This is a genomic window from Streptomyces sp. NPDC050418 (assembly GCF_044458745.1).
In the GTDB taxonomy this organism is placed as follows: domain Bacteria; phylum Actinomycetota; class Actinomycetes; order Streptomycetales; family Streptomycetaceae; genus Streptomyces.
The window spans coordinates 337856-393640 of the sequence record NZ_JBITIG010000003.1; the positions used below are offsets into that span (position 1 = coordinate 337856).

Annotated in this window: 54 protein-coding genes and 1 riboswitch (2 of these 55 only partly in view); of the genes, 29 read left to right on the forward strand and 25 right to left on the reverse strand. The window is 69.8% G+C overall.

Annotation, left to right across the window (positions count from 1 at the left end):
* Positions 1–1205: the 5' portion of an ornithine--oxo-acid transaminase gene (rocD, locus tag ACIBI4_RS08970; protein ID WP_399202968.1), read on the reverse strand. 55 nt of this gene lie to the left of the window's left edge; 1205 of the gene's 1260 nt are visible here — the first part of the coding sequence; it begins with the start codon at positions 1203–1205; its stop codon lies off the left edge, out of view.
* Between the two features lie 92 nt (positions 1206–1297).
* Positions 1298–1384, forward strand: a riboswitch (ZMP/ZTP riboswitch).
* A 47-nt stretch (positions 1385–1431) separates the two neighbouring features.
* On the opposite strand from rocD, the gene ACIBI4_RS08975 reads away from it, so the two are divergent.
* Entirely contained in the window at positions 1432–2913 is a 1482-nt protein-coding gene (locus ACIBI4_RS08975) for a glycine hydroxymethyltransferase (RefSeq protein WP_399202969.1), read from the forward strand.
* An 82-nt stretch (positions 2914–2995) separates the two neighbouring features.
* Here ACIBI4_RS08975 and ACIBI4_RS08980 read toward each other — a convergent pair whose 3' ends face one another.
* From ACIBI4_RS08980 to ACIBI4_RS08990, 3 genes are all read right to left on the reverse strand, one after another.
* Positions 2996–3769: a hypothetical protein gene (locus ACIBI4_RS08980; RefSeq protein WP_399202970.1), complete on the reverse strand. Its 774-nt coding sequence runs from the start codon at positions 3767–3769 to the stop codon at positions 2996–2998.
* A 115-nt stretch (positions 3770–3884) separates the two neighbouring features.
* Positions 3885–4775, reverse strand: a complete 891-nt coding sequence (locus tag ACIBI4_RS08985) for a hypothetical protein (protein ID WP_399202971.1) — start codon at positions 4773–4775, stop codon at positions 3885–3887.
* On the reverse strand, positions 4768–5379 hold the full coding sequence (locus ACIBI4_RS08990) for an RNA polymerase sigma factor (RefSeq protein ID WP_399202972.1): 612 nt from the start codon (positions 5377–5379) through the stop codon (positions 4768–4770). Before ACIBI4_RS08990 ends, ACIBI4_RS08985 begins: the two co-directional genes overlap by 8 nt.
* Positions 5380–5476: 97 nt before the next feature.
* Between ACIBI4_RS08990 and trpS the strand changes: the two genes are divergently transcribed.
* The 3 genes from trpS to ACIBI4_RS09005 all read left to right on the forward strand — a co-directional run bounded on the left by trpS (position 5477) and on the right by ACIBI4_RS09005 (position 8443).
* Positions 5477–6490, forward strand: coding sequence for a tryptophan--tRNA ligase (trpS, locus tag ACIBI4_RS08995; RefSeq protein ID WP_399202973.1), 1014 nt, complete (start codon positions 5477–5479; stop codon positions 6488–6490).
* Positions 6491–6649: 159 nt separating this feature from the next.
* On the forward strand, positions 6650–7231 hold the full coding sequence (locus tag ACIBI4_RS09000; protein ID WP_399202974.1) for a 2'-5' RNA ligase family protein: 582 nt from the start codon (positions 6650–6652) through the stop codon (positions 7229–7231).
* A gap of 30 nt (positions 7232–7261) precedes the next feature.
* Positions 7262–8443: a hypothetical protein gene (locus ACIBI4_RS09005; protein ID WP_399202976.1), complete on the forward strand. Its 1182-nt coding sequence runs from the start codon at positions 7262–7264 to the stop codon at positions 8441–8443.
* Between the two features lie 34 nt (positions 8444–8477).
* Here the strand turns inward: ACIBI4_RS09005 and ACIBI4_RS09010 are convergent, their stop codons facing one another.
* The gene (locus tag ACIBI4_RS09010; RefSeq protein ID WP_399202977.1) at positions 8478–9233 is read right to left on the reverse strand and encodes a decaprenylphospho-beta-D-erythro-pentofuranosid-2-ulose 2-reductase; all 756 of its coding nucleotides are present in this window, start codon (positions 9231–9233) and stop codon (positions 8478–8480) included.
* Positions 9234–9264: 31 nt separating this feature from the next.
* Positions 9265–10638, reverse strand: coding sequence for an FAD-binding protein (locus tag ACIBI4_RS09015; protein ID WP_399202978.1), 1374 nt, complete (start codon positions 10636–10638; stop codon positions 9265–9267).
* 162 nt (positions 10639–10800) lie between these two features.
* Here ACIBI4_RS09015 and ACIBI4_RS09020 point away from each other — a divergent pair, with 162 nt between their 5' ends.
* The 4 genes from ACIBI4_RS09020 (at position 10801) to ACIBI4_RS09035 (ending at position 13684) form a co-directional block, all read left to right on the forward strand.
* Positions 10801–11319, forward strand: a complete 519-nt coding sequence (locus ACIBI4_RS09020) for a phosphatase PAP2 family protein (RefSeq protein WP_399202979.1) — start codon at positions 10801–10803, stop codon at positions 11317–11319.
* The gene (locus ACIBI4_RS09025) at positions 11316–12248 is read left to right on the forward strand and encodes a decaprenyl-phosphate phosphoribosyltransferase (RefSeq protein WP_399202980.1); all 933 of its coding nucleotides are present in this window, start codon (positions 11316–11318) and stop codon (positions 12246–12248) included. Before ACIBI4_RS09020 ends, ACIBI4_RS09025 begins: the two co-directional genes overlap by 4 nt.
* Positions 12249–12322: 74 nt before the next feature.
* The gene (locus ACIBI4_RS09030; RefSeq protein WP_399203234.1) at positions 12323–12760 is read left to right on the forward strand and encodes a GtrA family protein; all 438 of its coding nucleotides are present in this window, start codon (positions 12323–12325) and stop codon (positions 12758–12760) included.
* Between the two features lie 3 nt (positions 12761–12763).
* Positions 12764–13684, forward strand: coding sequence for a YihY/virulence factor BrkB family protein (locus tag ACIBI4_RS09035; protein WP_399202981.1), 921 nt, complete (start codon positions 12764–12766; stop codon positions 13682–13684).
* Here ACIBI4_RS09035 and ACIBI4_RS09040 read toward each other — a convergent pair.
* The gene (locus tag ACIBI4_RS09040) at positions 13632–14885 is read right to left on the reverse strand and encodes a D-alanyl-D-alanine carboxypeptidase family protein (protein WP_399202982.1); all 1254 of its coding nucleotides are present in this window, start codon (positions 14883–14885) and stop codon (positions 13632–13634) included. The genes ACIBI4_RS09035 and ACIBI4_RS09040 overlap by 53 nt on opposite strands.
* 118 nt (positions 14886–15003) lie before the next feature.
* On the opposite strand from ACIBI4_RS09040, the gene ACIBI4_RS09045 reads away from it, so the two are divergent.
* From ACIBI4_RS09045 to ACIBI4_RS09055, 3 genes are all read left to right on the forward strand, one after another.
* Positions 15004–15264, forward strand: a complete 261-nt coding sequence (locus ACIBI4_RS09045) for an SCO4848 family membrane protein (RefSeq protein ID WP_399202983.1) — start codon at positions 15004–15006, stop codon at positions 15262–15264.
* Positions 15261–16595, forward strand: a complete 1335-nt coding sequence (locus ACIBI4_RS09050) for a metallophosphoesterase (protein ID WP_399202984.1) — start codon at positions 15261–15263, stop codon at positions 16593–16595. The genes ACIBI4_RS09045 and ACIBI4_RS09050 overlap by 4 nt, the downstream gene beginning before the upstream one ends.
* A 160-nt stretch (positions 16596–16755) precedes the next feature.
* On the forward strand, positions 16756–17196 hold the full coding sequence (locus ACIBI4_RS09055; protein ID WP_399203235.1) for an ATP-binding protein: 441 nt from the start codon (positions 16756–16758) through the stop codon (positions 17194–17196).
* On the opposite strand, the gene ACIBI4_RS09060 is transcribed toward ACIBI4_RS09055, so the two are convergent.
* Both ACIBI4_RS09060 and ACIBI4_RS09065 read right to left on the reverse strand, forming a co-directional pair.
* On the reverse strand, positions 17165–17356 hold the full coding sequence (locus ACIBI4_RS09060; RefSeq protein WP_399202985.1) for a hypothetical protein: 192 nt from the start codon (positions 17354–17356) through the stop codon (positions 17165–17167). The two genes, ACIBI4_RS09055 and ACIBI4_RS09060, sit on opposite strands and share 32 nt — an antisense overlap.
* A 10-nt stretch (positions 17357–17366) precedes the next feature.
* Complete coding sequence (locus tag ACIBI4_RS09065; RefSeq protein WP_399202986.1) at positions 17367–18218, reverse strand: helix-turn-helix domain-containing protein; 852 nt, start codon at positions 18216–18218, stop codon at positions 17367–17369.
* A 226-nt stretch (positions 18219–18444) separates the two neighbouring features.
* On the opposite strand from ACIBI4_RS09065, the gene ACIBI4_RS09070 reads away from it, so the two are divergent.
* From ACIBI4_RS09070 to ACIBI4_RS09090, 5 genes are all read left to right on the forward strand, one after another.
* Entirely contained in the window at positions 18445–18912 is a 468-nt protein-coding gene (locus tag ACIBI4_RS09070) for an ATP-binding protein (RefSeq protein WP_399202987.1), read from the forward strand.
* 205 nt (positions 18913–19117) lie between these two features.
* The gene (locus ACIBI4_RS09075; protein WP_399202988.1) at positions 19118–20422 is read left to right on the forward strand and encodes a hypothetical protein; all 1305 of its coding nucleotides are present in this window, start codon (positions 19118–19120) and stop codon (positions 20420–20422) included.
* Positions 20341–25362, forward strand: a complete 5022-nt coding sequence (locus ACIBI4_RS09080; protein ID WP_399202989.1) for an RHS repeat domain-containing protein — start codon at positions 20341–20343, stop codon at positions 25360–25362. The genes ACIBI4_RS09075 and ACIBI4_RS09080 overlap by 82 nt, the downstream gene beginning before the upstream one ends.
* Positions 25314–26177, forward strand: coding sequence for a polymorphic toxin-type HINT domain-containing protein (locus tag ACIBI4_RS09085; RefSeq protein ID WP_399202990.1), 864 nt, complete (start codon positions 25314–25316; stop codon positions 26175–26177). The genes ACIBI4_RS09080 and ACIBI4_RS09085 overlap by 49 nt, the downstream gene beginning before the upstream one ends.
* Before the next feature lie 12 nt (positions 26178–26189).
* The gene (locus ACIBI4_RS09090) at positions 26190–26696 is read left to right on the forward strand and encodes a hypothetical protein (RefSeq protein WP_399202991.1); all 507 of its coding nucleotides are present in this window, start codon (positions 26190–26192) and stop codon (positions 26694–26696) included.
* Between the two features lie 353 nt (positions 26697–27049).
* Here the strand turns inward: ACIBI4_RS09090 and ACIBI4_RS09095 are convergent, their stop codons facing one another.
* Both ACIBI4_RS09095 and ACIBI4_RS09100 read right to left on the reverse strand, forming a co-directional pair.
* Positions 27050–28441, reverse strand: a complete 1392-nt coding sequence (locus ACIBI4_RS09095) for an ATP-binding protein (protein WP_399202992.1) — start codon at positions 28439–28441, stop codon at positions 27050–27052.
* Between the two features lie 83 nt (positions 28442–28524).
* Complete coding sequence (locus ACIBI4_RS09100; RefSeq protein WP_399202993.1) at positions 28525–29247, reverse strand: response regulator transcription factor; 723 nt, start codon at positions 29245–29247, stop codon at positions 28525–28527.
* 193 nt (positions 29248–29440) lie between these two features.
* Between ACIBI4_RS09100 and ACIBI4_RS09105 the strand changes: the two genes are divergently transcribed.
* On the forward strand, positions 29441–31924 hold the full coding sequence (locus tag ACIBI4_RS09105; RefSeq protein ID WP_399203236.1) for an MMPL family transporter: 2484 nt from the start codon (positions 29441–29443) through the stop codon (positions 31922–31924).
* Here the strand turns inward: ACIBI4_RS09105 and ACIBI4_RS09110 are convergent.
* Positions 31917–33158, reverse strand: a complete 1242-nt coding sequence (locus tag ACIBI4_RS09110; protein ID WP_399202994.1) for an MFS transporter — start codon at positions 33156–33158, stop codon at positions 31917–31919. The two genes, ACIBI4_RS09105 and ACIBI4_RS09110, sit on opposite strands and share 8 nt — an antisense overlap.
* Positions 33159–33238: 80 nt before the next feature.
* Between ACIBI4_RS09110 and ACIBI4_RS09115 the strand changes: the two genes are divergently transcribed.
* Genes ACIBI4_RS09115 through ACIBI4_RS09125 form a run of 3 tightly spaced genes read left to right on the forward strand, consistent with a single transcriptional unit; the run spans position 33239 to position 36704 of the window.
* Positions 33239–33769: a MarR family winged helix-turn-helix transcriptional regulator gene (locus ACIBI4_RS09115; protein WP_399202995.1), complete on the forward strand. Its 531-nt coding sequence runs from the start codon at positions 33239–33241 to the stop codon at positions 33767–33769.
* Between the two features lie 50 nt (positions 33770–33819).
* Complete coding sequence (locus ACIBI4_RS09120; RefSeq protein ID WP_399202996.1) at positions 33820–34212, forward strand: hypothetical protein; 393 nt, start codon at positions 33820–33822, stop codon at positions 34210–34212.
* Positions 34212–36704 (forward strand): DUF4132 domain-containing protein, encoded by a 2493-nt coding sequence (locus tag ACIBI4_RS09125; RefSeq protein WP_399202997.1) that lies wholly within the window; start codon positions 34212–34214, stop codon positions 36702–36704. The genes ACIBI4_RS09120 and ACIBI4_RS09125 overlap by 1 nt, the downstream gene beginning before the upstream one ends.
* A 70-nt stretch (positions 36705–36774) precedes the next feature.
* Here the strand turns inward: ACIBI4_RS09125 and ACIBI4_RS09130 are convergent, their stop codons facing one another.
* From ACIBI4_RS09130 to ACIBI4_RS09150, 5 genes are all read right to left on the reverse strand, one after another.
* Positions 36775–36963, reverse strand: coding sequence for a hypothetical protein (locus tag ACIBI4_RS09130; protein ID WP_399202998.1), 189 nt, complete (start codon positions 36961–36963; stop codon positions 36775–36777).
* Between the two features lie 5 nt (positions 36964–36968).
* On the reverse strand, positions 36969–37178 hold the full coding sequence (locus ACIBI4_RS09135; protein ID WP_399202999.1) for a hypothetical protein: 210 nt from the start codon (positions 37176–37178) through the stop codon (positions 36969–36971).
* Between the two features lie 44 nt (positions 37179–37222).
* Positions 37223–37882 (reverse strand): TetR/AcrR family transcriptional regulator, encoded by a 660-nt coding sequence (locus ACIBI4_RS09140; RefSeq protein ID WP_399203237.1) that lies wholly within the window; start codon positions 37880–37882, stop codon positions 37223–37225.
* A 128-nt stretch (positions 37883–38010) separates the two neighbouring features.
* The gene (locus ACIBI4_RS09145) at positions 38011–38562 is read right to left on the reverse strand and encodes a thiol-disulfide oxidoreductase DCC family protein (protein WP_399203000.1); all 552 of its coding nucleotides are present in this window, start codon (positions 38560–38562) and stop codon (positions 38011–38013) included.
* A 3-nt stretch (positions 38563–38565) separates the two neighbouring features.
* Positions 38566–38991, reverse strand: coding sequence for a hypothetical protein (locus ACIBI4_RS09150; protein ID WP_399203001.1), 426 nt, complete (start codon positions 38989–38991; stop codon positions 38566–38568).
* Between the two features lie 135 nt (positions 38992–39126).
* Here ACIBI4_RS09150 and ACIBI4_RS09155 point away from each other — a divergent pair, with 135 nt between their 5' ends.
* A complete protein-coding gene (locus ACIBI4_RS09155) occupies positions 39127–40458 on the forward strand; it encodes a protein kinase (protein ID WP_399203002.1) in 1332 nt (443 codons plus the stop codon).
* Between the two features lie 21 nt (positions 40459–40479).
* On the opposite strand, the gene ACIBI4_RS09160 is transcribed toward ACIBI4_RS09155, so the two are convergent.
* The 6 genes from ACIBI4_RS09160 to ACIBI4_RS09185 form a co-directional block, all read right to left on the reverse strand.
* Entirely contained in the window at positions 40480–40944 is a 465-nt protein-coding gene (locus ACIBI4_RS09160; RefSeq protein ID WP_399203003.1) for a VOC family protein, read from the reverse strand.
* 71 nt (positions 40945–41015) lie between these two features.
* Entirely contained in the window at positions 41016–41774 is a 759-nt protein-coding gene (locus tag ACIBI4_RS09165; RefSeq protein ID WP_399203005.1) for a succinate dehydrogenase iron-sulfur subunit, read from the reverse strand.
* Positions 41774–43528, reverse strand: a complete 1755-nt coding sequence (sdhA, locus tag ACIBI4_RS09170; RefSeq protein ID WP_399203006.1) for a succinate dehydrogenase flavoprotein subunit — start codon at positions 43526–43528, stop codon at positions 41774–41776. Before sdhA ends, ACIBI4_RS09165 begins: the two co-directional genes overlap by 1 nt.
* A gap of 15 nt (positions 43529–43543) precedes the next feature.
* Entirely contained in the window at positions 43544–44032 is a 489-nt protein-coding gene (locus ACIBI4_RS09175) for a succinate dehydrogenase hydrophobic membrane anchor subunit (protein WP_399203007.1), read from the reverse strand.
* A 5-nt stretch (positions 44033–44037) separates the two neighbouring features.
* Entirely contained in the window at positions 44038–44418 is a 381-nt protein-coding gene (gene sdhC / locus ACIBI4_RS09180; protein ID WP_399203008.1) for a succinate dehydrogenase, cytochrome b556 subunit, read from the reverse strand.
* Positions 44419–44601: 183 nt separating this feature from the next.
* Positions 44602–45078: a 2-oxo-4-hydroxy-4-carboxy-5-ureidoimidazoline decarboxylase gene (locus ACIBI4_RS09185; RefSeq protein ID WP_399203009.1), complete on the reverse strand. Its 477-nt coding sequence runs from the start codon at positions 45076–45078 to the stop codon at positions 44602–44604.
* A 284-nt stretch (positions 45079–45362) separates the two neighbouring features.
* Here ACIBI4_RS09185 and ACIBI4_RS09190 point away from each other — a divergent pair, with 284 nt between their 5' ends.
* The 3 genes from ACIBI4_RS09190 to ACIBI4_RS09200 all read left to right on the forward strand — a co-directional run bounded on the left by ACIBI4_RS09190 (position 45363) and on the right by ACIBI4_RS09200 (position 48451).
* Complete coding sequence (locus tag ACIBI4_RS09190) at positions 45363–46970, forward strand: glycoside hydrolase family 20 protein (protein ID WP_399203010.1); 1608 nt, start codon at positions 45363–45365, stop codon at positions 46968–46970.
* Positions 46971–47102: 132 nt separating this feature from the next.
* Positions 47103–47810, forward strand: a complete 708-nt coding sequence (locus ACIBI4_RS09195) for a DUF4328 domain-containing protein (RefSeq protein ID WP_399203011.1) — start codon at positions 47103–47105, stop codon at positions 47808–47810.
* On the forward strand, positions 47807–48451 hold the full coding sequence (locus ACIBI4_RS09200; protein WP_399203012.1) for a DUF4328 domain-containing protein: 645 nt from the start codon (positions 47807–47809) through the stop codon (positions 48449–48451). Before ACIBI4_RS09195 ends, ACIBI4_RS09200 begins: the two co-directional genes overlap by 4 nt.
* A gap of 6 nt (positions 48452–48457) precedes the next feature.
* Here the strand turns inward: ACIBI4_RS09200 and ACIBI4_RS09205 are convergent, their stop codons facing one another.
* Positions 48458–49810, reverse strand: a complete 1353-nt coding sequence (locus ACIBI4_RS09205; protein WP_399203013.1) for a BTAD domain-containing putative transcriptional regulator — start codon at positions 49808–49810, stop codon at positions 48458–48460.
* A 96-nt stretch (positions 49811–49906) separates the two neighbouring features.
* On the opposite strand from ACIBI4_RS09205, the gene ACIBI4_RS09210 reads away from it, so the two are divergent.
* From ACIBI4_RS09210 to ACIBI4_RS09220, 3 genes are all read left to right on the forward strand, one after another.
* On the forward strand, positions 49907–50383 hold the full coding sequence (locus tag ACIBI4_RS09210; protein ID WP_399203014.1) for a hypothetical protein: 477 nt from the start codon (positions 49907–49909) through the stop codon (positions 50381–50383).
* A 199-nt stretch (positions 50384–50582) separates the two neighbouring features.
* Positions 50583–51077 (forward strand): hypothetical protein, encoded by a 495-nt coding sequence (locus ACIBI4_RS09215; protein ID WP_399203015.1) that lies wholly within the window; start codon positions 50583–50585, stop codon positions 51075–51077.
* 115 nt (positions 51078–51192) lie between these two features.
* Positions 51193–51690: a hypothetical protein gene (locus ACIBI4_RS09220; protein ID WP_399203016.1), complete on the forward strand. Its 498-nt coding sequence runs from the start codon at positions 51193–51195 to the stop codon at positions 51688–51690.
* Positions 51691–51799: 109 nt separating this feature from the next.
* On the opposite strand, the gene ACIBI4_RS09225 is transcribed toward ACIBI4_RS09220, so the two are convergent.
* On the reverse strand, positions 51800–54460 hold the full coding sequence (locus tag ACIBI4_RS09225) for an FG-GAP-like repeat-containing protein (protein ID WP_399203017.1): 2661 nt from the start codon (positions 54458–54460) through the stop codon (positions 51800–51802).
* A 364-nt stretch (positions 54461–54824) separates the two neighbouring features.
* On the opposite strand from ACIBI4_RS09225, the gene ACIBI4_RS09230 reads away from it, so the two are divergent.
* Entirely contained in the window at positions 54825–55637 is an 813-nt protein-coding gene (locus tag ACIBI4_RS09230; protein WP_399203018.1) for a hypothetical protein, read from the forward strand.
* 21 nt (positions 55638–55658) lie between these two features.
* Positions 55659–55785 carry the 5' portion of a hypothetical protein gene (locus ACIBI4_RS09235; RefSeq protein WP_399203019.1) on the forward strand. Its footprint extends 1079 nt past the window's final position, so the window shows 127 of its 1206 coding nt (coding positions 1–127); its start codon is at positions 55659–55661; the stop codon falls past the right edge of the window.

The following is a 55785-nucleotide window of genomic DNA, read 5'->3' on the forward strand; positions in this document are numbered from 1 at the left end:
TCGAGACCCCAGTCCAGATCCTCCTTGCTGATCACCAGCGGCGGCGCGATCCGGATCGTCGACCCATGCGTGTCCTTCACCAGGACACCGCGGTCCATCAGCTTCTCGGAGATCTCCCGGCCCGTCCCGTACGACGGATCGATGTCCACCCCCGCCCACAGCCCGCGCCCGCGCACCGCGCGCACCGCACCGCCGCCGACCAGCAGTCCCAGCTCGCGGTGCAGATGCTCGCCCAGCTCCGTGGCCTTCGCCTGGTACTCACCCGTCTCCAGCATCGCGATCACTTCGAGGGCCACAGCGCACGCCAGCGGGTTCCCGCCGAACGTCGACCCGTGCTCACCCGGCCGGAACACCCCGAGCACCTCCCGCGAGGACACGACGGCCGACACCGGCACGACCCCGCCGCCCAGCGCCTTGCCGAGGATGTACATGTCCGGGACGACCCCCTCGTGCTCACACGCGAAGGTCTTCCCCGTCCGCCCGAGCCCCGACTGGATCTCATCCGCGATGAACAGCACGTTCCGCTCCCGCGTCAGCTCCCGCACCCCCGGCAGATAGCCCGCCGGCGGCACCAGGACCCCCGCCTCGCCCTGGATCGGCTCGAGCAGCACGGCCACCGTCTCGTCCGTGACCGCCTCGCGCAGGGCGTCGAGATCCCCGTACGGCACGACGTCGAAGCCCGGCGTGTACGGACCGAAGTCCGCCCGCGCCTCGGGATCCGTCGAGAAGCTCACGATCGTGGTGGTCCGGCCGTGGAAGTTGTCCGACGCGACCACGATCCGCGCCGCACCGTCCGGCACACCCTTGACCTTGTAGCCCCACTTTCGAGCGGTCTTCACGGCGGTTTCGACGGCCTCCGCGCCGGTGTTCATCGGCAGCACCATCTCCATGCCGCACAACGCCGCGAGCCGCGTGCAGAACTCGGCGAACCGGTCGTGATGAAACGCCCGCGACGTCAGCGTGACCCGCTCCAGCTGGGCCTTCGCCGCGTCGACAAGACGCCGGTTGCCATGCCCGAAGTTCAGCGCCGAGTACCCGGCCAGCATGTCCAGATACCGCCGCCCCTCCACATCGGTCATCCAGGCCCCCTCGGCCGTGGCGACCACGACGGGCAGCGGATGGTAGTTGTGCGCACTGCGCGCATCGGCCGAGGCGATCAAAGCTTCCGTACGCGTTTCCGTCGTCGACACGGGGTCTCCGTTCATCGTGCGGTGAGGGCTGGGGTGTCGCCCACTTCTCTATCGTCGCTCGCATCGCGGACGAGGAAACCTCGCCCGGACACCTGCCGGTAAGGTGACGCGTGGGCCGTGACTGGCGCGCTGAGATGGGGTCAACCATCGGGGAGCGGCTCGTGAACTGTGTGCCGTGCGCCTGGGCCGAACCGAGTACGACGAACCTGTACGCATCGTCTTCGTTCCGGAGGTCCACACCATGACCGATCCGTCCGTCTCCCCCTCCGCCCCCTCTCCCTCCGCCACGGCTGCCACCGCCTCCACGGCTTTCAACAGCGCGCTTGAGGTGATCCGCGGCGTCGAACCGCGCATCGCCGACGCCATCGGGCAGGAGCTGCACGACCAGCGCGAGATGCTCAAGCTGATCGCCTCCGAGAACTACGCCTCCCCGGCCACCCTCCTCGCGATGGGCAACTGGTTCAGCGACAAGTACGCCGAGGGCACCATCGGCCGCCGCTTCTACGCCGGCTGCCGCAACGTCGACACCGTGGAATCCCTCGCCGCCGAACACGCCCGCGAGCTCTTCGGCGCCCGCCACGCATACGCCCAGCCGCACTCCGGTATCGACGCCAACCTCGTCGCCTTCTGGGCCGTGCTCGCCGACCGGGTGGAGGCGCCGGCCCTGGAGCGCGCCGGCGCTCGCCAGGTCAACGACCTCAGCGACGCCGACTGGGCCGAACTCCGCCAGGCCTTCGGCAATCAGCGCATGCTCGGTATGTCCCTGGACGCGGGCGGCCACCTGACGCACGGCTTCCGCCCGAACATCAGCGGAAAAATGTTCGACCAGCGCTCGTACGGCACCGACCCCGCCACAGGCCTGATCGACTACGAAGCCCTCCGCAAGACCGCCCGTGACTTCAAGCCCTTGATCATCGTGGCCGGTTACTCCGCCTACCCCCGTCTCGTGAACTTCCGCATCATGCGCGAGATCGCCGACGAGGTCGGTGCCACGCTCATGGTCGACATGGCGCACTTCGCCGGGCTCGTCGCCGGCAAGGTGCTCACCGGGGACTTCGATCCCGTGCCGCACGCGCAGATCGTCACGACCACCACGCACAAGTCGCTGCGGGGTCCGCGGGGCGGCATGGTGCTGTGCGACGACTCGCTCAAGGACCAGGTGGACCGCGGGTGCCCGATGGTGCTCGGCGGGCCGCTGCCGCATGTGATGGCGGCGAAGGCGGTGGCGCTGGCGGAGGCGCGGCAGCCCTCCTTCCGTGATTACGCCCAGCGTGTGGTGGACAACTCCCGTGCGCTGGCCGAGGGGTTGATGCGGCGTGGTGCGACGTTGGTGACGGGTGGTACGGACAATCACCTCAATCTGATCGATGTGGCTTCGTCGTACGGGCTGACGGGGCGGCAGGCCGAGTCGGCGCTCCTTGACTCCGGGGTCGTCACGAACCGCAACGCGATTCCCGCCGACCCCAACGGTGCCTGGTACACCTCCGGAATCCGGATCGGTACGCCCGCGCTGACCACGCGTGGTCTGGGCGCGGCGGAGATGGATGAGATCGCGGGGCTGATCGACACGGTGCTCAAGGCTGCCGAGCCGGGGACGACGAAGTCGGGTGCTCCGTCGAAGGCTCAGCATGTGCTGGCTGCGAAGGTCTCGGACGAGGTGGCGCAGCGGGCCACTGATCTGCTGTCCGGTTTCCCCCTGTACCCGGGGATCGACCTGACCTGATGTACCCGGGGATCGACCTGACCTGAGCGGCCGCGCGCAGGCGCGACGTGGCGTGTGGGGGGAGCGGGTGGGCTGCTGTCGGTCAGCGGTCTATCAGCTCCCCCCGCGTTCCCTCCTCACGGGTGGCGGCCCGGGATTCGCGCAACCTGGTGGTCAGGGACGGGAGTTGGCGGGCGAGGGGGCGGCTGCCGAGGGCGAGTGCTGCTCCGGCGGCGATTCCGGGGAAGGCCCACCACCAGCCGGTGGCCACGTCGGTGCTGGGGGTGGCGGTGGGGGTGCTGCGGTCGGTGCCGGTGGCGGCCGGGGTGTCCTGGTTGGTGTTCGCGGCGTCGTCCGTGCTCTCGTCGGGAGTGCGGTCCTCGGGCGGCGGGACCAAGTCGCCCGCGCCGGAGTAGTGGAGCAGCTTGAGCGAGGCCAGGAATCCCGTCAGGTCGGCGGGGAGGCGGGGCCTGTGCCAGGTGCCGTTGGCCAGATCGAGGGACTCGCCCGCTCCGCCCGCTGTGTGGATCCAGACGGGGGAGATGCCCTTCCCGGGCGGCAGGACATAGATTCGGTCGACGCGCCACGGCTCCACGTCATGGATCATCCAGGTGACGTTCACCATCTGGCCGTCCAGCAACTTGTCCATGGACGGGGCCTTTTCGCCCTCCACCGATGTGCCGATGTCAAGCAGGTCGGACAGCTGCTGGTAACGGTCTCCCTGGGCGGTGAGCGCTGCCGCTTTCGCCGTGGTCGGTGAGGCGAGCAGCACGCTCGTGGGTCCGCCTGCCGTGGCGGCCGGTGCTCCGAGCAGGATCAGGGCGAGCCCGGCCACCAGCGTGCCGAGCAGAGTCGCCAACTTCCGTACCGTACGCATGCGTTCTCCCGAAGGTCCCCGACGCGGCTCTCCGCGCCGATTCACTTCTGGTACACCGCTCGCGCCCGCCGGGTTCCCACCTCGGCCGGACGAATTCCGGGCGCCTGCGGCGGCCTCAGCGCTGCGGCCCCGGCACCGACTCCGCGATCTCCACGGCCCGCTCCCGCATCCCGACCCCTTCGAGCCGCAGTGTCCGCGAGCCCGTCCGCTCCTGCCAGACCAGGGTGGGACCCGCCGTGCGCACCTGGGGGCTGTACGGCTTTCCTTCGGGGTTCGTCAGGCGCAGGGTGAGCCGGTGCGGACGGTCGAACCAGAGGCCCGTACCGCCGTCGACCTCGACCCATTCGTATTCCTGGCCGACTTCCTTGGTGAACATGGGGTCGAGCGTGGCGTCGAACTGGTCGAGGCGGATCACCTTGCCCTTGGCGTCGGTCCAGCACAGGGAGAGGACCCGCCCGTCGTCCGTGACGGACGCGGCGGGTGGGGCGGACAGTGCGGTCAGCTCCTTGGGCAGCAGTGGCTTGAAGCCCGCGCGCCGTTCGGCCTGCTGCAGGGACAGGCCCTGCTCGCAGCCGGGGACGGCGGGTGCCGCCGGAGGCGGGGCGGTGGGGGCGGGGCGCACCCGGACGCCGCCGAAGTCGAACCAGTCGGCGACCGCGGCCCGTACGGGAGGGGTGAGGGCGGCGGCGACGAGGAGGCCGCACACGCCGGCCGCGAGCCGGGCGCGCCGCAGCCGCAGCCATGTGGTGAACCGCCGCAGCCACCCGGTCAGCCGCTCGCGGCGGCCGGGTGGCTGTGCGGCGGGGGCGCCGACATGCTCGGCGACCAGCTGGGCCAGGACGCGCTCGGCCATCGTGTGCCCGTCGACGTCGGGCACGGACATCCGGCTCCGCAGCAGTGCCAGCTCCGCCTCGACCCGCTGCCGCCTGGTCTCGGGATCCTCCGCCCGGCGCCTGCGCCGCCGCTCGGCGCGCTCGCCCTCGTTGTCCTCGCCGACCTCACTCACTCTCCTCACCTCCCTTCCCGTCCCGCAGGTGTTCCGAGGGCAGCAGTCTGCCCAGCTTCTTCAGGGCGCGGTTCAGCCGTGACTTCACCGTGCCGCGGGGCCAGCCCAGCGTCTCGGCCGTTTCCGCCTCGTCCATCTCCAGGAGGTAGCGGCAGGTGACGACGGCGCGGTGGTCGCGGCTCAGTCTTTCGAGCGCGGTGTGCAGCGCCGTCCGCTGCTCCTGGGCGAGGGCGGCGAAGGCGGGGTCGGCCGATTCCGGTATCAGTGGTTCGGCGGCGTGCAGGGCTGCCTCGCGGCCGGCGAGGGCTCTGAGGCGGCCGGCCGAGCGGACTGTGTTCCTCGTCTCATTCACCACGATCTGCAGCAGCCACGGCTTGAACGACGAGCCGTCCCGGAAGCGGCCAAGCGACTGGTACGCCTTGAAGAACGCGGCCTGCACCACATCCTCCGCATCGTGGCCCGCGCCGAAGGCGACAGCGGCGCGCAGCGCCACCGGGGTGTGGGCGCGCACCAGCTCCGCGTACGCCTCCGCCTCGCCGGCGCGCACCCGGGCGATCACCGAGCCCTCGTCGACGACGATGAGGCCCCCCTCCCGCGTTCTCACACCTTTGATACACCGGAGGCGAAGGATCGGTTCCAGTCCGTTCCCGATCAGTTTCCTGAGTGCCGAGCAGTTTCCGGAGCCTGCGAGAATGGTCGGCATGGCGACTGACCGACCCCGTGTGCTCTCCGGAATCCAGCCCACCGCAGGCTCGTTCCACCTCGGCAACTACCTGGGCGCCGTGCGCCAGTGGGTTGCGCTGCAGGAGTCCCACGATGCCTTCTACATGGTCGTCGACCTGCACGCGATCACGGTGCCGCAGGACCCGGCGGAGCTGCGCGCGAACACCCGGCTCGCCGCGGCCCAGCTGCTCGCGGCCGGTCTGGACCCTGAGCGCTGCACCCTGTTCGTGCAGAGCCATGTGCCCGAGCACGCGCAGCTCGGCTGGGTCATGAACTGTCTGACGGGCTTCGGCGAGGCCTCGCGGATGACGCAGTTCAAGGACAAGTCGGCGAAGCAGGGTTCGGACCGCGCGACGGTCGGTCTGTTCACGTATCCGATCCTGCAGGTCGCGGACATCCTTCTGTACCAGGCCAACGAGGTGCCGGTCGGTGAGGACCAGCGCCAGCACATCGAGCTGACCCGCGACCTGGCCGAGCGGTTCAACGGCCGGTACGGGCAGACGTACACCGTCCCGAAGCCGTACATCCTCAAGGAGACGGCGAAGATCTTCGATCTTCAGGATCCGACGGCGAAGATGAGCAAGTCCACGGCCAACCCCAAGGGCCTGATCAACCTGCTCGACGAGCCGAAGGCGACCGTCAAGAAGGTCAAGAGCGCGGTCACCGACACGGACACCGTGATCCGCTTCGACCCGGCGGAGAAGCCGGGCGTCAGCAACCTGCTCACCATCTACTCCACGCTCACCGGGACCGGTATCCCGGAACTGGAGCAGAAGTACACCGGCAAGGGCTACGGTGCGCTGAAGACGGATCTCGCCGAGGTCATGGCCGAGTTCGTGACCCCGTTCCGCACCCGTACGCAGGAGTATCTGGACGACCCGGAGACCCTGGACTCGATCCTCGCCAAGGGCGCGGAGAAGGCCCGGGCGGTCGCCGCGGAGACTCTCGCCACCACGTATGAGCGGATCGGGTTCCTGCCCGCCAAGCACTGATCTGCGGGCGCGGGACCAGCAGTGGCCCATGTCGCACACGCGCTGTGGCCAGGGACGGACCAAGGACCCTGGCCAGAAGGCCGGTGCGCGCGCCACACTGGCAGCGCCTGCAGCATCCGCCTCTGCAGAGATGATCAAGGACCGGAGAAGGAGCACGACGTGGGGACCGTAACGCTCGGCGTTTCGATCGCGGTCCCGGAGCCCCATGGCAGCCTGCTCCAGGAGCGGCGCGCGGGCTTCGGCGACCCCGCGGCGCACGGTATCCCCACGCATGTGACGCTGCTGCCGCCGACGGAGGTGGCGGCGGCCGACCTGCCGGCGATCGAGGCGCATCTCGCGGAGGTCGCGGCCGGCGGCCGCCCGTTCCCGATGCGGCTCAGTGGCACGGGGACGTTCCGTCCGCTGTCCCCGGTCGTCTTCGTCCAGGTCGTCGAGGGCGGCGAGGCCTGCGCCTGGCTGCAGAAGCAGGTCCGTGACGCCTCGGGTCCTGTCGCGCGCGAGCTGCAGTTCCCGTACCACCCGCATGTGACGGTCGCGCACGGCATCGACGAGGCGGCCATGGACCGCGCCTTCGAGGAGCTCTCCTCGTACGAGGCGCAGTGGTCCTGCACCGGTTTCGCCCTCTACGAGCAGGGTGCGGACGGGGTGTGGCGCAAGCTCCGCGAGTTCGCCTTCGCGGGCCCGTCGGTTCCCCCGCAGGCCGCGGCGTCGGCGGACCGGGGTACGCTTCCGGCTCGCTGAGCAGCGATCCAGACGTACGAGGGGGCGGACATGCGCCGGAGTGTCATAGCCATCGCCGGTATCGCGCTGCTCCTCGCGGGCTGCGGCAGCGCGGACCCCGACGGCAAGCAGCCGTCCGACCGCGGTTCCTCGCCATCGAAGAGCGCCCCGGCCTCCCCGCTTACCTGGGAGTTCGAGCACATCGCCGACTTCAGCGGCAAGCTCACTGATGTGGCCGCTCTCTCCACGGACGACATCTGGGCTGTCACGGCCCGGCAGGACGGCGGCGAGCCCGAGCTGCTCCACTACGACGGCAGCGACTGGAAGCAGCAGCCTCTGCCGGACGCGCTGGGCGACAGCACCTACCCGCCGCGGCTCGAAGAGGTCGGCGAGGACGAGCTGTGGCTGAGCCCGGACCGTTACGGACCGGCCGGGACGTCCTGGGCGCGCTGGGACGGTACGCAATGGTCCGCCGTGCCGCAGCCGCCTCCGGGCCAGGCCTACGACATCGAGGCCGTCGCCGCGGACGACATCTGGACGCTCGACTCGGAGCGGGACGAGGTCCACCACTGGGACGGCGCCCGCTGGACCACGACTGCGCTCAAGCACCAGATCACGGATCTTGCCGTCGTCGGACCGGACGACGTGTGGGTGGCGGGCCACCGCGAGAGCGGGCCCGGCACCGGGCGGGACTACTACACCCAGCCTGCCTCCCAGCACTTCGACGGCACCGCGTGGCGGGACGTCGAGACGCCCGTCTACCGCTTCCCCGACCCGGTCCCGCCGGAGGCCGGCGCAACCATCGGGCAGTTGTTCGTCACCGAAGAGGCAGAGCTGTTCGCGTACGGCTCCCACAGCTACAACCACGGGGAGGTCGAGAACGAACCGGCCGACGAGACCGTCCAGTTGCGCTGGGACGGCTCACGCTGGCAGAAGGAGCCGTACGCCCCCGATGCCTGCGCGCGCCGGGTTCCGGTGGCTGCGGAAGCCGCGGGCCTGTTCCTGAACGGCAACTGGTACCTCACCGACGACGGCGCCTGCGTCAAGATCAAGCGGCACCGGCTGCCCGAGGACACCGGCGCCCGCAAGACCTCGCAGCAGTCCCTGTGGCTGGAGGAGATCCACAAGGTCCCCGGCACGGACGAGTGGCTGGGCGCGGGCCACGTCCAGGTCAACCAGTCCGGTGACCCGTTCGGCGCGCCCGTGGTCGTACGCCTGAAGCGCGCCTCGTAACCGAAGAGGCCCGACTCCCGTACGAAACAGGCCCCTACACCGGCAGCTTCCGGAACACCGGACGCGGCACATGCCGCAGCGCCGACATCACGATCCGCAGCGCCCCCGGCACCCACACCGTCTCCGAGCGGCGCCGCAGCCCCGTCTCGATCGCCTCGGCCACCGCGTCCGGTGTCGTGGCGAGCGGGGCCTCCTTCATTCCGGCGGTCATCTTCGAGCGGACGAAGCCGGGGCGCACCACCATCACATGCACGCCGGTGCCGTGCAGCGCGTCCCCGAGGCCCTGCGCGAACGCGTCGAGGCCGGCCTTCGAGGAGCCGTAGATGAAGTTGGCGCGGCGGGCGCGCTCGCCGGCCACCGAGGAGAGCACGACGAGCGAGCCGTGCCCCTGCCGCTTCAGGGCGCTCGCGCAGACCAGGCCGCAGGAGACGGCGCCCGTGTAGTTGGTCTGCGCGACGCGGACCGCCGACTGGGGCTCGTCCTCGTCGCGTTCCTGGTCGCCGAGGACACCGAACGCGAGCAGCACCATGTCGATGTCGCCCTCGGCGAAGACCTTGCCGAGGATGTCCTCGTGCGCCTCGGAGTCGAGGGCGTCGAACGCGACGGTACGGGCGTCGGCGCCCAGGTCGCGCAGTTGCACGGCAGCGGCTTCGAGCGCGGGCGAGGGCCGTCCGGCCAGCCACACGGTGCGGGTGCGGCGTGCGACGAGACGGCGTGCGGTGGCCAGTGCGATCTCGGAGGTGCCGCCCAGGACCAGGAGGGACTGGGGGGTGCCGAACGCGTCCTTCATCAAGACTCCAGGGGTACGGGGTGGGGTGAGGTCACAGGGAGAGGCGCCGCGACAGGTCCGACCGGAACACGCCTTGCGGATCGAGCTCTTCACGCAGAGCGCGGAACGCGCCGAGCCGTGGATACATCGTGTCGAGCAGCTCGGGCCGCAGCCGCGCGTCCTTCGCGAGGTAGATCCGGCCGCCGGCCGCCGCGACCAGCTCGTCCAGCTCGTCGAGGAAGGCGGCGAGGCCCGGCAGATTCGCCGGGATGTCGAGGGCGAGGGTCCAGCCGGGCGCCGGGAAGGAGAGCCAGCCGGGGTCGCCGTCGCCGAAGCGCTTGAGCACGGCGAGGAACGAGGGGCAGCCGCGCATCGAGATCCGGCCGACGATGCGCCGCAGCGCGTCCTCCTGCCCGTAGCCGACGACGAACTGGTACTGCACGAAGCCGCCGCGCCCGTAGATCCGGTTCCAGTGCGGCACGCCGTCGAGGGGGTGGAAGAACGTGGAGAGCTTCTGCAGTTCGCCGCGGCGGGCGCGCGGCGCCTTGCGGTACCAGAGCTCGTTGAACAGACCCACGGTCGCCTTGCCGAGCAGCCCTTCCGGTACGAACGAGGGCGCCGCGGGCAACCGCCCCGGACGGAACGCGAGGGGCGCGCGGCGGGCCCGTACGGGCAGCGCGTCGAGCGGGGCGTGGTCGCCGCGCGTGAGCACCGAGCGGCCCGTCGCGGCGCCGCGCGCGAGCAGGTCGATCCAGGCGACCGAGTAGCGGTAGCGGTGGTCGGTGGCGGTGAGCCGGGCCATCAAGTCGTCCAGGTCGGTGGCCCGTTCGGTGTCGACGGACATCAGCGACGTCTGGACGGGCAGCAGTTCGACGGTCGCCGCGAGGATCACGCCGGTCAGGCCCATGCCGCCGGCCGTGGCGTCGAACAGCGGCTCCCCGCGCCGCACCGTCCGTACGCTCCCGTCGGCCGTGAGCAGGTCGAGCGCGGCGACATGGCGCGAGAAGGACCCGGACACGTGGTGGTTCTTGCCGTGGATGTCGGCGCCGATCGCGCCGCCGACCGTCACATAGCGCGTGCCGGGCGTCACGGGCACGAACCAGCCGAGCGGCAGCAGCACTTCCATCAGCCGGTGCAGGCTCACGCCCGCGTCGCACACCACGACGCCCGCCTCGGCGTCGATCGAGCGGATCCGGTCGAGCGCGGTCATGTCGAGCACCGCTCCGCCCGCGTTCTGCGCCGCGTCCCCGTACGCCCGCCCGAGCCCCCGCGCGATCCCGCCGCGCGCGCCGCAGGAGCGGACGGCCTCGGCCGCCTCCTCGTACGAACGGGGGCGGACCATGCGGGCGGTGGTCGGGGCGGTGCGGCCCCAGCCCGTGACGGAGACGGCGTCGGCGGTGGGCTCGGCGGTTTCGGCGGCAGACATGAACGTGACGCTATCGCCCGATGGATGAGGGTTTACGCCATCTATTTGGGCTCTCACCGAAATGGGTGATTACGAGAGTGTCGTCCGATATTGACGTAAATATCGGCTCGTCGGCTAGAAGAGTCGAGGCGGTCCACGGCCCCCCGGCAGCAAAGAGGCCCCATGTACGAGATGGATCACCGGCTCCTCACCGCCCTCCGCGACACGGGACAGCACCCGGGCATCGCAGCCGCCGCCCGCACCCTGTCCTTCTGCGGCGAGCACGGCGCGCTGTGGCTCGCCGCGGGCCTCGCGGGCGCCGCGCTCGACAAGGAGCGGCGCGGCGCCTGGCTGCGCGGCACCGCCCTCACCGCGGGCGCGCACCTGGCCAGCATGGGCGTCAAGCGCCTGGTGCGCAGGCCCCGTCCGCAGGCCGAGCCGCTCGTGCGCACCGCGGGCCGGCACTCCTTCCCCAGCTCGCACGCCACCTCCGCGGCCGCCGCCGCCGTCGCCTACGGCGCGCTCCGCCCCGCGGGCGCCCGCCTCGTCCCGCCGCTCGCCGCCGCCATGTGCGTCTCGCGCCTCGTCGTCGGCGTCCACTACCCGACCGATGTCGCAGCGGGCGCCGCGCTCGGCGCCGTCACCGCGCGGCTCGGCAGCCGCTGGATGCTCGCCGCCCCCGCGAGGGAGGCCGCCAAGTGACGCTCCTCGGCCAGCGCCCCGAGCGCACCGCATCCCCGCGCCGCCCCGGCCCCGTCAGCCTCCCGCTGGGCCTCCTCAAGACCGCGCGCCCCCGCCAGTGGATCAAGAACATCCTGGTCGTCGCGGCCCCCGCGGCCGCCGGTGAACTCTTCACCCGCCAGTCCGCGACCCAACTGGCGCTCGTCTTCTGCCTGTTCACGGCCGCTGCGTCCGCCGTCTACCTGATCAACGACGCCCGCGACGCCGAGGCCGACCGCGCCCACCCCGACAAATGCCGCCGCCCCGTCGCCGCCGGACAGGTCCCCGTCCCCGTCGCCTACGCGGTCGGCGGACTGCTCGCCGTCCTCGCGCCCGTCGCCGCGGCCTTCGTCTGCAGCCCGATGACGTCCGCGCTGCTCACCGGCTACGTCGGCATGCAACTCGCGTACTGCGTCAGCCTCAAGCACGTCCTCGTCGTCGACCTCGTCGTCGTCACCACCGGCTTCCTGATGCGCGCGATGATCGGCGGCGTCGCCCTCGGCATCCCGCTCTCGCGCTGGTTCCTCATCACCACCGGCTTCGGCGCGCTGTTCATGGTCTCCGCCAAGCGCTACTCCGAGGCCGTCAAGATGGCGCCCGAGAAGCTCGGCGCCACCCGCGCCCTGCTCACCGAGTACACCACCGGCTATCTCCGCTTCGTCTGGCAGCTCGCGGCCGGTGTCGCCGTCCTCGCGTACTGCCTGTGGGCCATGGAGGAAGGCGGCACCGGACTGCTGCCCTGGCGTCAGCTCTCCATGGTCGCCTTCATCCTCGCGATCCTGCGCTACGCGGTGTTCGCCGACCGCGGCACCGCCGGCGCCCCCGAGGACGTCGTCCTGCGCGACAAGGCCCTCGCGCTCATCGCGCTCGTCTGGCTGGCCATGTACGGGCTCGCGGTGGCCGACCTGTGAGTGCCCCCGCGTCCCCCGCGCAGGCGCCGCCCCACCCCGCACCGCGCGCACCCCTGCGCACCCGCCTGCGCGCGATGGCCCCCGAACTGCTCGGCTTCGCCGCCGCCGGGATCTGCGCGTACGCCGCCGACCTCGGCCTCTTCATCTGGCTGCGCGGACCCCTCGGCTGGGACCCGCTCACCGCCAAGGCGCTCTCCTTCGTCGCCGGCTGCACGGTCGCGTACGTGGGCAACGCACTCGGCACGTACCGCCGCCGCACCCCCGGGATCTCCCGTATGCGGCAGTACGCGGTCTTCTTCGCCGTGAACATCGCGGGCGCCCTCGTCCAGCTCCTGTGCCTGGCCGTCTCGCACTACGGCCTCGGCCTCACCTCACCCCGCGCCGACACCATCTCCGGCGCGGGCATCGGCATGGCCCTCGCTACAGTGCTGCGGTTCTGGGGTACGCGCACCTTGGTGTTCCGTACGGGGGAAGGCGGCGTGAGACATGGACCGGCTGAGGAAGTGGCGTGACGCATGGACTGGCTGAAGAAACTGCCCGTGATCGGGCCGCTCGCGACCCGCCTCATGGACACCCATGCCTTCCGCTCCTACGAGACCCTCGACCGCGCGCACTGGACCCGGCTCGCCGGCGCCATGACCTTCGTCAGCTTCCTCGCGCTCTTCCCGCTGCTCACGGTCGCCGCCGCCATCGCCGCCGCGACCCTCTCCAAGGACCGGCAGGACGAACTGCAGAAGAAGATCGCCGACCAGGTCCCCGGCATCTCCGACCAGCTCGACCTCGACGCCCTCGTCGCCAACGCCGGCACCGTCGGACTCATCGCCGGCGCCGTCCTGCTCCTCACCGGCGTCAGCTGGGTCGGCACGATAAGGGACTGCCTGCGCGCGGTCTGGGGTAAGGACGACCAGGACGAGAACCCCGTCCTCGCCAAACTCAAGGACACGGGCATCCTCCTCGGACTCGGCCTGACCGGCCTCGCCTCCCTCACCGCGTCCACCATCGGCACCACCGCCGCGGTCTGGCTCACCCGCGCCGTCGGCCTGGAGGACCAGGGCTGGATCGGCTGGCTGCTCCTGGCCGTCGTCTTCGCCCTGGCCGTCCTCGCGAGCTTCCTGATCCTGCTCTACCTGCTCACCCTGCTGCCCGGCGTCCACCCGCCGCGCCGCCGCCTGTTCGTCGCGGCACTCATCGGCGCGCTCGGCTTCGAACTGCTCAAAGTGCTGCTCGGCGGCTATATGAAGGGCGTCGCCGCCAAGTCCATGTACGGGGCCTTCGGCGTCCCCGTCGCCCTGCTCCTGTGGATCAACTTCACCGCGAAACTGCTCCTGTTCTGCGCCGCCTGGACAGCGACGCAGAGCAAGAAAGCACCCGAGGGAGAGCTGCTCAGCGGCGCGGCAGCTTCCGCACCAGATCGGGCAGCGGCCAGCGGCGGTTGACCACGAAGACACCCGCACCGACCAGGAGCAGCACCCCGCCGGTGATCGCCAGCGCGATCCCGACCCCGCTCGACCCCTCCTCGGCCGCGGCCTTCTCCGCGCCCTTCAAGGTGCCGCTCTCCTTCTTCTGCTGCTCCGGAGCGGCCGCACCCTTGCCGCCGCCGCTGGTGTCCACACTGCGCGGCGGCACCAGCTCGCCCACCGGCGTCACCTTGTCGGCCGCCTTGAAGCCCCAGTCGAACAGCCGCGCCGTCTCCTCGTACACCGCGTTCTGCTCGTCCGAGGACGGGTTCATCACCGTCACGAGCAGCACCTTGCCGTCGCGCTCGGCCACACCCGTGAACGTCGCGCCCGCGTGCGTCGTATTGCCGTTCTTCACACCCGCGATGCCCTTGTACGGGTTCAGGCCGTAGTCACCGGTCAGCAGCCGGTTGGTGTTCTGGATCTCGAAGTGATCGCGCTTCTTGCCCTTGCCCTCACCGGGGAACTGCGCCCGCGCCGTCGACGCGTACTCCCGGAAGTCCGCGTCCTGCAGCCCCGAGCGCGCGAACAGCGTCAGGTCGTACGCGGACGAGACCTGGCCCTCGGCGTCGTAGCCGTCCGGGCTGACCACCTGCGTGTCGAGCGCCTGCAGCTCCTCGGCGTGCTCCTGCATGTCGCTGACGGTCTGCTTCAGACCGCCGTTCATGTTCGCGAGCACATGCACCGCGTCGTTACCGGACCGCAGGAACACCCCGAGCCACAGGTCGTGGACCGTATACGTGTGGTCCTCCTTGACCCCGACCAGGCTCGACCCCTCGCCGACGTCCGCGAGATCCTCGTCCTTGACCTCGTAGACCTTGTCCTTGGGCAGGTTCCCCTTCTTGAGCACCGTGTCCGCGAAGAGCATCTTCAGCGTGGACGCGGGCGGCAGCCGCCAGTGCGCGTTGTGCGAGGCGAGCACGTCACCGCTCTCCGCGTCCGCGACGATCCACGACCGCCCGCTCAGCGCCTTGGGTAGCACCGGGGCACCCGCCCCGAGGTTGACCTGCGTACCCGCCTTGCCGAGCTGCGCGCCACCGACGGTCGACATGTTCGCCGGCGGCTTCGCCTTGTCGTCCTTCTTGCCCGGCTTGTCGTCGGCCACGGCCGGCGCGAGGGCGGACATCGTCATCAAGCTGGCGCATACGACCGTTAGTACGGTCTTCTTCATGGCAGACACGGTCGAGAACGTACAGCCCTTACCCGCACGAGTGTGTGCCGGGTCACCCTGTGTCTGACCGGGATCACTCGCACCACCCGCCGAGGGGGACCGAAAAGGCGACCCTGATACTGGGCGTATGAAGCTCAGCCGCCCGGTCTCCTGGTTCCTGCTCGCCTTTGGTGCGTGGTCTTGGATCATCTGGATCACTTTCGTCAAGAATTTGATCAAGGACGGAAGTGGCCTGGCGTTCGACGACGCTGGTGACCCGACCGGATACTTCTGGGTCCACTTGCTGCTCGCCGTGGTGTCCTTTGTCCTGGGGACGGTCGTCGGGGTCATCGGGTTCCGTGGTGTGCGGGCACTGCGGCGCACGTCATATGGGGGCAAGCAGCTGTGATCGTCGTCTTCGTGCTGGCGGGGCTTGCCGCCTTCTCCGCGCTGCTCGGGCTGCACTACTACCTGTGGCGCCGCCTCGTCCGCGACACGACCACGGCGGGCTCGGGCGCGCGCAAGGCGGGGACGGTTCTGATCGTCCTGGCGCTCGTGCTCATGGTCGGCGCGTTCGCGGGGGCGCGGGCCGGGCTGCCGTTCGGTGTGCAGCAGGTTCTGGCCTGGCCCGGCTATCTGTGGATGGCGCTGTTCATCTACCTGACGCTCTCCCTGCTCGTCGGCGAGGCCGTACGGCCGCTGCTGCTGCGGTGGCTGCGGAAGCGGGATGCGGCGGGGGCGGCGGAGCTCCCGTCCGAGGCCGAGGCCGAGACCGCGGCCGTACGGGAAGTGGTGGGTGTCGGGGGAGAGGGTGCCGCGGCCGGTGACGGTGGATTGTCAGTGGGCGCCGATAGGGTCGAAGAGGGCTTGGCCCCCGGGCGGGAGGGGACTGTCCGGGCCACGCCCGCAACCCATCCCTCCCGCCGCCTCTTCGTCTCCCGCATCGTCGGTGGGGCCGCGGCGGCGGCCGCGCTCGGGACGGTCGGCGTCGGTACGTACAACGTGATGCGCGGGCCGAAGCTCAAGCACGTCACCGTGCCGCTCGCGAAACTCCCGCGCTCTGCGCACGGCTTCCGCATCGCCGTCGTCTCCGACATCCACCTCGGCCCGATCCTGGGCCGCGCGCACACGCAGCGCATCGTCGACACGATCAACTCGACGCAGGCCGACCTGGTCGCCGTCGTCGGTGACCTCGTCGACGGCAGCGTCGCGGACCTCGGCCCCGCCGCCGAACCGCTCGCGCAGCTCCGCTCGCGCCACGGTTCGTACTTCGTCACCGGCAACCACGAGTACTTCTCGGGTGCCGAGCAGTGGGTCGACCACGTACGCGAACTCGGCCTGCAGCCGCTCGAAAACGCACGCGTCGAAATCCCGGGCTTCGACCTCGCGGGCGTCAACGACGTCGCCGGCGAGAGCGAGGGCCAGGGCCCGGACTTCGCGAAGGCCCTCGGCGACCGCGACCGCTCCCGCGCCTCGGTCCTCCTCGCCCACCAGCCCGTCGTCATCCACGACGCCGTCGAGCACGGTGTGGACCTCCAGCTTTCCGGCCATACGCACGGTGGCCAGATGTGGCCCGGCAACCTCATCGCCGACCTGGCCAACCCCACCCTCGCAGGCCTCGAACGCTACGGCGACACCCAGCTGTTCGTGTCGCGGGGCGCCGGGGCTTGGGGGCCGCCGGTGCGGGTGGGCGCACCGTCGGACATCACGGTGGTGACCCTCGCCTCGAAGCAGGCGTAGCTGTATCCGTATCCGTATCCGCAGCCGTGTCGTAATCCTTCGGCATAGTCCGATTGACCGAAACCGACCGCGGCGACCGCCACCCGGTGACAACACCCGCCCTCACGGCGCAGCATCTTGTGCGGATCCCGTGCGCGCGGGGTGACCGGAGGTGAAGAACGTGTTGCGGCGCCATGCGTTCCGCCTGCCCCGGCACCCCGCGTCGGTCGGCCTGGCCCGCCTCCGGGCCCGCGACCACCTCGCGGCCTGGGGCCACACCGACGAGGACGGCGCGTTCGCCGCCACGATCCTGGTCGTCTCCGAACTCACGACAAACGTGATCCGCCACGGTTCGTCCCTGGAGCCCGAGTTCGACCTGGCGATCACGGTCCTGGCGGACGGCGCCTGCCTGATAGAGGTCTCGGACGAGTCCCCCGGGGATCCGCACTTGTTCGCGGACGCGGGGCCCCACGCCGACGGCGGCCGGGGAATCCACCTTGTGGACGCGGTATCGGAGGCGTGGGGAGTGTGGCGCCGCGGCCGCTACGGCAAGACGGTCTGGGCCTTGGTCCACGCCCAGCCCCGGCCCCCTACAACAAGTGGTCGGCCTTCCCGGCCTTGATGTCGAGGATCATCGTGCGCAGCGCTTCGTGGCTGTCGGTGAGATACGTTTCCTCGGCTCCGGAGATGGCGATGTAGGCGTTTCCTTCGGGGTCGGTGCCCAGGCGGAAGCAGTTGGCGCCCTCGGCGCAGAAGGGGTCTTCCCAGCGGATGTCTGTCACGGTGGCCTTCCTAGAAGCTGCGGGCGATGGCCTGGATGAAGTCGCGTGACGCATGGTCCGAGAGCGAGTTCCGCTCCATCCAGTCCAAGTGGGATCGGTACTTGTCGAGTTGAGCGTGCGCGTGTGTGAACTCGGGCCCGTGTGCGGAGTCAAGTTCAACGGTGTCGAGCTGCGGAATGATTCCCTCGGCATAGATCACGGACTGCCCGGCGCCGGGGAACGCACCCGCCTTGAAGGTGATGACCCGTACGTTGATGTTGTCCTTCTCGGACAACTCACACAGTCGTTCCAGCTGAGAGCGCATGGCCTTGGCACCGCCGAACTCCGTGCGCAGCGCACCTTCGTGGACATATCCGTCGTACCGGATCGCGTCCTTGCGGTGCAGGACTTGCTGCCGCTGCAGGCGCAGAGCCACGCGCAGTTCGATCTCGTCCGCCGACAGCGCGGGGAGCGCGGCTCCGAACAGGGTCCGTGCGTATGCGTCGGTCTGCAGCAGTCCCGGGACGTGCACACACAGGCCGGCGCGAAGCCGGGCGGCATGCCATTCGAGCTCCGCGATGTCCAGGAGTCCGCCGGGTAGTTGGCCCCGATACCCCTCCCACCAGCCGCGCGTTCGGTCGGCGGCCATGTCCGCGAGCGCCTGTACGTACTTCTCGTCCTGGCAGTCGTAGTTGCAGGCCAAGGTCCGCAAGCGGTCGGGCGTGATGATGCGGACGCCGGACTCGATGTTGGCGACCTTGTTCCGGTCGATACCGAGGAGCGAGGCCGCGTACTCGGTGGTGACCTCGGCTGCGAGCCGCATCTTGCGAAGCTCGGCCCCAAGTCGCTTCTGGCGCTGAGTCGGTGTGTTCCTGGGCGGCATGAACGCCAGTCTGCCGGGGCGTCCCTTCTGGGTCCACCTCGATCGTGGTAATCCTGACGAATGCGTGGCACGTACCACCGCGGCGCCGCTACATTCAGTAACGCATTCGTCACTCGGATCCGGCGTGATGGAAGTGCGCCCTGGCCTGCGCGCAACCAGGACAGAGCCACCACCTCGCCGGACCGGACACCTCAACAGCCCACGTACTGGCAGGAGTTGATGTGCCATGCCCACTCTCATCCCGCTCCCCTCCCCGCCCGCCGCACCGACCCCCGAAACCCTGGCCTACAGCCTCACCCTCCCCGCCGCACTGAGCTCGCCGGGCCTGGCCCGCACCGCCTCCCGCACCTTCCTGGAGGCCCACGCTTTGCACGACCTGACCGACCCCGCCCTGCTCGCCTTGACCGAACTCGCCGCCTGCGCCTGCAAGTTCACTGCCGCACCCCGCATCTACGTCAGCCTCCGCTACCGCGACGCTTCCCTGCGCATCACGCTCTACGACGACGACCCGGTCCCGTCGAGCCCTCCCTTGGCCCGCGCCCGCGCGTCCCGCCGCCGAGCCTCCCTCCACCTCCTCAACTGCGTCATCCGCACGTGCCGCGGCACGTGGGGCATCACGGAGGCGGAAGACCCGACTCCCGGCACGCGCATGTGGGCATCGCTTCCGCACACTGCTGCGTACGCCACTGCATGACTGCCTGAGGTGCGCGGAGGATCTGCTTCCTGATCCCTCTGTTCACACAGGCTTCACTGCGTGCACTGTCCCGCTTCACAGGTATGCCTGTTGACCTGCAGTTTTCCGTGCTGGGGAGCGCGGTGGAGGTTGATCGGGTATGCCCGTTCTCTGTTGAGCTGTCGTTGGTGTGCCTGCGCCTTCGGCATGGGGTGGGAGTTGTCGGGTGTCTGCTCGTCGTGCGCGTTTTGTGTCGCTGGGGCTTGCCGGTGCGTTGTTGACCGGGTTGCTGACGGTGCTGCCGGTTGCGCCGCAGGAGGCGGTGGCGGCGGACGACCCGACACCTGTCGTTCCGTCGCAGTCGCTGGGTACGGCGCCGCCGCAGCAGACGGAGGAGGCGGGCAAACCGCTTCCCGCGCCGGAGTGGCCGCAGGCGGCCCAGGCTGCGGTGGATCTCTCGGGTGTGACGCCTGGGGAGCCGGGTGTCATCGAGCCGGGGCAGCAGGCGCGTTCGGCTGCGGGTGAGCCGAAGACGAGTGTCGCGAATGTCGTCGAGGTCTCGCCCGTCGCGGAGCCTTCGACGGCGACGACGGAGGAGTCGGGGGCCGAGCCGCAGACGGCTTCGAGCCGCGTGGTGGCGGAGGAGTCGCCGTCGCCGAGCCCGAGCGATTCGGCGAGTGGTGAGCCGGGTGAGGACGCGGCGGCGTCGCCGACCCCGTCGGACGCCGCGGATCCGTCCGAGACCCCATCCGATCCGCCAGCGGAGAGTGTTTCCCCGGACAAGGTCGACGTGCGGGTGCTGGACCGGCAGGACATCAAGCCCGCCGGAGGCGTGGGTCTTGGCCTGCAGGTGACGCGCGCGGACGGCGGGACCGCTGCCGGCGAGGTGCAGGTCGATGTCGATTACTCGAAGTTCAAGTACGCCTTCGGAGGTGATTTCGCGGGCCGGCTGCGGTTGGTGAAGATGCCTGCGTGTGCGCTGTCGACGCCGGAGGCCGAGGGCTGTACGGAGCGGGAGTTCGTCGAGGCTGACAATGACACGAAGTCCGGCACGCTGACCGCCACCGTGGAGGCGGCACCGGACGCGGGCGAAGGCACCTCGACGCAGCTCGTGGACAGTGCGGGCGCGAGTGTCTATGTGCTGGCGTCTGGTTCGTCGTCGGATCAGGGCGACTACCGTGCCTCCACGTTGTCGGCGACCGGTTCGTGGGACGTTTCCACCGGGTCGGGTGCGTTCACGTACTCCTATCCGTTCCAGTTGCCCAAGCCGCCGATGGGTTCGGCTCCACCGCTGGCGCTGGACTACAACTCGCAGTCGGTGGACGGCCGTACGTCGGCGAGCAACAACCAGGCGTCCTGGGTCGGCATGGGCTGGGACTTGAACGTCGGCTATATCGAGCGGCGTTACCGCAACTGCAGCCAGGACGGTCTGCCGACGATCGGCGACCTGTGCTGGGACTCGCCGAACTCGGCGAAGGAACCCTCTGGTGCTGTGTATGTCATCAACCTCAACGGGGTCACTCGGAGCTGATCCAGGACAACAACGGCACCGGTTCCTACCACTTGAAGGATGACCCGGGCTGGCGAGTGCAGCGCCTGTTCGGCGGGCATGGAGCCGGCCGGGATGGCGAGTACTGGGTGATCTCCACCCAGGACGGCAAGCGCTACTACTTCGGCTGGGGCCGCTCCGAACGCACCACCACCGCCACGGCGTCCGTCTTCACAGTTCCTGTGGTCGGAAACGATGCGGGCGAGCCCTGCCGCGACCAGTTCCCTGAGCCGTGTACGCAGGCGTGGCGGTGGAACCTCGACCGGGCGGTGGACGCGAACGAGGTCGAGACCATGTACTTCTACGACAAGGAGTACAACCACTACCGGTCCGTCGCGAACGCGGACAAGGCGCGTCAGTACGTCTCCTCGGGGTATGTGCATGAGATCCAGTACGGCTGGTCCTCGCAGATCCCGGACGGCAAGGTCCCGGCGAAGGTCGAACTCTCCCACGTCAACCGGTGCGTGGAGCGGATGGCGGACAATGATCCGCTGCGCAGCGAACCGCCCGCGTGTCCGACGTTCAATGAGAAGCCGACCTCGTATCCGGATGTGCCGATCGACTTGATGTGTGACGGCACAGCCGCGGATTACAACTGTGCGGGCAAGACGTACTTCCCGACGTTCTTCTCCCGGGACATGCTCTGGGACATCAAGACCTACGTGGCCGACCAGTCGGGAACCGGCTGGGATTTGGTGCAGCAGTACCAGACGAAGAAGGGCATGCCCAACCCTGACGGATCAGTCGGCAAGACGCTGTGGCTGGACTACATCCAGCGCAAGACCTACGGCGACGGCACCGACCTCGTTCTGCCGGTCACGAACTTCAACGGCACCGACCGGGACAACAAGGTCGGCTCCACGGAGTTGAACTTCCGCCGCGTCAGTGAGATCCACAACGATCTGGGCGCCACGACCACGGTCACCTACGGGTACGCCAACCCATGTGACGCGGCCAGCCTGCCGTCCCAGGCATCGAACACGACGGACTGCTTCTGGCAGAAGTGGACCCCGGAAGGCGCGACGGAGTCGAAGTCTGGTTGGTTCAGGAAGCTCTTGGTGCAGAAGGTGGAGGTCGACCCGACGGTCACTACCAACCAGGACGGCGCTCCGGTGATGTCCACCACCTACACCTATGAGGATGGTGCGGGCTGGCGTTTCACCGGTGATCCGCTGTCCCCGGATGAGGATGAGTCGTGGTCGGACTGGCGCGGCTACCAGGAAGTCCAGGTCTCCACGGGCGCCGGCAGCAACAAGAAGACCACCAAGTACTGGCTGTACCGGGGCCTGGACGGTGACCGCACGTCGAAGACGGATCCGTCGGCGACGAAGTCGGTCACGGTCAACGACGGGGACGGCAACAACTACACCGACCACGACTACCTCTCCGGCAAGACCCTTTCCACCTCGCTGCGGGATGACACGGACGTCTCCCATCAGCGGACGTATCACTCGTACTGGGCGCACAACACGGCCCAGTACGAGGGCCTGCCGGACGCCCGTTTCGTCCGCGAGAGCAAGACGGTCACCCGCGACAAGATCTCCACGGGCTGGCGCGAGCGTGTGGTGGAGAACGAGTACGAAGCGGGCGAGAGCGCCTCGACCACGTTCGGTCTGCCGATGCGCGTCGATGACTGGGGCGAGACCGGAGTCTCCGACAACCGCTGCACCGAGTTCGGGCGCGCCTACAACACCGACACCCTGGACGGCACCGGCACGCAGCGCTGGATGGCGCTCCAGGATGACGAGCGTCACTACAGCGTGGGCTGCACTACCCAGGCCGAGGACCAGGCCGCGGGCAACGACACCCTGCATCAGGACGGCCGCGCCGTAACGTTCTACGACGGAGCCGTCTCGTTCGCGGAGAACGACGCCAAACTCTCCGATGCCAACCCGACCGGTGGCCGCTCGTACACGGATGCCACGAACTTCCGCACCACGAACAGTGGATTCGACCAGGCCGGGCGGGTGACCTGGGCCGAGGACGGCAAGAAGAACCGAACGACCACCACGTACAGCCCGGCAAACACCTGGCCGCTGGACGGCGTCGCCACGACAACGCCGGATCCCGACGGCTCGATTTCTGCCCGGGGCCCGCTCTCCACGACCACGTGGTCGTCCCGGTTCTGGGGCACGCCGTATCAGACGCGCGATGCCAACGGAAACCTCAGCAAGGTCACGCTGGACGCGGCGGGGCGGCCGGTGGAGGTGTGGAAGCCGACCGAGACCGGCACTTCGCCGTCGATGAAGTTCGCCTACAGGATTCCGACGTCGACCAACGGCTCGGGCGTGCCCGATGCGGTGGATGGTTACCCGCACGTCACTAGCAGCATCTTGCAGTCCGGTTCGACGTACTTGACGTCGCATGCGTATCTGGATGCGGCGGGGCGTGCTCGCGAGACTCAGACGCCGCTGCCCTCCGGTAGCGATGGCACGGCGTATCGGCAGGTGTCGACGACGCGCTATGACTCGTCGGGGAACGTGGCGGGAACCTCTGCGGTGTTCCGTAACGCGGGTACGGCGGGTACGGGTGGTCCGTCGAGTCCGAAGACCACTGACATTCCGTCGTACACCGATGTGGTGGTCGACTGGGCCGGGCGGACGACGCTGTCGCAGATCCAGGTGATGGGTGTGACCCAGCTCCAGGGCAAGGTCACCACCGACTATTTCGGCGACTACACGAAGGTCACCCCCGCGGTGGGCGGCGCCACGGACACGTACACCGATGTGTATGGCCAGACGTCCAAGGTCGTCGAGCACAACGGCACCACGTCGTACACCACGTCGTACGCCTACACGGGCAAGGGTGAACTCGCAAAGATCACGGATGCGCTGGGGAACAACACCCTCTACGGCTACGACTGGGCCGGTCAGCGCACCTCCGTGGATGATCCAGACGCCGGTAAGTCCGCTACCACGTATGACGAGCGTGGCCTGGTCGCCGCGACCACCAGCAACAACGGCCAGAACATCCTGACGTACGGCTATGACAACCTCGGCCGTAAGACCTCGGTGGGCAGCGGCGCCGATCAGTTGGCGTCCTGGCTGTGGGATGGCGCAGTTCCTGGCGGCAAGGGGCAGATCACCAGCACGATCAGCCGTGACGCCGACGGAAACCAATACACGACCAAGACGGACGAGTTCGACAAGCGTGGCCGCCCGTTGAAGTCGACGGTCACGATCCCAGCGAACGTGAACGGTCTGGCTGGCAGCTACACCACCACGCTCGGCTACGACGCCGCCGACCACGTCACCTCGGTCAGCTATCCGGCCGCGGGCGGCCTCGCCTCCGAAACCGTCACCGCCACGTTCAACAACTATGGCCAGCCCGAGCGGCTTACCAGCAGCCTGAGCAACGCGGTTTACGTCGACGATCAGGCCTATGACGCTTACGGCCGCCTGACGGGCCGTACGTACGGCAAGACGATCAGCGGCAGCGGCGCCACCGCGGCCCGCTCCTACGGCTACGACGACGCCAACGGCACCCGCTGGCTCAAGAGCATTGCCACCACCAGCACCACCTCCGGCCAGATCACCACCGAATCGCAGAAGGACACCTACAGCTACGACCTCGCCGGAAAAATCACCGAGATCCGGGAGCAGGCCAACGGCCAGACCGCGCAGTCCCAGTGCTTCAAGTACGACGCCTTGGCGCGCCTGACCAACGCGTACACCCGCGCCGCCGGCGGTGACTGCGCCGCCGTGGCCTCCGACTTCAAGGGACCCGCGCCCTACCAGACTGCGTATACGCACGACCGCATCGGCAATCTCCAGTCGGTCACCGACACCGACGCGGCAGGCAAGCAGACCAAGCGGGACTACCTCTACCCCGGCTACGACGACAGCGGCGCGTGGACCACACCGAACGCCGACCAGCCGCACGGCGTCCGTAAGATCAACAACACGGTTACCGGTGGCGCCGCCACATCCGACACATTCACGTACAACGCTGACGGTCAGATGACCAAGCGCGCCGAACCCGGCGCCGGCAAGAACACCGACTACACCTGGACGAAGCTCGGCCAGCTCGCCACCGTCAAAACCACAAAGTCCACCGGCTCCGAGCTGACCCGCTACACCTATGACGCCGACGGCAACCTCCTCGTCCGCACCACACCCAGCGAAACCGTCGTCAACCTCGGCGCGACCGAACTGACCACCACTGACGGCAAGACCGTCACCGCCACCCGCCACTACACATGCGGTGGCTCGGCGGTCGCGATGCGCACCACCGGTCCCAACGGCGGCACGGTCACGTACCTGATGGCCGATGGCCAGGCATCCACTCAGCTCTCCGTCGACGCCACCACTGCAGCGTTCGAGCGTCGCCGCTACACACCCTTCGGCGACGAACGCAGCGGCACCCTCCCCGAAGGCACCGACCGAGGCTTCCTCGGCAAAACCGAAGACACCTCCACCGGCCTCTCGCTCCTCGGCGCCCGCGCCTACGACCCGAAACTCGGACGGTTCCTCAGCCCCGACCCACTCCAATTCCCCTACAGTCCGCAACTGCTGTCGGCATTCAGCTACACCCACAACGACCCCATCAACTTCAGCGATCCCACCGGTATGGCGCAGGTCTGCGGAAGCCTCAGCGTCGATTGCAGCGCAGACGAGCCAGACGAGCCAGACAAGCCCAGTGAGGGTGACGGCTGTGACGCGGCGTGCGAGGCGGTCCTCGACTCTGTTGCCGAGAACGGAACTTCGACCGATCAGCTCTCTGGTGTATGCGGCGTCGATGTCAGTGCCGGGTGTGCGTCTAGCTCTGGCGAGATGCCGGGCAGCTTCTGGGGAACAGTGGGCGGAATGGTGCTGCCTGACATAGATGAGTGGCGGGCTTGCATAAACGAACCTGGATTGACCTCGCACTGCGGGTGGGTGGCAACAGACCTTCGACGCCCGCGAGGGCTGTCAAGTGGCTGAAGAAGCTGCTGGAGGGATTCGGTAAGGGCAAGAAAGTTCCGGACTGCCCAAACAGCTTCACTCCGGAAACGGAAGTTGAGCTCGCGGACGGCAGTACGAAGCAGATCAAGGACATTACTCCCGGCGACCGAGTCCTTGCTACCGACCCCGAAACCGGACTAACCGAAGCCCGCGCCGTCCTGGCCACCATCATCACCAAGGACGACAAAGACTTCGTCGAGCTCACCATGGACACTGCCTCCGGCAGCGGCGTCCTCATCGCAACGAGCCACCACCCATTCTGGTCGCCGTCTGAGCAGGCGTGGCTCGACGCCGCCGAGCTGCGGACGGGAATGACGCTCCGCACAGATGAGGGTGAGAGCATTGAGGTTGCTCACACGAGGGACTTCCGTCAACGCCAGGAAACCCGCAACCTCACGGTTGCCGGAATCCACACGTACTATGTACTGGCAGGCGGAACGCCGGTCTTGGTGCATAACAGCAACGGCTGCGTGGACTGGGCCTCTAACAGCGTTAAGACGTGGGGCCACACATTTAAGACCCATGGCTCCGGAGCAAAGAAAACGAAAGCTCTGAAGGACCGCGCTCGTAGCACCGGGAAGCCGCAAGGTCAGTGGCTGGACGATGATGCCGCAGCAGAATTCTTGAGGGGACTCCATGTTGAAGGGGCCGGGCCTAGGTCGGTACGTATTCCGGACGGGTTGGGGCAGCTGATTATGCCGGATGGGAGTATCGTCCAGGCGCGCGTGGCTACCATCGTCCCGAATCGAGATGGTCTGTACAAAACGGGATTCCCGGTCCCTGGTCCGAGTTAGGAGGGTGGAGAGATGGGCTTCTCTGTGTCGTTCAATCCGGCCATGCCGTCAGGTGCTGTGCCTCCTGCTTCAGCGGGTCTGGAGCCGGGTGACGATTACGAAACCCTGGTCATGAAGGCGTGTAGCGTCGTCTCTGACGCTGGAGGCGGAACATTCCACCTGGGCGGCTTCGGGAGTGATGTATGGCCACTCGATGTTGCATATGACTTGTCTGCCTTCATGGAGCAGTTCCCGTCACTTCTGGCGGGCGTGCGCGACCGTCGCGAAGTCGAGGTGGATCTATACTCGCAGGGTGTCGAGAGGGCTTTGACCTTCCGCCCAAGCGGGGATCTCGTGATTATTCACTGTGATTCGCGGACTAATTGGGTTCCGAATCCAGAGCGCGAGACCATTACGCAGAGTTCACTAGTCGCGATGCTCGTGAAATTGGCCGAAAACTTTGCCAGAGGCATGAAGCTGGCCAATTCTGAAATATTGGAAGTCCCGCCATTCGATCGTTGGCTTGAGGGTGACGTATAGGTCGTTGACGGGGGCGGTCAAGAGCGGTGCTGAGGGTGACCTGTGACGCTTTCTTGTTCGAGGATGGGTGCGGGTTCGGTCGAACGGCGAGTGTCTGAGGATTCTGAATGAATATCTCAGGGGTGCACTCGACATGGCAAACCCGGAATTCTTGGTCGAGGCCATGGCGCGATCGAGTGCCGGTTGACCCCCTTCGCGGGCGAAGTGGATGACGACCCAGAAGTAGTATTCACCTGCTCTGGTAAAGAGCGCCATCAAGCCGTTTCACGGTCTTGCAGAGCAGTTGCCTGTCCGTCGCCAGATGGCGATCGGGGGTGCGCGCTGATCGCCGAGGTCCCTGTCGACCGGTGGATCTAGGCCCGCCGGTTCCCAACCGGCAGCCCTACCCTCACCGTCAGTCCCGCCCCAGACCCCGTCCGCACCCCCACCAACCCGCCATGCCCTTCCACCACCCCCTGCACAATCGCCATCCCCAACCCACTTCCCGCCCCACCCCCAGCCCGGAAAAACCGGTCGAAGATGCGTGCCGCGTCCTCCTCCGGCATGCCCGGGCCTTCGTCCGCAACCACGAGCAGGGCGCGGTCGGAATCCTGCGTCACTTCAATGCGGACCGCGGCTGAAACAGGTGTGTGCGTGCGGACGTTCGTCAGGAGGTTGCCCAGGACCTGGCGTAGGCCAGATTCGTCCGCGCGGATCAGGAGTGGGGATGGGGCCGAGACTGTGATCGGGCGGGAGGGTTGCTGGATGCGGAGGTCCTCCGCCGCCTCCCGGGCCAGGCGGCTCAAGTCCACCTCGCCGAGGATCAGTTCGGCCTGTTGGTCCAGGCGCGCCAGCAGGAGGAGCTCTTCCACCAGCCGCGCCATCCGATCCGTCTCCGCACGAACCCGCTGCCCCGCCCGCTCCCGCTCCGACGACTCCCGCAGCATCCCCTTGTCGAACAGCTGCAGATAGCCGCGGATCGCCGCAAGCGGCGTGCGGAGTTCGTGGGACGCGTCCGCGACGAAGCGGCGGAGTTGGGACGTGGTGCGTTCGCGGGTTTCGAAGGCGGATTCGACCTGGTGGAGCATGGTGTTCAAAGCCAGGCGGAGCTGCTCGATTTCGAGTACGGGGTTCTTCTGGGCCGGGACGCGTTGGGTGAGGTCGCCTTCGGCGATCGCAGAGGCCGTCTCCACCATGTCTTCCAGCGGGCGGAGGCGGTGGCGGGCGCCCATCAAGGTCAGCCCGCCGAGCAGGAGGAGCAGCAGAGCACCCACGCCCAGGTCCACCTTCAGGGAGCGGGCCATGCCGTCTCGTACCGCCTCGGTGGAGGTCGCCATGACGACGACCGTGCCGTCGCCGAGCCGCGCACCCACCGCCCGGAACTCGTCGCCGCCGAACCGCACGTCTCGTATGGAGGGGGAGGAGGAAAGGCGGGACGGGTCGGAGACGGCGTCCGCGAGTTCGCGCTGGCGTGCGGTCGGTGGGATGCCCGCGAAGGTCAGCGGGCGGCCTGCGTCGTCCACCGCCACGAACACCGTCTCCGGGCGGGGCAGTGAGCCCGCCGCGTCCGCGAGCAGCAGGTCGTCGCGGAGGGAGCCGATCGCGCTGAGGGCGTCGATCTGCTCGCGCGTGAAGCCCGTGCGCTCCAACGCCGTGCGTGACGAAGCCAGTTCGGAGTCGATGCGGTCGAGGAGGTAGTGGCGCATCGCCATGATGGAGACGGCTGTCGCGACGACGATGCCGAGTGCGAGGACGAGCACGTTCATCACGGTGAGCTTCGCCCGCAGGGTCGCCAGGCCGTGGTGGCGCCGGCGGTCCCGGCGGGAGCCGAGCGCGGAGGTCAGGCGCCTCACGTGGCCGCCGCCAGGCCGTAGCCCACCCCGCGCCGCGTCGTGATCAGTGAGGGGCCGAGCGGGGCGAGTTTGCGGCGCAGATAGCTGATGTACGTCTCGACGACGGTCGACTCCGGCTGGTGGTGCTCGTACTGCCATACGTGGCGCAGGAGTTGTTCCTTGGGGACGATGCGCCCGCCGTTGCGGACGAGGAAGCGCAGCAGCGCGTACTCGGTCGGCGTCAGCTGCACATCGCCGCGCGTGCGGTCCACGCGGCGGACGGTGTACGTCGTCTCGTCCAGTTCCAGGCCCCCGTACGAGAGCGAGGGACGCTCGGGCAGCACGTCGGCGGGGCGCGTGCGGCGCAATACGGCGGTGATCCGCGCGACCACCTCGTCGATGTGGAACGGCTTGGTGATGTAGTCGTCGCCGAAGCCGAGCGCGCCGACGATCTCGGCGGGCGCGTCCCGCGCGGTCACGAATACCAGGGCCGTCTCCGGGTATCCGGCGCGCAGTTCGCGCCCGAAGGCGCGCCCGTCGCCGTCCGGCAGCATCACGTCGAGCAGCGCCGCGTCGAAGCGGCGCTCGGTGATGCGGGCGCGGGCCTGGAGCAGGCAGCTCGCCCACACGACCTCGAAGCCGTGGTACCGCAGGGCGATGGTGAGAACGTCCGCTATGGAGGGTTCGTCCTCGACCACCAGTACGGACTGTCCCTGCCCCACTTCATCCCCGCCACTCATGACCCCAGTATCCGTCGGCTCGTTGTACGGGGGACCGGGCCGAGCCTTGGAGTTCCTTGAGAGTCATGGCCGCGCTGCGCCACGCACGCGTACAGGCGGGGATTCTGAAGCCCTGACGGGGGCTCCGAAGCCCTGGCCCAGGGGGACGACCGACCGCTGACGGACCGACGAAAGGGCAGGAATCGTGGCTGCATTGGCACGGTGGTGCTACCGGCACCGCCTGGTCGTCCTCGTGCTGTGGGTGGGGGCGCTGCTCGGCGTCGGGGCGGCGGGCTCGCAGGCCGGCACGGATTATGCGAACGTCTTCAGCCTTCCGGACACGGATTCGAAGCGTGCGTACGACCTGATGACGGACGCCTTCCCGCAGAGCGCCGGTGATACGGACACCGTGGTGTGGCGGGTCGACGAGGGGTCCGTACGGGACGAGGACGTACGGGAGCGGATCGAGCCCGCGCTCAAGGAGATCGGCGGGTACGCGGGCGTCGGCGAGGTGTCGTCGCCGTACAGCGAACAGGGCGCGGCGCAGATCAGCCGCGACGGACGGACCGCCTACGCCCAGGTGACCTTCACCGAGCAGGCCAACGCCGTCCCGAAGGCGCTCGTCGAGGACGTCGTGGACACGGCGCAGGACGCGGCGCGCGACGGCCTGCAGGTGGAGCTCGGCGGGCAGGCGATCACCAGGATCCAGGAGCCGCCGACCGGGCTCGCCGAGATGGTGGGCATCGCGGCCGCCGCGGTCGTCCTCTTCCTCGCCTTCGGTTCGCTGTTCGCGATGCTGCTGCCCATCGTGACGGCCGTGTTCGGCGTCGGCATGGGCATGATGGGGACCTCGTTGCTCAGCCATGTCACCGACGTCCCCGAAGTCGCCCCGCTGCTCGGCTCGTTGATCGGGCTCGGCGTCGGCATCGACTACGCGCTGTTCATCGTGACCCGGCACCGGCGCGGCATCCAGCGCGGCCTTGATCCGGAGGAGTCGGCAGTCGCCGCGCTCAACACCTCGGGGCGAGCCGTCCTGTTCGCGGGCGGGACGGTGTGCATCGCGCTCGCCGGGATGCTCGTGATGAACATGCGCTTCCTCGACGGTGTCGTCATCGGCACCTCGCTGACCGTGGTGATGAGCGTGCTCGCCGCGATCACGCTGCTGCCCGCGATGCTCGGGGTGCTGGGGCCGCGCGCATTGAGCAGGCGGCAGCGCCGGAAGCTGGCGGCCGACGGGCCCGAGTCCGGGGACGCGAGCGGTGCGGCCGCGCGCTGGTCCGGGTTCGTGCAGCGGCGGCCGCGGTCGATCGCGTTCCTGGCCGTGGTGGTCATGGCGGCGCTCGCGATCCCGGTGCTCTCGCTGCGGCTGGGCGCCACCGACCAGGGCAACCACCAGGAGTCCACGACCACGCGTCAGGCGTACGACCTGCTGGCGGAAGGTTTCGGCCCGGGGTTCAACGGGCCGCTGCAACTGGTCAGCACGGGCGGCGACGACGGTCTGCTCGCCCGTGTGAACGCGGCCGACGGGGTCGCGGCGGCCGTGCAGATGCCGGTACCGCCGGGCTCCGACGTCTCCGTCATCCAGGTCGTGCCCACCACCTCACCCCAGTCCGTCGAGACCGACGAACTCATCGACCGGCTGCGCGACGACGTGATCCCGGCGGCCGGCACGGACACCCATGTCGGCGGTGTGACCGCGGTGTTCAAGGACTTCGCCGCCGTCACCGGCGAACGCATCCCGCTGTTCGTCGGCGCCATCATTGGCCTGGGCTTCCTGCTCCTGCTGATCGCGTTCCGCTCGCTCGTCGTCCCTCTGACGGCGGCCGTCATGAACCTCGTCGCCGCCGCGGCCTCCTTCGGCGTCCTCGTCGCGATCTTCCAGTGGGGCTGGGGCGCGGAGGCGCTCGGCCTCGGCAAGGAGGGCCCGATCACCGCCTTCCTGCCGGTCATCATGCTCTCCCTCCTCTTCGGGCTCTCCATGGACTACCAGGTGTTCCTGGTCAGCCGGATGCACGAGGAATGGGTGCATACGAAGGACAACGCGCGGGCGGTACGGGTCGGCCTCGCGGAGACGAGCCGCGTCATCAACTCCGCGGCCCTGATCATGATCTGCGTGTTCTCCGCGTTCGTCCTCAGCGGCGACACGGAGGGCGCGATGGCGGGCATCGGACTCGCGGCGGCGGTCGCGCTCGACGCGTTCATCCTGCGTACGGCGCTCGTGCCCGCCGCGATGCATCTGCTCGGGCGGTCCAACTGGTGGCTGCCGGGGTGGCTGGAGAAGCGGCTTCCGCACTTGGCGGTGGAGCCGAAGGAGGAGGCATACCTCGCGGAGGAGCCGTACCTCGCGGAGGAGCCGGTGGCGGCCGAGCGGCTTGACGAAGCCGGCGTCCCCGCCCAGCGCACCGAAGCGGTCCCCGGCGGTGCCTCCGCCGTCCACGGCTTCCTGCGCACCCCGGACGGCAGCCCGGTCGCCGACGCCGTGCTCACCCTCGTCTCCCGCGGCGGCCGCCAGCTCGACCGCGTCGACTCGCTGGCCGACGGCTCGTACATCCTGGCGGCCCCCGGCCCCGGCTCGTACCTCCTCGCTGTCACGGCGGCCGGGTACGCCCCGCGCGCCAGGCACCTCATGATCGGCGGGGAACCGCTCGTCTACGACGTGGAACTCGCCGCCGAGGAAGCGGTGGACGCGCTCAGCTGACCGTCTCCGTCTCGGCCTTGCGCCCCGGCGCAGGAGTACGGGAATCGGCGGCCCGGAAGTCCCGTACGCCGGGGACCAGCGCCGTCCCCGCACACGCCACCGCCACCACACCCGCCGCGATCCACAGCGGAACCGCCGGACCCCACAGGTTCGCGGCGAGCGGGGCGAGGGCGTAGCCGAGGGGCATCGCGCCGAGCGAGAGCAGCCAGTCGTACGAGACCACGCGGGCCAGCGCGTGCGGGGGGATCGCCTGCTGGACGGCGGTCTCCCACACCGGGTTGAGGAAACCGAGACCCGCCTGCGCGATCCCGTACGCGCCGATCACCAGTGGGGCGGGGGCGCCCGCGGCGAAGAGCCCGAGGGGCAGTGCGTACGTGGCCAGGCCCAGGTTCGCCGTCAGGATCGGCCGCCGGGGCCGGGCCCGCGCGGCGAGCAGCGAGCCGAGCAGCAGCCCGCCCGCGCCGACCTGGAGCAGCAGCACCCAGGCGCCCTCGCCGCCGAACTCCCGTACCGCGAGGGCGGGGCCGAGGGTCATCAGGACGGCCGCGGCGCCGTTCCACGCGGAGTGGCCGATGAGGCTGACCCAGTACCAGTCGCGGCTGCGCATCTCCTGCCAGCCCTCGGCGAGATCCGCGCGCAGCGACCGCCGCTCGACCTCGACGTTGCGGACCCGGGTGAAGCCGAGCAGGACGGCGCTCAGGGCGAAGGAGACGCCGTCGAGGAGGAACGCGAGGCCGGGGCCCGCCAGATACACCAGGAGCCCGGCGAGTGCGGGCCCGCCGAACCGTGCCGAGCTGCGGACGATCCCGAACAGGGCGTTGGCCCGGTGCAGCTGGTCCCTCTCCACCGTGCCCGTGACCAGCGGGGAGATGGTCGGCATCGCGAACGCGGAGGCCGCGCCGCCGATCGCCTCGGCAACCGCGATCTGCCACAACTGCGGCTGCCCCGCGAGCAGTTCGACCCCCACGAACAGCTGGCTCGCGGCCCGTACGGCATCGGTGACGAGCGCGACGGTCCGCGCCGCGAACCAGTCGCCCGCGACCCCGCCGATCGGCAGCAGCAGCAACTTGGGGACCGTCGCGCACGCGAGGACGAGACCCATCGCCGCGGCGGAGTCCGTGATCTGCAGGACGGCGAGCGCGAGCGCGGCCGGGATCACCGCGTCGCCGATCAGGGAGAGGGAGCGGCCGGCGAAGAACAGACGGAAGTTGAGGGTGCGCAGGGGGTGCGGCATGCACCCGAACATATTTCGGTACCGAACTATTCGTCAACGAAATATTTGGTTCCGAACGGCTGCGGCGTACGCTGCTCCGCATGAAGCAAGGGGAGCCGTTGCGGCAGCAGGACTGGACCGACGGGCACGTGGCGCGCTGGCTGCCCGTGCTGCCCGGTCTCGACCCCGACGTCGAGGGTGCCGTGACGCGCATGAAGAAGCTGTCCGTGCACCTGATGCGCGTACGCGAGCAGTCCCTCGTCGACTTCGACCTCGACCGCCAGGAATTCGACACCCTGCACAAACTCGCCGGCCGCTCCGGCCGCGCCACCCCCTCCGAACTCGCCGCCGACCTCGACCTGCGCCCCGCGTCGGTGACCGGCCGCCTCGACGGCCTGGAGAAACGCGGCCTCATCCGCCGTACGCCGTCCCGCACCGACCGCCGAAAGGTCGATGTCGAGCTCACGGAGGACGGCCGGGCGACCTGGCTGGGCGCGATGGACATGCTCGGCGACGAGGAGACGCGGCTGCTGCGCGTCCTGCCCCCGGCCGAACTGGCCCAGCTCTCCGACATGCTGCGCCGGATCATGGTGGTCGCCGAGGAGGGCGGCGGGGCGGGCTGGAAGGCCTGAACTCCCAGGCCGGCGGCGGTTGTCAGTGCCGCGCTCTAATCTCCTTGGGCATGGGGAGACTGACGTTCGTCGACGAGACGACAGCGGGTGAGCGCGCCGAGGCGTGGGGGCTTGAGATCACCGAGGAGCGGCTCACGCTGCGCGAGGTGATCCGGCGGCGTGTGTTCCAGGAGGTCGCGGAGTACCACGCCGCGTCGCCGGCGGTCTTCCGCGGGCTGGTCCAGCCCACGGACACCGAGCGCACGCTCAACGGGTACGAGCTGAAGAAGCCGCGCCGGCTCGATCCGGAGCGGCAGTTCGAGCGCGCGGTGGAGGCGTTCGGGCGGAACGGGTTCCTGGTGCTGGTGGGGGACCGGCAGATCGAGGAACTGGACGAGGAGATCGAGCTGCGGCTCGGGGTCGAGGTCACGTTCTTGAAGCTTGTTCCGTTGGTGGGTGGCTGATGCTGAGCAGATACCCCGAACGGGTCGCCGCCGTCCGAAGGCTCGCTGCCGAGAGCGATGTGTATGGCCTCGCAGGCCAGCTCCTGGACGTGGCCATCAGCAACGACAACAGCTGGGAAGGTGACGGCGCCGAGATCCTGCACACGCTCCGGGTGCTGCCCGAGGGCACCGCCCGGCTGCTGGCGGATGAACTCATCGAGCGCACCGAGGTGTTCCACCGGACCTCGCCGTCGCGGATCAACGCGCTGGGACTGGTCACCCTGCTGCGCCGCGGGCTGCCCGACGACCGGCTCGCAGCCGAGCGGCAGGAGCGCCTGGCGCACTACGGGGCGATGCACTCCGTCTGGTCCACCCACGAGGTGAAGACCCTGGTCCGCGCCGAACTCGACGCGGGCCGCAGCGTTCCCGGCCCGGTCGTGGCGACCCTGCGCCGCTCGGCCGTGCAGCAGTACCACCCCGACAAAGAGCTGAAGAAGCTGCTCCAGGAGCTGACTGACCCTGTGCTGAATCCCGGAGAGGCCTGGTCCGACCGGGCCATCGCCGATCTCGCCGAGACTGGGGAGGAGGCGCGCCCGTACTGGCGCGCCCTGCTCCTGCAGGCCGCGTCGGCCACGTCGGCGAAGCCGACAGGCAAGTGGGACAAGGCGACCATGGCCCTGATCGACCGCATCGGCGCCGGCGCGGTACGCGAGCGGATCACCTGCTGGCTCGGGCTTGTCGGCCTGCCGCGCACCCAGCCGTTCGCCGACGACGGGTACTACCACCACGACGACGCGTACGACCCGTACAACGCCGACGCCCTCCGCGGCCTAGCCTGGACCCTCTCCCTCCTGCCCGCCGACCGCGACACCACCCGCACCCTCGGCCGGGTCGTCGAGGTGTCGCTGCGCAAGGTGCCGGGCCTGGGCCCCCGCAACCCCAAGGTGGCCAACGCCTGCGTCGTCGCGCTCGCCCGCACCGAGGGCGAGGCGGCCCTGGCCGAACTGGCCAGGCTGGCCACACGCTTGACGTACAAGGGCACCTTGAAGGTGCTCAACAGCGGCCTCGACCAGCGCGCCAAAGCCCTCGGCCTCACGCGCGAGGAGATCGAGGAGCTGGCCGTCCCCGCGTACGGCCTCACCGAGGTGGGCCGCAGCGTCCACCAACTGGGAGATGCGGCGGCCGAGTTGCTGGTGCGCGGCTCCAAGGCGACGCTGACCTGGACCAACGCGGCCGGGAAGACCGTGAAGTCCCCGCCCGCCACCGTCCGGCGCGACCACCCCGACGAGCTCAAGGAGCTCAAGGCCGCCGTCAAGGACATCGACAAGATGCTCGGCGCCCAGGCCGAGCGCCTCGACCGGCAGTTCCTCGCGCGCCGCACCTGGGCGTACGACAAGTGGCGTGCCCAGTACCTCGACCACCCGCTCCTCGGCACCCTCGCCCGCCGCCTCCTGTGGACGGTCGACGGACAGCCGGTCGGGTACGCGGACGGGGAGCTGCGCACGCTCACGGACGAACCCGTCACCGCGGGGATGCAGGTCGAGCTGTGGCACCCCATCCACCACGGGCCCGACGGGATCGTCGCCTGGCGCGACTGGCTGGAGCGGCATGGCATCACCCAGCCGTTCAAGCAGGCCCACCGCGAGGTGTATCTGCTGACGGACGCCGAGCGGAACACGGGCACGTACTCCAACCGGTTCGCCGCCCACATCCTGCGCCAGCACCAGTTCAACTCCCTGGCCGCACTCCGGGGCTGGCACGCCAAGCTGCGGCTGAGCGTGGACGACGAGTACCCGCCGGCGTACAAGGAGCTGCCGCAGTGGGGGCTGCGCGCCGAGTACTGGATCGAAGGGATCGGCGACGACTGGGGCGCCGACCTCACGGACTCCGGCAGTTACCTGCGCGTGCGTACCGATCAGGTGCGCTTCTATCCCATCGACGCCCCGCACAACAGCGCGCACGCGGGCGGCGGCGAGTACCGCATGTGGCTCAGGGGAGGGGCGGAGCCCGTCGACGCCCTGCCGCTCGCGGACATCCCGCCGCTCGCGCTCAGCGAAGTCCTGCGCGACGTCGATCTGTTCGTCGGCGTGGCCAGCGTGGGCAATGATCCGACATGGCAGGACGGCGGTCCCGAGGGCCGCTTCCAGGAGTACTGGACCTCGTACGGCTTCGGCGAGCTGAACGCGGGTGCCGAGACCCGCCGCGCCCTGCTCACCCGCCTCATACCGAGGCTGGCGATCGCCGGCCGGTGCACGGTCGAGGGCCGCTTCCTGCACGTGCGCGGCGAACGGCACACGTACAAGATCCACCTCGGCTCGGGCAACATCCTGCGCACGCCGAACGATCAGTACGTGTGCATCGTCCCCAAGGGCACCTCGGCCGCGGGCGACCCGGCGGCCGGCGGCTACCTCCCCTTCGAGGGCGACCGCGTCCTGTCGGTCATCCTCAGCAAGGCGATGCTGCTCGCGAAGGACAAGGAGATCACCGACCCGACGATCCTCAGCCAGCTTTGAGCCCTCAGCCCTCAGCCCTCAGCCTTCAGCCCTCAGCCCTGAGCGCCGAGGTCAGTGCCCTGCGTGCGCCTCACGTACCGGCCGCCATCACCCCCACCACCGCGAGGACGAGGAGGGCGAACGGCAGGCCCGCCGCTCCCGCCGCGATCGTCCAGCCCGCGCTCGCACCGGACTTGTGCGCGACCCAGCCGCACAGCAGACACATCAGCCCCAGGTAGACGATGAGCACCATGAAGAGCAGGAGCACGACGACGGCCATCGCGGTCACCGTGCGACGACGGCAAGGCCGCCCGCCGTCACCATGAGCGGCATCCCGATCGTGGCGGCCGCGATCAGCCAGCCCACTTTCGGCCGGGTCCAGGCGCCCGCCGCGGCGGATACGACCGCCATGAGGAGGACGTAACCGAGGGCCGCGAGGACGAAGAGGACGAGGAGACCGAGGGCCAGCAGGAGCAGCATGCCGATGAGCATCATCGCGGTGACCTTTCAGTGGGGCCGGTGCCGGCCCTCTGATCGGGTCAGCGCTTGGTGGTGCCGGGCTCGGCGTCCGAGGCGTCCTCGTCCGTCATCCCCGGCAAGAAGTCCACGAACAGTTCATGGACCTCCCGCACGAGCGGCCGCAGCACCCGGAACCGGGCCAGGGCCACGCCGCGTGTGGTGAGCTTTGCGCCGCGGTCCGCCAGGCGGTAGCAGCGTTCGCGGGCGGGGGAGCGGTCGAAGACCCAGTACAGGACGAGGCCCATCTGGGAGAGCCAGAGCATCTCGGGGAGGATGTCCTTGAGCTCTTCCGGGATCTTCGCCTTCGAGCCGGCGAGCACCTCGCGGTGCACGGCGATCGCCGCCTCCCGCGCGTGCGCCGAGTCGGTGGAGAAGGGGCTGAGCGGCGAGTCCGGGTCGGCGGCGTTCTTGAAGAACTGCGCCGCAAATTCGTGGTACGGCTCCGCGATCTCCAGCCACGCCCGCAGGACGCCCGAGATCCGCGCCTCCAGATCCGTCTCGCGGTCGAGCACGGGCCGTACGGCGGCCTCGTGCTCGGCGGCGATCCGGTCGTAGAAGCCCTGGATCAGGTGCTCCTTGCCGGCGAAGTAGTAGTACGCGTTGCCGACGGAGACCCCGGCCTCCTTGGCGATCACCCGCATCGTCGTCTTGTCGTAGCCGCGTTCCTGGAAGAGCCGCATCGCGGTCTCCAGGATCAGCGTCCGCGTCTGCTCGCTCTTCGTCTGCTCGCCCTTGGCCGCGGCCGCGGCCTCCGGCTGCGCTGACGGCACGTTCACGCTCTTCTTCCCTGCTGGCACGGTTCCCGAGCCTAACGACTCGGACAGCGTCCGGAGTCACAAGGCTCCGGGTGCCCGGCGTACGACCAGCCGTGCTGCGGGTGGTACACCCACCCGTCGCCCCGCCGGTACACCCCGTCGCCCCAGCCCTGCCCCTGGCCGGCCCCGCGCTGCCCCTCTCGGTACTTCGCCGCCGCGAGGACCGCGGCCCGCGCGAAGCGGGCCCCCGCGGGTGAGGCGAACCGGTGGGCCAGCGGCCGGTGTTCGGCCAGCGCCCACAGGCACACGACCCAGGCCGCGGGCCCCTGGTACACCTGCCCGCCGTCCCCGACGACCGTGATCTCGTCGAGCGTCCGCCCGTGGTCGATCCCCGGGAACCTGCGCCGCGCCTCGTCCGAACCGGCGGGTACGAGATCCAGCGGCACCAACTGCCGCTGCCGTACGAGCCAGTTCCGCAGGTGGGTGCAGAGCGAGCACTCCGCGTCGTACAGGACGGTCAGCCGGCGGACCGGGGCGTACGCCACGCCCCGGCCAGCCTGCCCCGGGGCCGCGCCCCGGCCCCCCGACCTCTGAGCGGTCCCCATCGCTCAGGCCCCCGCGGGTGCCGCCCACGCACCCTGGTCGCCGCTGAACCCCTGCGGCGGTACGGGCGGCATCTGCTCGCGCTCCATGATTCCCCGGCGCCGGATCTTGTTGAGGACCCAGACGTTGCCGAGGTGCATGACCCCCAGCACGAGCAGTACCACCCCGAGCTTCACCGACAGCGCCTCGAAGATCCCCCGCGCGTCGGTGATCAGGTCGTCCGCGTTCAGATAGAGCGCGACGAACCCGAGATTGACGAGATAGAAGCCGACGACGAGCAGGTGGTTCACCGCTTCGGCGAGCTTCTCGTTCCCCTTCAGCACGTCGCTGAGGAAGATCCGTCCGTTGCGGCTGAGTGTCCGCGCGACCCAGATGGTCAGACCGATGCTGATGACCAGGTAGATGACATACGCGGTGACCGTGAGGTCCATGACCAACGCTCCCTTGAACGTGTTCAAAACCTTGTGGGCATGACTGTAGCGCTGGTTTTGAACGCGTTCAAGCCCTGGCTGCCGCGACGCGGCTCTCGCTAACCTGATCTCCGGCTTGGGGAGGCGGGGCGGGCGATGTCGATGAGTCTCACGGCGGGTCAGTTACTGGATCAGGGGCGCTACATCGTCGAGGAGCGCATCGGCTCGGGCGGCATGGCGGCCGTCTACCGCGCGCGGGACACCGAGCTGGAGCGCACGGTCGCGGTGAAGACCATGAGCGCCGCGCTCGCCGCCGAGGAGAGCGGCCGCGAGCGTTTCCGCCGCGAGGCCCGGGCCGTGGCCAGGCTCAGCCATCCCAACGTGGTCGCGGTCTTCGACGTACGCGAGGAGCCGCTGCCCGGCGGGCCGTTGTCGTATCTCGTCATGGAGTACGTCGACGGGCAGACGCTCGCCGCGAGCATGCCGGCCGGTCCCGGGGCCGGTGCCGGGGATCTCGACCGGACGCTGCGCGTCACCGGCGAGATACTCGACGCCCTGGCCGCGAGCCATGCGCAGGGCATGGTCCACCGCGACATCAAGCCGGCCAACGTGATGGTGTGCCCGGACGGTTCGGTCAAGGTCATGGACTTCGGTATCGCGCACGCCCTGGAGACACCGGGCACCGCCCTGACCCGTACGGGCACGGCGATCGGTACGCCGCACTACATGTCACCCGAGCAGTTCGAGGGGCAACGCGGCCTGGACGGCCGCTCCGACCTCTACTCGCTGGGCGTCGTCCTGTTCGAACTGCTCACGGGCGAGGTCCCGTTCGACGCCGACTCCGGGTTCCAGGTCGGCTACCAGCACGTGACCAAGCCTCCGCCGACCCTCGGCGAGCGCGGGGCGCGGGTCCCGGCCGCGGTGGAGGCGCTGGTGGCGCGGGCGCTGGCCAAGGACCCGGCCGACCGGTTCGCGGACGCGGAGGCCATGCGGGCGGAGGTCCGGCGGCTGCGCGAAGGCGGTACGGGACCGGTGGGAGCGGCGCACGGTGCCGCGGCCTCCCCGGAGGCCGAGACACGGCCCGTGCCCGCGCCGAACCCGACCAGGGCGTACGGCGGCGGTACGGGAGGGCAGCCGCAGCCTCCGCCCCAGTGGAGCGGACAACCCGTCGCCCCCGCCTACCAGCCGCCCACGCCCACACGGACCGCATCGAAGCTCGGCCGCTGGGCCCGGCGGCTGGTCCGGGCGTACGTCCTGCTCCTGACCAGCGGGCTGTGCACCCTGGTCTACGTGAACAGGTCGGAGGTGGAGGGCCTCACCATCCCGGCGCTGGGGGCGGTCGGCTGCGCCGTCGCGGGGATCTGGGTGGCGGCCGGGGTGCTGGGCCGCGCGAGAGCGCTGCAGCGCTTTGCGGCGCTGCTCGCGCTGGCCGGGAACGGCTACTTGCTGCTGGGCGTACTGAACGAAATGGTGGCGCGTGCCAACTAGGGCCGGGACAGGCCCTGCGGCCTAGCGCGCGACCGCCTCACGCTCCCCGGCCGCCTCGCCCTCTGCCGAAGTCGCAGTCGCGGTCGCAGTCGCCGCCGTACGCGCCAGCCCCGGCCGCTTCAGATAGTCCGTGAACCCCACGATGTTCCCCCAGGGATCGGCCAGTTCGACGGTCCAGCCGGTCGACGCCGAGATCGGATCCTCCACCGCAAGACCCGCGGCCGCCAGCTCCCGCCCGGCCGCCCGCGCGTCCGGCACCTCCAGCCAGACCCGCGCGGGCCACGGACCCGACGGGCGCTGCGGTAGTCCGTCCTCCTGGCGCAGCAGCAGGCCCGGCGTCTCCCGGCCCACCTTGAACAGGGCGATACCGGCGTCGTCGAGGCGGAAGTCGAGCGGGAACCCGGCCCGTTCGTAGAAGTCCACGGCCTCGGGGAGATCTCCCACGGGGAACAACACGTTGTCGAAGCCGAGCAGTTCGAGTGACATGCCGTCACATTAAGCACGTGGGCCCCGCTTCCATCGGAAACGGGGCCCACGGTGACGTACGAGAAAGAAGCTCAGAAGCGCCGAGTGATCAGCGCCCGCTTCACTTCCTGGATCGCCTTCGTGACCTCGATGCCACGCGGGCAGGCGTCCGTGCAGTTGAAGGTGGTGCGGCAGCGCCACACACCGTCACGGTCGTTGAGGATCTCCAGGCGCTGCTCGCCGGCCTCGTCGCGCGAGTCGAAGATGAAGCGGTGCGCGTTGACGATCGCCGCCGGGCCGAAGTACTGCCCGTCGTTCCAGAACACCGGGCACGAGGACGTGCAGGCGGCGCACAGGATGCACTTGGTGGTGTCGTCGAAGCGCTCGCGGTCCTCGGGGGACTGCAGCCGCTCACGCGTCGGCTCGTTGCCCTCGGTGATGAGGAACGGCATGACGTCGCGGTACGCCTGGAAGAACGGCTCCATGTCGACCACGAGGTCCTTGAGCACGGTTAGGCCCTTGATGGCCTCGACCGTGATCGGCTTCTCGGGGTTGATGTCCTTGATCAGCGTCTTGCACGCGAGGCGGTTCTTGCCGTTGATCCGCATCGCGTCCGAGCCGCAGATGCCGTGCGCGCACGAGCGGCGGAAGGTCAGCGTGCCGTCCAGGTCCCACTTGATCTTGTGGAGACCGTCGAGCACACGCTCCTTCGGATCGATGTCGATCCGGAAGTCCTCCCAGACCGCGTCCTCGGAGACCTCCGGGTTGAAGCGGCGGATACGGAAGGTGACCGTGATGTACGGCGAGGCTGCGGACTCGGCCTCGACCTTGTCCAGTACGGGAGTTGCCATCAGTACTTACGCTCCATCGGCTGGTAGCGGGTCGTGACGACCGGCTTGTAGTCGAGGCGGACGGAATCGGAGCCGTCGTCGCCGACCTCGCGGTACGCCATGGTGTGGCGCATGAAGTTGACGTCGTCGCGGTTGGGGAAGTCCTCGCGGTAGTGACCGCCGCGGGACTCCTTGCGCGCGAGCGCGGAGACCGCCATGACCTCGGCCAGGTCGAGCAGGTTGCCCAGCTCGATGGCCTCCAGGAGGTCGGTGTTGAACCGCTTGCCCTTGTCCTGGATGGACACGTTCTTGTAGCGGGCGCGCAGTTCGGCGATCTTCTCGACGGCCGTCTTGATGGTCTGCTCCGTACGGAACACCATCACGTTGGCGTCCATCGTCTCCTGCAGCTCCTTGCGGAGTTCCGCCACACGCTCGGTGCCGGTGGAGTTGCGCAGCCGCTCGACCTGCTCGACGACCAGCTCGGCCGGGTTCTCCGGCAGCTCGACGTAGTCGGCCTTGGCCGCGTACTCGGCGGCGGCGATACCCGAGCGGCGTCCGAAGACGTTGATGTCGAGCAGCGAGTTGGTGCCCAGGCGGTTGGCGCCGTGCACGGACACGCAGGCGACCTCGCCGGCGGCGTACAGACCCGGAACGACGGTGGTGTTGTCCGACAGGACCTCACCCTCGACGTTCGTCGGGATGCCGCCCATCGCGTAGTGCGCGGTGGGCTGGATCGGGATCGGGTCCGTGTAGGGCTCGATACCGAGGTACGTACGGGCGAACTCGGTGATGTCCGGGAGCTTGGCGTCCAGCTGCTCCGGCGGCAGGTGCGTGAGGTCGAGGTAGACGTGGTCGCCCTCGGGACCGCAGCCGCGGCCCTCACGGATCTCCGTGTAGATGGCGCGCGAGACGACGTCACGGGACGCGAGGTCCTTCATGACCGGCGCGTACTTCTCCATGAAGCGCTCGCCGTCCTTGTTGCGGAGGATGCCGCCCTCACCACGGGCGCCCTCCGTAAGGAGGATGCCCATGCGCCAGATGCCGGTCGGGTGGAACTGGAAGAACTCCATGTCCTCCAGCGGCAGTCCGCGCCGGTAGCAGGCCGCCTGGCCGTCACCGGTGAGGGTGTGCGCGTTGGAGGTCACCTTGAAGAACTTGCCCGTACCGCCGGACGCGTAGATCACGGCCTTCGCCTGGAAGACGTGGATCTCGCCGGTGGCCAGCTCGTACGCCACGACGCCGGCGTTCTTCTTGACGCCGTCCTCTTCGACGATGAGCTGGTCGAGGACGTAGAACTCGTTGAAGAACTCCACGCCCTCCTTGATGCAGTTCTGGTAGAGCGTCTGGAGGATCATGTGCCCGGTGCGGTCGCCCGAGTAGCAGGCGCGGCGGACCGGGGCCTCGCCGTGGTTACGGCTGTGGCCGCCGAAACGGCGCTGGTCGATCTTCCCGTCCTGGGTGCGGCCGAACGGCAGGCCCATCTTCTCCAGGTCGAGGACCGCGTCGATGGCCTCCTTCGCCAGGATCTCGGCGGCGTCCTGGTCGACCAGGTAGTCGCCGCCCTTGATCGTGTCGAAGGTGTGCCACTCCCAGTTGTCCTCCTCCACGTTGGCGAGCGCGGCGGCCATGCCGCCCTGCGCCGCACCGGTGTGGGAACGCGTGGGGTAGAGCTTGGTGAGCACGGCGGTACGGCTGCGCTTGGTGGCCTCGATGGCCGCGCGCATGCCCGCGCCGCCGGCGCCGACGATGACGGTGTCGTACTTGTGGATCTTCATGTCGTTACCCCGGGCCTAGCGGATGTTCGGGTCGAAGGTGAAGATCACCAGCGTGCCCAGAAGGACGGTGAACACCGTGGCGGTGTAGAGCAGCATCTTCAGCCAGAAGCGCGTGTTGTCCCGCTCGGCGTAGTCGTTGATGATCGTGCGCAGGCCGTTGGCGCCGTGCAGCATGGCGAGCCAGAGCATGATCAGGTCCCACGCCTGCCAGAACGGGGAGGCCCAGCGGCCGGCCACGAAGGCGAAGCCGATCTTGGACACACCGCCGTCGAGCACCAGCTGGATCAGCAGGTGGCCGATGACCAGGACGGTCAGCACGATGCCGGACAGGCGCATGAACAGCCAGCCGTACATCTCGAAGTTGCCGCGGGTGGCCTTCGGGGTCTTCTTGGTGCGCTTGCGCGGGGCCTCGATGACGGGCGCGGGGTGGTCCACGTCGTAGAGGGACACGCCCTCGACGTCGCCGATGGCGGTGGCGTCGGCGGCTTCCTTGTTGAGAGACATCGGCGTCAGCTCCCGAAGACTTCGCGTACGGCGTGGCCGAGCACCGGATAAAGGGCACCCACCATCAGCACGATCCAGATGCCCATCACGGTCCAGAGCATCTGCTTCTGGTAGCGCGGGCCCTTCGACCAGAAGTCGACGGCGACGATGCGCAGGCCGTTGAGCGCGTGGAACAGGATGGCGGCGACGAGGCCGTACTCCAGGCACGCGACGAGCGGCGTCTTGTAGGTGGCCACGACATCGTCATACGCCTCGGGGGAGACGCGGACGAGAGCGGTGTCGAGGACGTGTACGAACAGGAAGAAGAAGATGAGGACGCCGGTGACTCGATGAGCCACCCAGGACCACATTCCTTCCCGGCCGCGGTACAGCGTTCCAGCCGGCACGGAAGAACCCTCCGGGAGCGGGGCTTGAGGGCCGGCCGGCTTCTCTGTCGGTCAGACCCGGCCGGGTACGGTCCACCGGCCGCTCGTCATCGTATCGACCAGATGTCGGCAAGCCCGCAGGGGGTCGATAGGTGTGATCAAACAGCCACGTACGGCCTAGCAGTCCGGTCGGTTTCCCAGGATTTACGGATACGACAGGACGTACAGGGCATCCGTGATGCGCTCGCGCGCGAGGCGGCGCAGCTGCTCCGCGGCGACGATCCGCTCCTCGTCGACCTCGTGCGAGAGCCGCTTGCGCAGGCTCGCGAGGACCTGGTCGAGGTGCTCGTCGTCCTGGTAGTCGTCGAGGCTCAGCAGGAACGCGTGGCCGAAACGCGCCTCGTACGCGGCGTGGGCGGCGCGCAGTGCGGTGAGCGCGGACTGCGGCGTGTCGCCCGCGACGGGCAGTTCGCTCTCCTCCGCGGCGAGGGCCTGGGCCAGCTCGGCGGGCCCGAGGTCGTACCCCGCCTCGTCGGACGCGGCGAGCAGCGCGTCGGGGTCGGGGTAGGGGCGGTGCTCGACGAGGCGCCGCGCCCAGCGCTCGCTCGCGCAGCAGTCGAGCAGCAGCGCGAAGGCGTCCTCGGCCGGCGCGGTGTTGAACAGGGCGAGTCCCGGGTGCACCGTGAAGGCCGCCTGGGCCTGCTTCGGTATGGCGAGCGCCGGTGGTGCGGCGGTGCGGGACGGGCTGGGCGAAGGCAGCGTGCGCTCCTCGGAAGCACGGCCATACGGCCATGAGTGGGCATCGGCAGGGGAGAGGGGGATGCGCTCACGCTATCGAGAGGTGTCAGGACCTGTCCGACGGATGCGCGAATTTCACCCGGAAGGGAGAGTTTGGGGACGGGCGGTGGACGCTCGGGGCGTGGACCGAGCGACGGACTCCTGCCGCGTGGGAGGTTGCCGGGGTGATGTCGACCTCTTCGCGATCCCGGTCCCGCGCCCTGCTCGCCGCCGGGGGAATCGCCGCCGCGGCCGCCGCCGTCCTCACCGTGACGCTCTGGCCCGACGACAGCGGCTCTCCGGTCGGGACCCCGTCGTCCGCCGACCGCACCGACAACCGCTCCCCGGTCTCGTCCGCCCCCGCCTTCCCCGTGTCGAAGGCGCCGCGGACCATCCCCGCGGTCCGCGAGCACACCGCGGCACGCGGGCCCGGCTGGCATCCGGACCGGGGCGCGCAGGTGATCGTCGGCGAGGAGCACGCGAAGGAACTGGGCGACGAGGGGCGGCTGCTCGCCGACGAGCTCGGTCTCGAGTACGCGGAGGGCGCCGACCCCGGCAAGGGCGATGTGGAGCTGGCCCTGGTCTCGGGGGAGGCCGGCCCCGAGGCGTACACGCTGAGCGTCAGCGACGAACGGGTCCGGATTTCCGGGACCGCCGAGGCCGGTGTCTTCTACGGCACGCGCACGCTCAAGCAGACCGTCCGCCAGGACGGCACCGCGCCCGAGGGCGTCATCCGGGACGAACCCGCCAAGGCGCAGCGCGGCTTTATGCTCGACATCGCCCGCAAGCACTTCACGGCGGCCTGGATCGAGGACCGGGTCCGTGAGCTCGCGGACCTCAAGTACAACCAGCTGGGCCTGCACTTCTCGGACGACCAGGCCTTCCGTATCGCCTCCACCTCGCATCCCGAGGTGGTGTCGGCGGTGCATCTGAAGAAGTCCGAGGTGAAGCGGATCGTCGATCTCGCGCGGAGCCTGCACATCGAGGTGATCCCCGAGATCGACTCGCCGGGCCACCTGGGCGCGGTGCTGGCCGCGCACCCCTCGCTCCAGCTGCGGAACGCCAACGGGGTCGCGTCGCGCGGAGCGATCGACATCTCCAAGCCGGAGTCCGCGAAGATCATCGACGAGCTGATGCGCGAGTACGCGGAGCTCTTCCCCGGCGCGTACTGGCACGTCGGCGCCGACGAGTACCAGCCGCTGACGACCTCGGACCCGGAGGGCTCGTTCCCGCAACTGGCCGCTCGCGCCCGCGAGAAGTACGGGGCCGGGGCCAAGGTGCAGGACCTGGCGACCGGCTGGCTGAACGACCGCGCGAAGGCCGCGCAGGCCGAGGGGAAGCGGCCGAAGGCCTGGAACGACGGGCTGTTCCGGGGCGGCGTGGTGCAGGCCGCCAAGGACGTGGAGATCGAGTACTGGACGGGCAAGGAGCTGGGGGCCCGTGAACCCGTCGAGTATCTGAAGGAGGGACGCAGGCTCGTCAACCTCAACGACGAGTACCTCTATTACGTGCTCGGTGAGCCCAACGACTTCGCGTACCCGACCGGCGAGCGGATCTACAAGGAGTGGAACCCGCTGGTGATCCGCGGCTCCAAGCCCGTCCCCGCCTCGTACGACGGGCAGATCCTGGGCGCGCGCTTCGCCGTCTGGTGCGACTTCTCCAGTGCCCAGTCGCAACAACAGGTCGCGGCGGGCATCCGGCTGCCGCTGCGCGCGATGAGCCAGCGGGTGTGGGACAGGCGGCAGCCGGCGCTGTCGTGGACGGAGTTCAGGGCGCTGGCCGAGAAGCTGGGCTGACCTGCTTCTTTCTCTCTGGACACGCGGCCGCGCGCCGCGTACATTCCGCGTGCTGCGTGTGACCCCTGGGGAGAGGGTGCCGCGGCACGTTTCTCGTCTTCCGTGACCCGTGGGGGGTTCCGCATGTCCGGCATGCCTTCTTACAATCCGCCGCCATCCGGCCTGACACCGACTCCGGTGCCGGCCGGACCGATGGCGTACCTCAAGTCGCCGATCGGTCTGTCGACGGCACTGACCTGGCTGTTCGGCGCGATGATCGTCGCCGACCTCTTCTCGCTGTGGGCCGGGTTGCGGCTGCGCTCCGCGATGACGGAGCTGCGGGCCGACCCCGCGTCGGACGCGCTGTTCGACCGTACGAACGCGGCCGAGGCCCTGTACGGGGTCTCCGGTCTCGTCCAGGGCGGCGTCATGATCGCGCTGATCGTCGTCTTCCTCGTCTGGTTCTGGCGGGTGCGGGGCAACGCCGAGGTGTTCGGGCCCGAGTTCCAGTCCATGGCCCGCGGCTGGACGATCGGCAGCTGGTTCGTGCCGATCGCCAACCTCTGGCTGCCGCGCCGTGTCGCCTCCGACATCTGGGGCGCGAGCGAGCCCGCCGGGCCGCCGACCTCGCAGGCCCTGCTCAACGGCTGGTGGCTGATGTTTGCGGCCACGATGGTGTTCGGGCGTTACGCCTCCAGCGACTACACACGAGCGGAGTCCTTCGAGGAGATCCGGGACGCGGTGACGCTGCTGTCGGTGTCGGATGCGGTGGATGTCGTGGCGTGTGTCGTCGCCGTCCTGTTCGTGCGGCGGCTTACGGGGATGCAGACGGCGAAGGCGCTGGCAGGGCCCTCCGCGTGACCGGCCGGGCGCCGGCGCTCCGCTCGGCGGTCGGGTTGGCGTGGGCGGTGAGCGCGCTGCTCGGTCCGGTGATCGTCGCCGATCTGGTCTCGGCGTGGGCCGGGTGGGGACTGTCCCGGGTGTGGCAGGAGGACCTGGAGACCCTGTCCGGCGAAGCTTCCCGCGCGTACACCCTGCTGATGCTGCCCACCATGGCCGCCTTCCTCGTCTGGTTCTGGCGGGTCCGGGTGAACGCGGAGGTGCTCGCGGCGGATGCTCATTCGAGGTCACGGGGCTGGGCGTTCTGGGGCTGGTTCGTCCCCGTGGTCAACTTCTGGTTCCCGTACCGCATGGCCCTGGACATCTGGAACGCCGGCCGAGGCAGCCGTCTTCGGAGTGCGGCGGTGGTGCATGCGTGGTGGCTGACCTTCACGCTCAGCCGGGCGGTGTTCGCGTACCGCCGGTGGGCGATCCCTGGCAGTGCGGGTGAACGCTCCCCGGAGAACGAGAAGTTCTTCCTCGAACTCGGGGCGGCCGCGGATACGGCCGAGGCCGTGGCCGCGGTCCTCGCCATCGTCTTCGTGTGGCGGGTGACGAAGATGCAGCGTGAGCGGGGGCGGCCGGGCGCTTGCCAGGACGCCCCGTTCGTACCCACGCCCTAGCCCAGCTCACGGCGCGGGCCGCCGCGCCCCGCAAGTCCCCAGGCTGCACCATCGCCGCCGCCCCGACTCGTCGAGGAAGAGCCAGCCGCAGTCCTTGCCGGGGCAGATCCGCAGGGTGTGGACCTGGGGTGAGGCGAGGAGGGTGGCCGCGCTGTGGGCCGCGGCGAGCAGGGGGAGGCGCAGGCCCGCGGCCGGGGTGATGTTCCAGCGGCCGAGGCCGTCGGGGCCGCGGGTGAACTCGGCGTGGCGGGCGGCTTCTTCGGCGACGGCCGCGACCGTCTTGAAGGTGGCCGCGCCATTCGGGTCGGCCCCGGAGAACCCGCTGAGGCACGCGTACAGCGCCGCCCGCAGAGCCCGTGCCTCCCCGAGCACCTCGTCCGCCGGCCCCGGATGCCGCTCGGCCTCCGCGAGCAGCCGGTCCACGACCGGATCGTCCGCGAGGCCGAGGTGCCCGGCCCACACGGCGAGCGAGGCGTACCGGGTGAGCCAGTCCGAGCCCGGCCGCGACGGGGAGCCCCACCCCGCGTACGTATTGCAGAATTCGAGCGCGGGATGGCCGCTGGTGTTCCACGGCAGCCACACCTCGCGCACCCGCACCGCGTAGACCGGGCCCGGCGGGCGGTCGAGACGCGGGTCGGCGGCGAGCATCCGGGCCTGCAGCTCGCGCAGGTCCGGGCCCGGTTCGAGCCCGAGCTCGGAGACGAGGGCGGTACGCGTCTCCTGGTACAGGTCGAGCGCCTCGGCCGCGCGCCCGCACCGGTACAGCGCAGTCATCTGCGCGGCCACCAGCCGTTCGCGCGGCGGCCGTTTGCGCAGCTCCGGCAGGAGGTCGGCCACCACGCGATGGTGCTTGCCCATGTCGAGCAGGTCCTCGGCCCGCCGCTCCAGGGCGGTCAGCCGCAGCTGGGCGAGCACCGAGCCGAGCCGTCCGCGCAGCGGCTCGTCGGCGAGACCGTCCAGGAGCGGGCCGCGCCACAGGGCGAGCGCCTGGTCGTGCAGCTCCACGCGGTGCGCCGGATCGCCCGCCGCGGCCGCCCGGTCCATCAGGCCGGTGAACTCCCCGGTGTCTACGCGGTGTTCGTCGCGCTCGATGCGGTAGCCGTCGTCGTACGTGGTCAGCCGCAGCCCGGACGGGCCGAGTGCCGCGCGCAGCCGGCCGATGTACGTGTGCACGGTGCCGCGCGCGGAGCCGGGCGGCCTGCCCTGCCACAGCAGCTCGACCAGCCGGTCCACGGGCACGGCGCGCCCCGCGTCGAGCAGCAGCACGGCCAGGAGCAGCCGTTCCTGCCGGCGGACGCCCGCCAGGGCGGGACGGCCCTCGTGACGGGCCTCGAAGGGGCCGAGCAGCTGGAAGTCCATGGCGTACGAGCGTAGGCGCGGGGCGGTGGTGAGCAAGTGGTCAGGGGCGGTCGCAAGGCTGGACCTGCCCATCCGGTACCGCACTTGGAGGTCCTCATGTTCGTCGCCGCAGCCACCGCGCTCGCCCTCGCCGCCACCACCGGCGGCGGCTGGGTTCCCGCGCCCTCCGCCCCCTGGGACACCGCCGCCGGCGCGCGCTGCGATGTCGCGGTGCACGGGGAGCCCGTCGTCGACGAGGTCGTGAAGCGGGTCGTGGCCACCAACCCCGACGGTTCGGCCAGGACCGAGGCGTACAAGGGCGATCTGGTCATCCGCCTCACCAACAAGGACACCGGCAGCACATACGACGCGGACGCGAGCGGCAGCGCGCTCATCACCTACGGTTCCGACGGCTCGCAGCACTGGAAGGTGGCGGGCCCGGTGTTCGTCGGCTTCGGCGAGAACGGCGGCACCCTGCCGCGCGGCCTGTACCTCATCGACGGTCTGTACACGCTCGACATCAGCGCGACGGGCTACAAGACCCTGAAGATGTACGCGGGTTCGGTCGACGACCTGTGCAAGCGCATCGACTGAGAACGCCCGCGCGAGAACCCCGAGGCCACCGTACGCGTCCCTGACTTCACAGCTGTGTACGGGATCCCGCGGCCCGCCGACAGGGCCGTTGTGGGTAATGCTCTCCTCCGGACGTGCGGTCATCTGTGCTTTTGGGTGGCGAACTCCCGTGCAGATGTGTTGGATTCACGTCAAAGACTTCGTGGGCGGGGAGTAAGGCATGGGGTTCTGGGGCTACTACATCGTCGGGCGTGCTGAGCGTGACCTCGCGGAATGCGAGGTGTTCGCGGACGTACGCGAAGGGCTGACCCTGCACGAGCGCCGGCCCGACGGCTGGCAGGTGTGGGAGGCGGGCGTGCCCGAGGTCGGTTCGATGGCGGCGCTCGCGCGCGAGACGGGTTCGCCCGCGCTGTTCGGTTTCGTGATGGACAGCGCGTGCGTCGCCGTCGAGGCGGCGGGCCCCGAGAGCGGGGCGTGGAACGCGTGCCTGGCACGCGAGGCCATGGCCGCGTTCCTTGAGGCGGACGGCAAGGAGCCCGACGACCTGTTCCTGCCCGCGCGGGACGCGGCGGAGCGGGCGGCGGGGTGGGCGGCGGAGGCGGGCTACACGGTCCAGGCCGCCGACATCGCGACGGTCCTCAACGCACCGGCGGATCCCTCCGCCGAGCTGCTGTTCTTCCGGTTCCTGGAGCGCGTCGGGATTCCCGAGAGCTGAGCCCGCCGACCGCGGTGCAGTGACGTTTCGGGGGCGCGGCTCTCCCGGGGCAGTGACGTTTCCGGTGTGCCGGGCGCTGTAAAGGGAAGTGCAGCGTCCGGAACGGAGAGACGTCATGGGGCTGGTGGAGCTGATCGCGCAGAGCGACGAGCGTGGGCTGGCGGTGAGTGGTCTGGCCTGTCTCGACCGGTGTCTGCCGGTGCTGAACGCGCCGGACGACACCCTGCGTCCGCTGTGGTCCTCGCTCGCGGAGGGCGCGCCGTGGGGGCCGCTGGTGGATTCCGTACGGGACGAGGTGCGGGACTCCGCCCAAGGTGCCGACGGGGAAGCCGCCGAGCTCACGCTGCGCATGCTCGCCGCGCTGCCTGCCGAGCGGTCCGGGCCCGGGCTGCGGCCCTGGGCCGACGCCTGCTCCGCGGCCGCGCTGCAGATCCACCGCACCCTCGACCCCTCGGGCGACGGACCGCTCGCCGCCGGTGAACTGCGGCGCCAGATCGCCGTACTGGAGCTCCTGGCCCAGGGCGACGGCCTGCGCCGCGCCCTCGACGTCTCCACGGAAGGCCGCCGGATCCTGCGGGCCGTGGTGTCGCGGCGGGAGCGCGGGCGGGGCTGAGGCCCCCGTCGAAGCGGTCGCACGAGAGCAGTCACACGACAACGCCCGCCGTGCCACGCATTCCTGCGTGGCACGGCGGGCGTTCGTGCGTGCCCTGGAGCGGGACCCGCTACGGCGTCATGTTGTCGCCGATGTGGGCCGTCGCCGAAGTGCCGAGCTGCGTACGGCCGTTGTAGATGCCGCCCGTGACCGGGACGAGCGTGGTCTTGCCGGGGGCGAAGATGAACGTGCCCGCGCCCGCGTCCTCGCCCTCGCCGCCGATCACGACGTCGGCCTTGCCGTCACCGGTGAAGTCACCGGCCGAGACGGACGAACCGAAGTGGTCGTTCGTCTCCGTGGAGCCCGGCATCCCGGAGGTGTCCTGGCTGATGTCGACCGTGCCCGAGCCGTTGATGCCCGTGGACGAGCCCTTGAAGAACCACGTGGCACCGGCGTCCTTGCGGGCGGTGGTGCGCGTGATGTCCTCGCGGGGCGCGCCCGCGAGCAGGTCGACGTAGCCGTCGCCGTTGTAGTCGCCGGCCGAGACCGACCAGCCGAGCGCGTCGCCCGCCTCGGCGGCGCCCGGGACACCGGTCGAGGACTGGTGCAGCGTACGGACGCCGGAGAAGCCGGTGGCCGTGCCGTACACCATCGTCACCTGGCCGCCCGAGTGGGCGCCGGACTCGGCGGTGTAGGGCTGGCCGATGACGATGTCGTCGTAGCCGTTGTTGTTGAAGTCCGCGGCGACGATGGAGCGGCCGCCGGGGATGTTCAGCTTGCCGACCGGGTCGAGACCCGAGCGGGAGCCCTTGAACCAGTACACCTCGGCCTTGCCGGTGTCCGTACGGACGAAGGTGGCCGCGACATCCGCGTACCCGTCGCCGTTGAAGTCACCGCTCGTGGCGTCGGAGTACTTGATCGGCGCCGAGCCGAGATCGCCCGCGCCCTCGCCCTTGCCGGTGTACGCCGCGTACCAGAGGCCGTGCGCGCCGACACCCTCGCCGATCGAGAACACGTCGTCCTTGCCGTCGGCGTTGTAGTCGCCCATCGTGACGGCCGCGCCGAGGCGGGCGCCCGTCGGCTCGTGGCTGTCGCCGAGCACGTACATCGGGCCGGAGTTGAGGTTCGGCCCGTACAGGACGGTGACCGCGCCGCGGTCCGCATGGCCGAGGGTGTCGTCCTCGCCGGGCGCGCCGATCGCGATGTCGCCCCAGCCGTCGCCGTTCACGTCGCCGACGGCGGTGGAGGCGCCCCACTGGTCACCGGTCTCCGAGGAGCCCGGGACACCGGCGCTGGACTGGGTGAGGGTGACCCGGCCGGTGGCCGTCATGCCCGTCGTACGGCCCGGGACCACGATGACCCGGCCGACGGAGGAGCCGCGCGGGGCACCGATCACGAGGTCGGCGATGCCGTCACGGGCCGTGCCCGTGACGGGGCGGATGTCGGTGGTGGTCAGCGCGCGCGAGATGCCGGGGCGCTTCGCGAACGAGGCGATCTGGCCGAGCTTCGGGATGAGGTTCAGACCCGGGCACTGCGTCTTGAAGGTGTCGATGTGGCCGAACACCCGCGGCAGCGTGACCTGGTCGCCCTTCTGGTACTTGCTGCCGGCGTCGTCGGAGCCCGACGTCAGCGTCACCTTCCCGGTCGGGTCGATGCCGTACATCCCGAACTTCCAGGCCACGACACGGGACATCGCGTCGAGGGCGGAGCGCGTCGGCGCCGCCTTCTCGAAGTTGCCGATGTACGAGATGCCGAACGTGCCCGTGTTGAAGCCCACGTCATGGGCGCCGATCACCGGCAGCTCGACGCCGCCGCTGCGGCCCTCGAAGATCTGGCCGCATTTGTCGACGACGAAGTTGTAGCCGATGTCGTCGTAGCCCTTTTCCTGGTGCTCCTGCTGGATCGTCTTCACGCGCGCGGCCGACTTGTCGCACGTGACCGCGTTGTCCGCGTCGACACCGGTGTGGTGGATGACGGCGGCCTTGATGTCGTCCGCGTAGTCGGACGGCTCAAGGGCCGGCTTGGCGCCCCACTGGGCCTGCGTGATGATCGGCGGCTTGACGACCTTCGACGGGTTCACGACCGGGGGATCGGAGGGCTCCCGGGTCGGCTCGGCGCTCGTCGACGCCGACGTGGACGCCGAGGCGGTCGGGGTCCCCGCGGACGGCGTCGGCTCGGCGGGCGTGGTGCTCGGCGCCGCCGGCGTGCTGTCGGCCGGGGTCGGTTCCACGGCCGGCGTCGACTCGACGGGCGGGGTGGTCTCCGCCACCGGCTGCGCGTACGCCGCGGGCTGCGCCGCGGTCTTCGGGGTCGTGCCCGGGTCGAGCAGCTTCACGTCGAGCCCCGTCGGCAGGGCCGCGGCCGAGCCGTCCTTGGGGACGACACGGACCTCCACGCCGTCGGCGTCACCGGCCCACACCGAGGCCGTACCGCCGCGTGCCTTGGCGCGCTCGGCCTCCTCGCCGTCCGCCGAGAACTCCTCGGCGGGCAGCTTCTGCCAGGACGACCAGTCGCCGGATATTCGGTCACGGGTACGGACCTCGGCGGTGCCCTTGAGCGCGGCGTCCGGGTCGGTCCACGTCACCATCGCGGCGCTGAACCGCTCGGTGGACTCCTTCGGCAGGCCCTTGGCGCCGCCGCCGAGCGACTCCAGCTTCTCGGTGTGCACGGCTGCCGGACGTCGCGGCTCGCCCTTGCCGGCCGCGTCGTCGGGACCGGCCACGGCGTACGTGGCGATCCCCGCGCCGCCGGCCACGACGGCACCCAGCGTCAGCCAGGCCCGCCGCTTCATGCTCAGCGGCTTGTAGCCATGGCTCGCCGGCGTCTGGCGCGCATGCTTCGAACCTTCAGTGTTCCGCGGGCTCAATGCCCCCCACCCCTCGCAAAGTTCTCGGGACTCCTCACGCCCCCGACGGATCGAGGGCCTTATGCAGTCCAGCGCGCGGAACCGCGCAACTGTCACAGCCGTCCCTCGGGTCGCAGACCTGCGAGGGGACGACCCCCGACGAGGGCAGGAGGTTGTGCGGATGTGGCTGGAGTCACATGTGAGGTGTCCCTGCTTGGGTGAGTGCGGCCCGACTGTGACAGTCGGGCCCGGTTGCTCGCAGTAGGGGATGGAGGGGCCGTCACGGTCCCGTACAAGAGGGGGAACGGACATGAGGCTGGCGTGGAGAGCCGCCGGACTGACGCTGCTGACCGCGGGCCTGCTCGTGTCGTGCGCGGACGGGCGCCCGGCCGAGCGGCTGGGGGAGCGCGGCGGCGGCGTGTCCTCCCACGGCAAGGCGGTGACGGCCGGCACGGAGCTGGCCACGGAGTCGCTGCGCCTCTTCCAGGAGGCCACGTCCGTACGGCTCACGACCGCACAGGGCGTCGAGAAGACCTCCCTGCTCATGGACCGCGAGGGCAACTGCTCCGGTACGTACGACGGGGGGCCCATGCGTCGTGCGGAGCTCATCGTGGTGGCGGGCGAGGGGGCGGCGGGGAGTGGTGAGGGTGCGGTGTACATCCGCTACACCGCACAGGCGCTCACCGAGGTCCTGACCGAGGCGCGGCGCCGCGGTCCCGCCACCGAGCTCCGGGTGAAGCCCCGCGTGGACAAGATCCGCGGCAAGTACCTCAAGATGCCGGACCCCGACGGGGCGTTCACGAGCCAGTGCAACCTCGCCGTGGGCCAGAAGTCCCTGCCCTTCGAGGCGAAGGGCCTCTCCGCGGGCAAGCCGACCGAGCGGCGAGGCGTCCGCGTCATCCCCCTCACCTCGAAGGACGGCCCCAGGGCAGCGCTCTACGTCGCCGCCTCGGGCCCGCCCCACCTCCGCTTCGCGACCCTCGCCTCGGGCGAGGAACTCCAGTTCTCGTCCTACGGCAAGCCGGTCACGGCCGAGGCTCCGCCCGCGCATCTCGTGGTGACTCTGGAGGAGTTGGGGGCCGGGACCGGCGCAGGGCTGGGCGGGGGACTGCTCGATGCGTAGGGGCGGGGAGTCGTCGTCGGTGTGAGCGGTATCCGCCTGCTCGTGGACGCCCTGGTGGTCGCCTCGGTCGCGGCGGCCTTCGCGATCCGGCCCCGCGCCCTGGCCCGCCGGCCTGCCACCACGGGCGGCCGCCTCGCGAACCCGGCCG

Bases quoted from the DNA above. Each gene is read 5' to 3' on its own strand.
- ACIBI4_RS08975 (WP_399202969.1), top strand. From the start codon at position 1,432: ATGACCGATCCGTCCGTCTCCCCCTCCGCCCCCTCTCCCTCCGCCACG.
- ACIBI4_RS08980 (WP_399202970.1), bottom strand. From the start codon at position 3,769: ATGCGTACGGTACGGAAGTTGGCGACTCTGCTCGGCACGCTGGTGGCC.
- trpS (WP_399202973.1), top strand. From the start codon at position 5,477: ATGGCGACTGACCGACCCCGTGTGCTCTCCGGAATCCAGCCCACCGCA.
- ACIBI4_RS09005 (WP_399202976.1), top strand. From the start codon at position 7,262: ATGCGCCGGAGTGTCATAGCCATCGCCGGTATCGCGCTGCTCCTCGCG.
- ACIBI4_RS09010 (WP_399202977.1), bottom strand. From the start codon at position 9,233: ATGAAGGACGCGTTCGGCACCCCCCAGTCCCTCCTGGTCCTGGGCGGC.
- ACIBI4_RS09015 (WP_399202978.1), bottom strand. From the start codon at position 10,638: ATGTCTGCCGCCGAAACCGCCGAGCCCACCGCCGACGCCGTCTCCGTC.
- ACIBI4_RS09020 (WP_399202979.1), top strand. From the start codon at position 10,801: ATGTACGAGATGGATCACCGGCTCCTCACCGCCCTCCGCGACACGGGA.
- ACIBI4_RS09030 (WP_399203234.1), top strand. From the start codon at position 12,323: ATGGCCCCCGAACTGCTCGGCTTCGCCGCCGCCGGGATCTGCGCGTAC.
- ACIBI4_RS09035 (WP_399202981.1), top strand. From the start codon at position 12,764: ATGGACTGGCTGAAGAAACTGCCCGTGATCGGGCCGCTCGCGACCCGC.
- ACIBI4_RS09045 (WP_399202983.1), top strand. From the start codon at position 15,004: ATGAAGCTCAGCCGCCCGGTCTCCTGGTTCCTGCTCGCCTTTGGTGCG.
- ACIBI4_RS09065 (WP_399202986.1), bottom strand. From the start codon at position 18,218: ATGCCGCCCAGGAACACACCGACTCAGCGCCAGAAGCGACTTGGGGCC.
- ACIBI4_RS09070 (WP_399202987.1), top strand. From the start codon at position 18,445: ATGCCCACTCTCATCCCGCTCCCCTCCCCGCCCGCCGCACCGACCCCC.
- ACIBI4_RS09090 (WP_399202991.1), top strand. From the start codon at position 26,190: ATGGGCTTCTCTGTGTCGTTCAATCCGGCCATGCCGTCAGGTGCTGTG.
- ACIBI4_RS09095 (WP_399202992.1), bottom strand. From the start codon at position 28,441: ATGAACGTGCTCGTCCTCGCACTCGGCATCGTCGTCGCGACAGCCGTC.
- ACIBI4_RS09100 (WP_399202993.1), bottom strand. From the start codon at position 29,247: ATGAGTGGCGGGGATGAAGTGGGGCAGGGACAGTCCGTACTGGTGGTC.
- ACIBI4_RS09110 (WP_399202994.1), bottom strand. From the start codon at position 33,158: ATGCCGCACCCCCTGCGCACCCTCAACTTCCGTCTGTTCTTCGCCGGC.
- ACIBI4_RS09115 (WP_399202995.1), top strand. From the start codon at position 33,239: ATGAAGCAAGGGGAGCCGTTGCGGCAGCAGGACTGGACCGACGGGCAC.
- ACIBI4_RS09120 (WP_399202996.1), top strand. From the start codon at position 33,820: ATGGGGAGACTGACGTTCGTCGACGAGACGACAGCGGGTGAGCGCGCC.
- ACIBI4_RS09125 (WP_399202997.1), top strand. From the start codon at position 34,212: ATGCTGAGCAGATACCCCGAACGGGTCGCCGCCGTCCGAAGGCTCGCT.
- ACIBI4_RS09130 (WP_399202998.1), bottom strand. From the start codon at position 36,963: ATGGCCGTCGTCGTGCTCCTGCTCTTCATGGTGCTCATCGTCTACCTG.
- ACIBI4_RS09135 (WP_399202999.1), bottom strand. From the start codon at position 37,178: ATGATGCTCATCGGCATGCTGCTCCTGCTGGCCCTCGGTCTCCTCGTC.
- ACIBI4_RS09140 (WP_399203237.1), bottom strand. From the start codon at position 37,882: ATGCGGCTCTTCCAGGAACGCGGCTACGACAAGACGACGATGCGGGTG.
- ACIBI4_RS09145 (WP_399203000.1), bottom strand. From the start codon at position 38,562: ATGGGGACCGCTCAGAGGTCGGGGGGCCGGGGCGCGGCCCCGGGGCAG.
- ACIBI4_RS09150 (WP_399203001.1), bottom strand. From the start codon at position 38,991: ATGGACCTCACGGTCACCGCGTATGTCATCTACCTGGTCATCAGCATC.
- ACIBI4_RS09155 (WP_399203002.1), top strand. From the start codon at position 39,127: ATGTCGATGAGTCTCACGGCGGGTCAGTTACTGGATCAGGGGCGCTAC.
- ACIBI4_RS09160 (WP_399203003.1), bottom strand. From the start codon at position 40,944: ATGTCACTCGAACTGCTCGGCTTCGACAACGTGTTGTTCCCCGTGGGA.
- ACIBI4_RS09165 (WP_399203005.1), bottom strand. From the start codon at position 41,774: ATGGCAACTCCCGTACTGGACAAGGTCGAGGCCGAGTCCGCAGCCTCG.
- sdhA (WP_399203006.1), bottom strand. From the start codon at position 43,528: ATGAAGATCCACAAGTACGACACCGTCATCGTCGGCGCCGGCGGCGCG.
- ACIBI4_RS09175 (WP_399203007.1), bottom strand. From the start codon at position 44,032: ATGTCTCTCAACAAGGAAGCCGCCGACGCCACCGCCATCGGCGACGTC.
- ACIBI4_RS09190 (WP_399203010.1), top strand. From the start codon at position 45,363: ATGTCGACCTCTTCGCGATCCCGGTCCCGCGCCCTGCTCGCCGCCGGG.
- ACIBI4_RS09195 (WP_399203011.1), top strand. From the start codon at position 47,103: ATGCCTTCTTACAATCCGCCGCCATCCGGCCTGACACCGACTCCGGTG.
- ACIBI4_RS09205 (WP_399203013.1), bottom strand. From the start codon at position 49,810: ATGGACTTCCAGCTGCTCGGCCCCTTCGAGGCCCGTCACGAGGGCCGT.
- ACIBI4_RS09210 (WP_399203014.1), top strand. From the start codon at position 49,907: ATGTTCGTCGCCGCAGCCACCGCGCTCGCCCTCGCCGCCACCACCGGC.
- ACIBI4_RS09215 (WP_399203015.1), top strand. From the start codon at position 50,583: ATGGGGTTCTGGGGCTACTACATCGTCGGGCGTGCTGAGCGTGACCTC.
- ACIBI4_RS09220 (WP_399203016.1), top strand. From the start codon at position 51,193: ATGGGGCTGGTGGAGCTGATCGCGCAGAGCGACGAGCGTGGGCTGGCG.
- ACIBI4_RS09225 (WP_399203017.1), bottom strand. From the start codon at position 54,460: ATGAAGCGGCGGGCCTGGCTGACGCTGGGTGCCGTCGTGGCCGGCGGC.
- ACIBI4_RS09230 (WP_399203018.1), top strand. From the start codon at position 54,825: ATGAGGCTGGCGTGGAGAGCCGCCGGACTGACGCTGCTGACCGCGGGC.